The organism is Stenotrophomonas sp. STEN033, assembly GCF_056856655.1.
Genome location: NZ_JBXFWM010000007.1, coordinates 56,721 through 108,442 on the forward strand (window position 1 = coordinate 56,721; position 51,722 = coordinate 108,442).

A 51,722-nucleotide genomic window follows, 5' to 3' on the forward strand; every position below is an offset into this window, starting at 1 on the left:
ATCGGCAAACAAGGTGTTGACCTTCCAGTAGCCCTCGCGCTTGCGGCGGTCATAGTCGACCAGGTCCAGGCGGAAATGCAGCAGCGGCCACAGTGCTCGGTTGGCGAAGCCGTTGTAGTAGTTGTCCAGGTCGGATTTGGACAGGTCCATGGTGAGGTAGCGGATGGCACCATCCTGCGCTTCGTGCAGCGCGCCGCTGTCACCTGCGACGCTGCGGCCGCTCCAGCCAAACCACAGTCCACCGCGCTCGCGCAGCGCCGCCAGCAGGCCGGTTGCCAGCCCGCCGGCGCGGTTCTCGCCGGGCAACGCCACCCGGTTGGAGACGACAACCAAGCGGCTCACGAGGCCTCCTGCCAGCTGCGCGACAAACGCATGGCGGCGATCACCAGCCCCACATGCGAGTAGGTCTGCGGGAAATTGCCCCAGGCCTGGCCATCGAAGGACAGGTCCTCGGACAGCAGGCCCAGGTGATTGCGTTGCTGCAGCAGCACCTCGAACATGGCGCGCGCTTCGTCCATCCGCCCGATCGCCGCCAATGCATCGATGTACCAGAACGTACAGATGGTGAAGCTGGTTTCCGGTGCGCCAAAGTCATCCGGGGCGATGTAGCGGTACAGTGCATTGCCATGCTTCAGGTCACGGCCGATGGCCTCGACGGTGGCGATGAAGCGGGCGTCATGGGCGTCGATGAAGCCGATGTCGGCCAACAGCAACAAGGAGGCATCCAGCCGGTGACCGCCGAAGGTGTCGGTGAAGTGGCCAAGCTGCTCGCTCCAGCTCTCATGCATGATCCGCGCGTGAATCTGGTTGGCCCGTTCGCGCCAGTACACGGCGCGGCCTTCGAGTTTCAAGCGGGTTGCGATCTTCGAAAGCCTGTCACAGGCCGCCCAACACATCGCACTGGTGTAGGTATGCACTTCGGTACGGCCACGGAATTCCCACAGCCCGGCATCCGGGACGTCGTGCAAGGCGAAGGCCTGCTCGCCAAGAGGTTCCAGTCGCGCGAAGGTGTGCGTGTCGCCGGGGTCCTGCAGGCGCTGGTCGAAGAACAACTGGGTGGAAGCCAGCACCACGCTGCCGTAGACATCGTGCTGGCGCTGCACCCAGGCCAGGTTGCCGCGGCGCACCGGGCCCATGCCGCAATAGCCGGACAGCGTGGCGACTTCCTCCTCATCAAGCTTGGCCTCGAAGCCGATGCCATACAGCGGCTGCAAGCTGCCATCGGTGCTGGCCAGGTTGAAGATGTAGCCCAGGAACTGCTCCATGGTGCGGGTCGCACCGAGCCGGTTGAGTGCGCGCACCACGAAGGCGGCATCACGCAGCCAGCAGTAGCGGTAATCCCAGTTGCGGCTGCTGCCGGGGGCCTCCGGGATGGAGGTGGTCATCGCCGCGATGATGGCGCCGCTGTCCTCGTACTGGCACAGCTTCAGGGTGATGGCGCTGCGGATCACCGCGTCCTGCCATTCCAGCGGCACCGACAGGTAACGCACCCATTCGCGCCAGTAGTCGCGCGTGCGCTGCATGGCCTCCTGCACATAGCCGCTGAGCGAGCGGTTGAGCGATTCATCCACGCCCAGCACCAGGTGCACGCGGTGGTTGAGCACGAACGGCAGGCCATCGCGGACGAAGCGCACCGGCACATCGGTGGTGAGGCGCAGGACATGGTCCGGCAGCAGCCAGCGGATGTGGTTGCTGCCCCAGGTGGTTTCCGGTTGGCGCGCGCCCCAATCGGCCAACGGCCGCGCGCGCACGATGATGCGCGGGCTGCCGGACAGCGGCGTGACCTGGCGGATCAGGCTGACCGGACGGTAGAAGCGGTCGTTCTGGCGCCAGCGCGGGGCGAAATCGATGATCTCCACCGCGCCGCCATGCTGGTCGTACAGCACCGTGCGCAGGATGGCGGTATTGGTGAGATAGGACTGCTCGCTGTCGCGGAAGTCCTCCAGCTCGATGCCGAAGTCACCGCCGGGGTGCTGATTGGGGCCGAGCAGGGCGCAGAAGGCCGGGTCGCCATCGAAGCTGGGCAGGCAGCTCCATACCACGCGCGCCTGTTTGTCGATGAGCGCACCGAAACTGCCATTGCCAACTACGCCAAGGTCGAGGGTGGCGTCTTGCATTGCATACTCCTGGTTGCGCGAACGCCGCTGGCGCCGCTGTTTCCTCCGGGTGGGTCAGGTAGTGGCTGCGCGCAGCCAAGCGTGGACGGCATTGATATCAGGCAGGGCGGAGCGGGCGTGGCTGTCGCCACGCTGGCCGACCAGTACGCCGAGGCCGCCAGCGCGCTGCGCTGCCTGGAAGCCGTGTTCGTCGGTGAGGTCATCGCCGATGAAGATCGGGCGCCGGCCTTGGAAAGGCGGTTGTTGCATCAGTTGCTGCAGTGCGCGGCCCTTGTCGTGGCCACTGCCGACAAACTCGATCACATGATTGCCGGGTTGCAGGCGCACGCCGGGCAGCTGCGGCAGCGAGGCATTGGCAAAGGCGCTTACTGCCGCGCCCGCGTCGGGCGCGTTGCGCCAATGCAATGCCAAGGCCTGGCCTTTGTTCTCGATCAGTACGCCGGGATGGGCATGTGCCAGCTGCATCGCGCGCTGGTGCAGTGCATGCAGCCAGCTGGCGGTATCGCTTTCGGCAAGCGCAGCATCGGCGGCGGTGAGCAGTTGCGCGCCGTGCAGCCCGGCCATCGGCAGCTGCAGTGGCGCGAACATTGTCTGCAGCTGGCCGACCGGGCGCCCACTGAGCAGCGCCAGCGCACCGCCAAGACGCTGCTGCACGCTGGCCAGCAGCGTGAGCAGTGGGGGATCGGGCACTACCTTGTCCGGGTGGTCGGCAAAGGCGAGCAGGGTGCCATCCACGTCGAGAAACAGTGCGTCGTCGTCTGCCAGCGCCGGAGGTGGCGGTCGCTGTAGGTCATCAAGCATGCGGACACTATGCCGCAGCGGTTGTTACAGGAAGGTCATTTGGGGTGAACGGTTTGGCTTTACGTGTCTCAAGAGCGCCCTCACCCCAACCCCTCTCCCGCGTGCGGGAGAGGGGCTCACATTGCTTGCGCTCGTAGTGCACTAGCCCCTCTCCCGCCTGCGGGAGAGGGGTTGGGGTGAAGGCAAGCTTCTGCTTTTCACCCAATGCAAAGCATCACTTGGTAACCGCAAACTCGATCCGCCTGTTCTGCGCACGGCCTTCTTCACTGTCATTGCTGGCGCGCGGCTTTTCCTGGCCATAGCCCTTGGCAGTGAGCGTATCGGCGGCAACCCCCAGTTCGGCCAGCTTGGCCACCACCGCATCGGCGCGCTGCTGGCTCAAGGTCACGTTGGCAGCGGCATCACCGGTGTTGTCGGTATGCCCACCGACCTCGATCCTGGTACCAGCCGGTGCCTGCTTGATCGCGTTGGCGGCGCTGGTCAGCGTCTCCATGCTGTCGCGGGTGATGGTGGCCGAGCCGGTGTCGAAGTAGATGTTCATCAGGTTCAGCGCCTTGACCAGGTCAGCGCCGCTGAAACCGGCCTTGAGCCCTGCCAGTGCCGCCGCCGCGCGATCCCACAGGCCACTGATCTCGAAGCCGCCGAACAGGTGGCGCAGCTTGTCACTGACGGCGAAGCGGTCGGCTTCGGACATGCCGCTGGTGTCGATGTTGAGCTTGTCGCCATCGAAGCCGAACTTCAGGCCTTTGGCTTTCAGCTCAGGCAGCGCGGCGATCAGCTTGTCCAGCCAGTTGGCAGGCAGGGTAGCGGGATCGACAGTGATGTCACCGGACAGGTTGCTCTCGCCATAGGTGGCCTTGAGTGCGTCCCATAGCCGCGTCTTGTCGGCATCGGCGGCAACCCGGCCGTTGACCATGACCTTGCCGTCCACGTTCTCGAAGCCAAAGCGGGCATTGGCTTGGGCAGCGGGCTCTGATGCGGGAGCAGTTGGCGCGGTCGCCACCGGCTCTGCCGGCGGTGGTGCGGTGACATCCTCCTTTTTGCAGCTGCGGAACAACAGGAACGCTGCGATCAGGATGATCAGCGGAATCAGCCATTTCCAGAAGCTTCCGGATGCGGCTGGCGGGGGCACGGCGGCACCGCCGCTATAGCCTGCAGCAGGTGTTGTGGTGCCAAACCATCGGTCGTAGTCGGCCGGGCGCGCGCTGGGGATGCTGCCGCCCTGGGTCAATTGGCCGACGATTTTCGGCAGCAACCAGGCACCGGCCATATTCACCGCGGCAGGGGGAATGCCGAGTTTGCTGGCGATGCCGCTGGCCAGGTTCTGGCCGAAGCCGGCGCTGAACTGATCTGGTTGCAGGACGTTGTCGCCGGGCGTGGTGCCAATCCACGACGAGAACAGGCCGTCGAGGCCTGCGTCGGTAAATCGTTTCTGCAGTCCGGCGAAGCCGCCGTTGGCTGGATCGAAAATGGCATCGACAAGCTGGCGCACCAGGCGCCCTGCGTTGTCGCCAAGATGAAAGCGGTTGGCCGCTTCGCGAATCAACGACTCGAACATATACGCCTCCGCAATGGATGACCGGGCTGGAATGCGCCGGCAGGCGTAAGGAGCGCTCTGTGCTGTTAAAGCTGGATGAATTCGAGCGGCATTAGCTAGAAGCTTCCCCTCACCCCAACCCCTCTCCCGTGAACGGGAGAGGGGCTAGTGCACTACGAGCGCGAGCAATCCGAGCCCCTCTTCCCTTGCGGGAGAGGGGTTGGGGTGAGGGGAAGCTTTTAAAAAGCCATCCCCCCGAAAAATCAGAACGTAAAACGCACCCGCCCATACCAGTAGGCGCCATTGCTGCCGATTGGCGACAACACGTCATAGGGCAGGTTGCCGAAGTAGTAGATGTCTTCGTTCGACTTGTCCGGGTAGTTGTCGGTCAGGTTCTGCCCGCCGATCGCCACGCTCCACTGCGGCGTGATGCGGTACTCGACTTCCGCATCCAGCTGCCATTCGGCCTGGTAGGTCTGGGTCGGGACGTAGCCGCCACCAAAATCGAAGACGCGCTTGGCGCTGCCATGACGGCTGACGCGGCTGCTCAGTGACCAGCTGTCATTGGCCCAACTGGCGGCGAACTGTGCGCGGGTACGCGGTGCGGCATCGGTGAGCGTATTGCTCTCCTCCACGCCGAACAGCACGTAGTCCGGATTCAGTGCCAGCAACTGCGAGGGCGTGGCGACGACGTTCTTCAACTCGGTTTTGGCGTAACTCCAGGTGCCGGTCAGCAGCAGCTCACCGTCACCCAGCGACTGCCGCCAGTTGCCGACGAATTCGGCGCCACGGGTACGGGTATCGGCGGCGTTGACGAAGTAATGCGCGCTTTCCAGCCCGCCGATGCCGAACTGCTGCTGCACGAAATCGGTCAGCGCATCGCCGGTAATGCTTTCCGACAGAGCAATGCGGTCATCGATATCGATCTGGAACAGGTCCAGCGACAGGTCGAAGTGGCTGCCGATCTGGCTGGTGAAGCCGAGGCTGTAGTTGATCGACTTCTCCGGCTTCAGGTCGCTTGCGCCCAGCGCCCGCGCGATCGGATTGTTGACCGACAACAGGCGGCCCTGCACCAGCTGGCCACCGGCGGTATAGCCGGTTGAAGTGGATTCGTAGCCGATCTGGCTCAGCGACGGCGCGTGGAAGTTGTTGGAGACCGAACCACGCAGCGCGAACGCCGGCGCAAACGCGTAGCGCGCGCCGATCTTGCCGGTCAGCTCGCCGCCGAAGTCCTCGTAGTGCTCATAGCGTGCAGCGATATCGGTGGAGAACTTCTCGCCGAAGGTCGAGGACAGGCTGGTGTAGGCACTGAACACATCGCGCGACAGATGCGCTTCGTCCTGCGGGGTCAGGCCGCCGCCGGCCTGCGAGCCGGTCGGGCGGTCGGTGTAGGGGCCGGCGGCGTAGCTGGCCGGGTCACCGGCACCGGTTTCATAACGCTCGTGGCGGCCTTCGATGCCGAAGCCAAGGCTGTGGCTGTCGTTGGCACGCACGAAAATGCGTCCGAAATCGAGGTTGGCCACGGTCTGGGCGAAACTGAAATCGGCGGTCTTGAAGCGGGTCGGGCTGGTCGGGCCGAGCGAGGCGTTGAGCGAATTGCGCAGGCGATAGGTGAATTCGTTGCGGCCATGGTCGAGGCTGGCGTCGTAGTTCCAGTCGCCGAGTTCGCCGCGGGCACCGGCCACCAGCTGCACATCCAGGTTTTCGCCTTCGGAGATCGGGCGGTAGCCGTTCGGGTACAGCTCCTTCCAGTTGGCTTCGCCGTCCGGGTAACGGAAGTAATTGGCGCCTTCGGTATCGCGCTGGTTGTAGGTGCCGAAGGCATAGGCCTTGGAGGCGGCGCCGAACGGGATTTCGGCATTGAACCAGGCATTGAGGTCCTTGCTGGCGCCATCGCCCAGTGAGTAATTGCGCTTGCCGGCCAGGGCCAGATTGTCCGGGGTCTGTGCTTCCCACGGCGGGATTTGGTCGAAGCCGGCACGGTTGGTGGCTTCGCGGTTCTTCAGTTCAAGGCCGACGCGCAGGAAACCGCCGTCATCGGTCAGCGCGGTGCCGACCTTGGCGCTGAAGTAGCTGGTCTGGCCATCGGTCAGGGTGCGGTCGATCGGCTTGAGGTCGGTGTGGTGCGCGCCGAAGCTGGCTTCGATGGCGCCGCCTTCCGGCGCGTCGTCGAGGATCACGTTGATCACGCCGGCCACCGCATCGGAGCCGTACAGCGCGCCGGCGCCGTCACGCAGCACCTCGATGCGCTTGATTGCGCTGACCGGGATGGCATTGAAGTCGACCGGCGTGGTGCCCTTGCCGATCTTGCTGTCGGTGTTGACCAGGGCGCTGTTATGGCGACGCTTGCCGTTGATCAGCACCAGCACATGGTCGGGCGAGAGGCCGCGCAGCTGCGCGGCGCGGATGTGGTCGGCACCGCCGGAGTTGGACTGGCGCGGGAAGTTGAACGAGGGCAGCAGCGCCTGCAGCGCGCTGCCCAGCTCGCCGTTGACCACGCCGGCCTTGCGGATGTCCTCGGCACTGAGCACGTCCACCGGCGAGGTGGACTCCAGCACGGTTCGGTCGACGGCGCGGGTGCCGGTGACGATCACCGTGTCCAGGTTGGTGGCCTGCGGGGCGTCCTGGGCAAAAGCGGGGGAAGACAGCGCCAGCGCGATGGCCAGGCCGAGCGGGGCCGAGGTGGGGCGGGACATGGGAGCTCCAGAAACTGTGGGGAAAGCGGGACGTGGGGGAGGCGCGGATGGTGGAAAGGCTTCAGGAAGCACTTACATCCATCCGGATGAAGCGATATATTATCTTCGCGTTAACGGCGGCCGGGATGCAAGTCCTGCTGGCAATTGGTTGATAACCAAACGCGATATCCCCTGCGGTGCCTTGGATGCCACCGTGTCGTTCCTGTCCGGAGGTTTTCCATGAAGTTGCACGCTGTCCTGTTGCCCCTGTTGTTTGCCGTTGCCGGAGCTGCCCACGCCGCTCCACCTGCTGCCGAGCCTGCACCCAGTGCCCAATTGCACGGCGATGCAGCGCGACCGGCCGAAGCCGCTGGCTGGTCGCGCAGCGAGCTGTATTTCGGCGTCGGCGAGGAAACCGGGCCATCGGCACGTGAGCAGACCGACGTGATCAGCGAGGCGCAGTGGCGCGCCTTCCTGGACAAGGAAGTGACGCCGCGCTTTCCCGATGGCCTGACCGTGTTTGATGCTTACGGCCAGTGGCTGTTCCGTGGCGCGGCCGAGCCCAACCGGTTGCGCACCAAGGTGCTGGTGATCCTGCACGAGGACAGCCCGCAGCGGCGCAACGACATCGAAGCCATCCGTCTGGCATGGAAGCAGGCCACCAAGCACCAATCGGTGCTGTGGTCGCGGCAGCCGGTCGAGGTTTCGTTCTGATCCGCACTGGATCGGCTAGCCTGCGGGCAGCCTCCAACCGCAGATGAGCTTCTCGATGACGTCCCTGATATCCACGTCCCGCTGCCGTTCTGCCGCCCGCGGTTTGCTGATTGCAGCGGTTTCGCTGCTGGCAGCGCCGGCATTCGCGGCAGATGACGACGAGATCCGCTTCGAGGTCGCAACCGGTGTGAGCGCGCATGCGCGTTTGCTGGGCGACGGCAGCGTGGAGGTGGGCACCAGCCGCTCACCGGCCCGGCAGGTGTTGCCGGCGTCCACGGACGAGGAAGGTGGCGGCACGCGGCTGGGCCACGCCGACTACAACTTCGACGGTTACCAGGATCTGGACACCAGTGCGACGCTGGGTCAGGTCAACGAATCGGTCACGGTTTACCTGTACGAGCCGGCCAGTGGCCAGTTCCGCGCGTTGGCCGCACCCGAGGGCCCGGAAATCAGCTGCGAAGGCTTCTGGTCGCTGACCCCGGACCCGGCCACACGCACGTTGAGCAGCAGCTGTCGTAGCGGGCCGATGTGGTACAGCGATATCTACCGCTTTGCGGGCGAAAAGGTTTACCTGTACCGCTCAATGCGCAATGCCTTCCTCGACACCGAAGCGCTCGCGCGGGTGTTGGCGCTGGCTGAAGTGGACGATGCGGAGATCCTCACGGTGTGGAGCACCTGGGATGCCGCAGGCAAGCGGCTCGAAACCGCCATCTGGAATGCCTTCGATCCGCCGCTGAAGGACGCCCCGATGCCGGGCCGCAGCGCGTCGGTGGTGCCGGACAAGCTGCTGCTGTACAGCAAGGCTGGCGACACCTCGACCAAGCGCTACCTGCTCAAGGGCGACCGCGTCGAGTTGTTGGACGAAGCAGATGGCTGGTTGCAGTTGCGCTACCGAAATCCCAGCCGCGGCCCGGTGCTGGGCTGGGTGAAGCTGCCCACGAACGAATGACCTGTTCCATCCGCACGCATTTTCCCGGCGTTACCATCGCCTCGCTTTCCTGACGATATCCCCCATGAATTCTTCTGCATCTGCATCCCGCCCACGCTGGTTCGTCACCGGTGACCTCAACGGCTTCTTCGGCCTAGTGGTCGACAACCTGTCCATCCTCGGTTTCATCGCGATGGCGCTGGTCGGCATCTTCCAGTTCCCGGCCGATGTGGTGTTCGGCCGCATGTTCCCCGGCACGGCCTTTGGCGTGCTGATCGGCAACCTGATGTATACGCTGATGGCACGGCGCCTGGCTGCCCGCAGCGGCCGCGATGATGTCACCGCCATGCCGCTGGGGCTGGACGCGCCAACCAGCATCGGCATGGCCTTGTTGGTGCTGGGCCCGGCCTTTGCCGGCTTCAAGCAACTGGGCATGGACCCGCAGGCAGCGGCGATGCTGACCTGGAAGCTGGGCATGGCCTCGCTGGTGGTGATGGGCCTGCTCAAGCTGGTGCTGTCCTTTGTTGGCGATGCGGTCACCCGCCACGTGCCGCGTGCGGCGCTGCTCGGCTCCATCGGTGGTGCGGCGCTGACACTGCTGGGTTTCCTGCCGCTGATCGAAAGCCTGCGCCAGCCGCTGGTCGGTCTGGTCACACTGGGCGTGCTGCTGTACGTGCTGGTAGCGCGCGGCGTGGTGCCGTTGCGCCTGCCCGGCGTGTTGTTCGCACTGCTGGTGGGTGTGGTGCTGTATTACGGCCTGGGCGCGGTAGGTGCGCTGACCGGATTCCAGTGGCCGCCGGCTATCTCCTTTGCTGTGGGCCTGCCGCTGCCGACGTTGGGCTTTGTCGAAGGCCTGCCGCTGACCGTGCCGTACCTGTCGTTGCTGCTGCCATTCGGCTTGCTGATGGTAGTGGGCGGCATCAACGTGGCGGAGAGCGCGCGCGCTGCCGGTGACGATTACCGTACCCGTGACATCCTGCTGGTCGAAGCCATCGCCACGCTGATCGCCGGCGTCTGCGGCGGTGTCGCACAGACCACGCCGTACATCGGCCAGCCGGCGTACAAGCGCCTGGGTGCGCGTACCGGTTACACGCTGCTGACCGGCCTGTTCATCGGCATCGGCGGCATGCTCGGCGTGGTTGCCGGGTTGGTGCAGTGGCTGCCGGTGGCGGTGTTGGCACCAATCATCGTCTTCGTCGGCCTCGACATCACCGTGCAGGCCTTCCAGCAGACCAAGCGCGAGCACGCGATCGCGGTGGCGCTGGCCTTCCTGCCGGCCATCGCCTACCTGATCAACATCAAGTTCGGCACCTGGGTAGCACCCGATGCGGCGGCCGCCCTGTATGCAGTGGTCGATGGCCATGGCCTGTCGGACGTGGCCACCCTGCAGCTGCTTGGCAATGGTTTCATCATCAGCGCGATGATCTGGGCGGCAGCACTGGTGGCCTTGATCGAGCGCCGCGCTGGCGTGGCGGTAAGCCTGCTGTTCGTGGCTGCCGCGCTGAGTGCGTTCGGCGTGATCCATTCCACCGATCCGCGCGGTGGCATCTACCTGCCGTGGCAGCTGGAAGGCCTGCGCCAGGCCATCACCTTGCAGGTGAGCGCTGCCTACGCGGTGCTGGCGGTTGTGATCGGCCTGATGTCGCTGCAGAAACAGCGTTGATGCATGAGGCTTGAACCGCAGGGGAACCCTGCCAGATAAACAGGGTCACACCATCACGTGCAACGAAGGTGCAAGTGATGCAGAAGCGCAAAGCAGTGTGGCCCTGGGCAGTGGTTGGCGTCGTCGCGGTAGGCGGCGCTGCATGGTGGATGTTCCGTGATGATGTGGCGCAGTTGCGGCAGGCAACGCCAACCGCTGCTCCGCTGGTGGATAGCCCGGCTGCACCGGCCGTCCAACCGCCGGCTAGGCCCGAACCAGCGGCCGAGCCGAAATATCCGCTCGACGTGGCTGCTGACCCGGCCTTGCCGGCTCTGGCCGACAGCGATGCTTCCAGTTGGCAGGCGCTGAACGGGTTGTTTCCCGCAGATGCCTTGGCCGTGCTGCTGCGTGAGCAGCTGATCCAGCGCATGGTGGTTCATGTCGACAATCTCACCCAACCCAGCCTGCCAGCTGCGGCGATGGCGGTGCGGCCGTTGCCAGGCGCGCTGCAGGTGGAGCAGGGCGGTGCTGGCGGTGAGCAGTTGGCAGCCGCCAATGCCACCCGCTATGCGCCTTACGTGGATGCCTTTACCCGTGCCGATGCGGGGGCGGTAGCGGCTGCTTACAAGCGCTTCTATCCCCTGCTGCAACAGGCCTACAGCGATATCGGTCATCCCGACGGCCATTTCAACGACAGGCTGGTGGCGGTGATCGACCATCTGCTGCAGACCCCCGAGCCGGCCCGTCCGCTGGCGGTGGAGCCGGACGGCAAGGGCCGCTATCGCTTCGTCGACCCGGCCCTGCAATCGCTGTCGATCGGGCAGAAAGCCTTGCTGCGCATGGATGCCGGCCAGCAACAGGTGGTGAAGCAGCAACTGCGGGCGTTGCGCGCGGCGATCACGCGCGGCTGAGCCGCGCTGCCGCTTGCGTTGGATCAAGGTTGCGGCGACAGCAGCGGGTGATACTGGGACGGGATTGCGATTGCAGCTGAACAAGGGGGCTATTCACCCTTGAATCACGCCGTTGCAACCGCATCTGAACCAGTATCGCCGGCAGTGCTGGCAACCCAACATCGAGGAAGAAGACCCATGCGGATGGACAAACTCACCTCCAACTTCCAGAAAGCCCTGGCAGATGCCCAGTCGCTGGCAGTTGGCCGTGACAACAACATCATCGAGCCGGTGCACGTGCTCAGCGCGCTGCTCGATCAGCCCGGTGGCAGCAGCCGGCCCTTGCTGGCCCAGGCCGGTGTCAACGTGCCGGTGTTGCGCGAGCGGCTGACCGAAGCGCTGGATGCACTGCCCAAGGTATCCGGCCAGGCCGGCAGCCTGTCGATGGGCAATGATCTCAACCGCCTGCTCAACAGCACCGACAAGCTGGCCCAGCAGCACAACGACCAGTTCATCGCCAGCGAGTGGTTCCTGCTGGCGGCGGTGGACGACGGCGGCCCGGCCGGCATGGCCCTGCGCGCTGCCGGTGCCGACAAGAAAAAAGTGGAGGCCGCCATCGACAAGCTGCGCGGCGGGGAAACCGTGCAGAGCGAAAACGCAGAAGAGCAGCGCCAGGCGCTGGAGAAGTACACCATCGACCTGACCGCGCGTGCCGAGAGCGGCAAGCTCGACCCGGTGATTGGCCGCGACGAGGAAATCCGCCGCACCATCCAGGTGCTGCAGCGCCGTACCAAGAACAACCCGGTGCTGATCGGCGAGCCCGGCGTGGGCAAGACCGCCATTGTCGAAGGCCTGGCCCAGCGCATCATCAACGACGAAGTGCCCGAGGGCCTGCGCGGCAAGCGCGTGCTGTCGCTGGACATGGGCGCGCTGATTGCCGGTGCCAAGTTCCGCGGCGAGTTCGAGGAGCGGCTCAAGGCCGTGCTCAACGACCTGTCCAAGAACGAAGGCCAGATCATCCTGTTCATCGACGAGCTGCACACCATGGTCGGCGCCGGCAAGGGCGACGGCGCGATGGATGCGGGCAATATGCTCAAGCCGGCGCTTGCGCGTGGCGAGCTGCATTGCATCGGTGCAACCACCCTGGACGAGTACCGCCAGTACATCGAGAAGGATGCCGCGCTGGAGCGCCGCTTCCAGAAGGTGTTCGTGGGTGAGCCGACGGTCGAGGACACCATCGCCATCTTGCGTGGCCTGAAGGAGCGCTACGCGGTGCACCACGGCGTGGAGATCACCGACCCTGCGGTGGTTGCGGCGGCGACGCTGTCCAACCGCTACATCACGGACCGCCAACTGCCGGACAAGGCCATCGACCTGATGGACGAGGCGGCCTCGCGCATCCGCATGGAGATCGACTCCAAGCCGGAAGAGCTTGATCGGCTGGAGCGTCGCCTGATCCAGCTCAAGATCCAGCGCGAAATGCTGAAGAAGGAAAAGGACGACGCCTCGCGCAAGCGCCTGGCCGACCTGGATGCCGACATCGACACGCTGGAGCGCGAGTTCTCCGACCTCAACGAAATCTGGAAGTCGGAGAAGGCCGCGCTGCAGGGCGCAACCAAGATCAAGGAGCAGGTCGAGAAGGCCAAGCTCGATCTGGAAGCCGCCCAGCGACGCCAGGACTTCGCCAAGATGAGCGAGATCCAGTACGGCCTGCTGCCCAACCTGGAAAAGCAGCTGCAGGCCGCGCAGGAAATGGAGCGCAAGGACTTCAAGCTGGTGCAGGACAAGGTGACCGACGAGGAAATTGCCGAGGTCGTCTCGCGCTGGACCGGTATCCCGGTCAGCAAGATGCTGGAAGGCGAGCGCGACAAGCTGCTGCGCATGGAAGATATGCTGCACAACCGCGTGGTTGGCCAGGAAGAAGCGATCCGCGTGGTTTCCGACGCGGTGCGGCGTTCGCGCGCCGGCCTGTCGGACCCGAACCGTCCGAGTGGCTCGTTCCTGTTCCTGGGCCCGACCGGCGTGGGCAAGACCGAGCTGACCAAGGCGCTGGCCGACTTCCTGTTCGATTCGCCCGACGCGATGGTGCGCATCGACATGAGTGAGTTCATGGAGAAGCACAGCGTGTCGCGCCTGATCGGTGCGCCCCCGGGTTATGTGGGCTACGAGGAAGGTGGCTATTTGACCGAGGCGGTGCGTCGTCGCCCGTACAGCGTGATCCTGCTGGACGAGGTGGAGAAGGCGCATCCGGATGTGTTCAACATCCTGCTGCAGGTGCTGGACGACGGTCGTTTGACCGATGGCCAGGGCCGCACCGTGGACTTCCGCAATACCGTCATCGTGATGACCTCGAACCTGGGCTCGCACCAGATCCAGGACATGAGCGGCGACGACAGCCCGGAAGCCTATACGCAGATGAAGGCGGCGGTGATGGGCGTGGTGCAGGCGCACTTCCGTCCGGAGTTCATCAACCGCCTGGACGACATCGTCGTCTTCCATCCGCTGGACAAGGAGCAGATCAAGCAGATCGCACGCATCCAGATGCGTGGGCTGGAGAAGCGGCTGGGCGAGCGTGGTTTGCGCCTGGAGGTGTCGGATTCGGCCTTCGATGTGCTGGGCAATGTTGGCTTCGATCCGATCTATGGCGCGCGTCCGTTGAAGCGTGCCATCCAGGCCCAGTTGGAAAACCCGCTGGCGCAGAAGATCCTGGCCGGCGAGTTCGCCAGCGGCGACACCATCAAGGTGGAAGCTGGTGGCGGTGGCCAGTTGCAGTTTGGCAAGGGCTGAGAGCCGGAGCTTCAAGTGCTTTAAAAGCTGCCCTCACCCCAACCCCTCTCCCGTAAACGGGAGAGGGGCTTGGATCGTGTCGGCGGCTAGTGCGTTAGCCCCTCTCCCGCTTGCGGGAGAGGGGTTGGGGTGAGGGGAAGCTTCTAGCTAGAGATGCACGTTTCAAAAAGGCATCAGCAAATAACGCCCCCTCACAAGTAACCCCTGCAACCGTCCACCGGTTGCCATCCATCCTCGGCTATCGTCAGCGGTCACTCCTTGGCGAGCACCCCGATGACCGATCCGCAGTGGAAGCCTGAAACCATCGCCGTGCATGGCGGCTATTCCCCCGACCCGACCACCCGCGCGGTGGCGGTGCCGATCTACCAGACCGTTGCCTACGCCTTCGACGACACCCAGCACGGTGCCGACCTGTTCGATCTCAAGGTGCAGGGCAATATCTACACACGCATCATGAACCCGACCACCGATGTGCTGGAAAAGCGCATCGCTGCATTGGAAGGCGGCATCGGTGCATTGGCGCTGGCCTCGGGCCAAGCCGCGATCACCTACGCGATCCAGACCATTGCCGAGGCCGGCGACAACATCCTCGCCTCCAGCGCGCTGTATGGCGGCACCTACAACCTGTTCGCGCACACACTGCCGCAGTTCGGCATCCAGCCCCGTTTCGCCGACTACCGCGATCCGCAGGCATTTGCGGCGCTGATCGATGAGCGCACCAAGGCGGTGTTCGTCGAATCCATCGGCAACCCGCGCGGCAACATCACCGACATCGAGGCCATCGCCAGGATCGCCCATGCCCATGGCGTGCCGGTGATCGTCGACAACACCGTGGCCACGCCGTATCTGCAGCGCTCCTTCGATTTTGGTGCGGATATCGTGGTGCACTCCTTGACCAAGTATCTCGGCGGCCACGGCACCAGTCTGGGCGGCGCCATCGTCGATTCCGGCCGCTTCCCGTGGGCCGAGCACAAGGCGCGCTTCCCGCGCCTCAATACGCCGGACATCAGCTACCACGGCGTGGTCTATACCGAGGCATTGGGGCCGGCGGCCTTCATTGGTCGTGCCCGCGTGGTGCCGCTGCGCAACATGGGCCAGGCGATTTCGCCGTTCAACGCCTTCCAGATCCTGCAGGGGATCGAGACGCTGGCGCTGCGCATGGATCGCATCAACAGCAATACGCTGGCGGTGGCCAACTACCTGCAGAAGCATGCAAAGGTCGCCTGGGTGAACTACGCGGCGCTGCCGGACCATCCGGAACATGCGCTGGTGCAGAAGTACCTGCGTGGCCACGGCTCGGGCGTGCTGACCTTCGGTTTGCCGGGTGGGCGCGAAGCCGGCGCGCGCTTCCTGGATGCCTTGCAGCTGTTCACGCGACTGGTGAACCTGGGCGATGCCAAGTCACTGGCCACGCATCCGGCATCCACCACCCATCGGCAGTTGGATGAGGCCGAGCTGGAAAAGGCCGGGGTAACGCTGGACACCGTGCGCCTGTCGGTGGGCATCGAGCATATCGATGACCTGCTGGCGGATCTCGAGCAGGCGTTGGCTGGGGCTTGAGTCCCAGCTTGGACGCTGCAGAGGAGAATCAAGGGCGGGGTTCGCTTGTTAGAAGCTTCCCCTCACCCCAACCCCTCTCCCGCAAGCGGGAGAGGGGCTAACGCACTACGAGCCGCCGCAATCCTGGCCCCTCTCCCGCATGCGGGGTGAGAAGGGCTGTTTGCGAACCAAAGGTTCGCAGCCATTTGAACGCGCTTGCGTCAGCGCAAGGGCCGGGGCGCGGAGCAGGGGTTGGGGTGAGGGCAGCTCTCAGCTCCTAGCTTTTACCAGGCAACCGTAAACCGCTTGCCCACGTGCTTCGGCGTTTCCAGCTCATCCACCACTGCCACCGCCAGATCGGCCGCACTGATCGTACCCGGGCCATCGCCCGTGCTCAGCGGGGTGTCGCTGCCCACCCGGTACTTGCCGGTGCGCTCGGTTGCACTGCCCGGATGGAAGGCCACCGGCGGGCTCAACTGGGTCCAGGCCAGCGAGGTCTCATTACGCAACTCGTTCAGCGCATCACGCGCGGCGCTGGCGCCGGGATAGATAGCCGCCGGGAAGTCGGGGGAATCCACCAGTTGGGTGCCGTCCGCCGCATACAGGCTGCCGGCACCGCCAATCACGATGTAGCGCTTGACGCCTGCTGCCTTGGTGCCGGCCACAATCGCGCGGGTGCCACGCATGAACTCGTTGTATAGATCCGGATTCGCCCAGCCGGCGTTGTAGGCACTGATCACCGTGTCGGCACCGCTGACCCCGGCGCGTACCTCCTCGGCATTGAGCACATCGGCCTTGACCACATGCAAGCGCGCGCGGCTTGCCAGCTTGGCCGGGTCACGCACCAGGGCGGTGACGTCATGGCCGCGCGCCAGCAGTTCGTCCAGCAGAGCCTTGCCGACGAAGCCGGTGGCACCAATCAATGCGACTTTCATGGGAAATCCTTGCAAGTGGGAATGGCGCCAGTTTCCGCCTCTGCGTGCCGTCGCGGCAGTCGCAAAAAATCACAATCACCTTGAAGCTGTGCTTCACAATGGCCCGCAAGGAGGTGACCCATGGACAGCTTCAAGCGGATGGCCCTGTTTGCCCAGGTGGTGCAGCACGGCTCGATGAGTGCGGCGGCGCGGGCCCTGGGCATGAGCACCTCGGCGGTGAGCCAGCAGCTGCGTGCGTTGGAGCAGGAAGCCGGGGTGGCGCTGTTGCACCGCTCTACCCGACGGCTGGCCCTCACCGATGTGGGCAGCCGTTACTACGCGGCCTGCGCGCGTTTGCTGGATGCGGCCGGGGAGGCGGCGGCAGAACTGTCGGCTGCCCGCCAGGCCCCCAGCGGCGAACTGCGATTGTCGGCGCCGCTGGGCATGGCCGCGCATATCGGGCCGGCGCTGGGTGCGTGGTTGCAGGACAACCCGCAGCTGCGCCTGCACCTGTTCTTCGACGACGGCTGGACCGACCTGTTGCAGGCGCGCATCGACCTGGCCCTGCGCTTTGGCCAGCTGCCGGACAGTGATTGGATGGCGCAGCGTCTGGGCAGCCTGCAGCGTTGGCCCTGCGCGTCGCCGCAGTGGCTGCAGGCCCACGGCATGCCCACCGATCCGCTGCAGGTACCCGCCGCCGATTGGCTGGGTGTGCCGCAGGTGCCCGGCTTGGTCTGGCAACACCGTGACAGCGGCGAGGAACGGCTGGTGCCGGCGCATCCGCGCATCGCCAGCCAGAATCAGCCGGCGGTCCTGCAGCTATGCCAGGCCGGCTTGGGGGTGGCGGTGCTGACCAGCCTGGATGCGGCGCCGCTGTTGGCTGACGGCCACCTGCAGCGCCTGTTGCCGGATTGGGAAGTGCCAGCGTTGCCGGCCTGGGCGGTGACACCACATCGCCAGACCCAACCGGCCAAGGTGCGCCAGGCCATCGCCTTGCTGCAGGACTATCTGGCGGGGATGCCTGCTGCCGGGCCGGCGCCTGCGCAAGATCGGAAACGCCAGCGCTGAGCAGGCGCGCTGCAATAGCCGCCACTTCCACGGAGACGATGCAATGAAAGCCAATGCCGCACAGCTGCCACGCCTGGACCGGGTCATTGCCTGTCTGCAGCAGGCCGTCGATACCGGCGGCCCCTTGCCCGACCTGGAGGCGCTGGCGGCCATCGCCCATTACTCGCCGTTTCACTTCCATCGCGTCTACCGCGCGCTGACCGGTGAAACGGTAGGCCGCACGGTGCAGCGGCTGCGGCTGGTCAAGGCGCTGCAGCGTCTGGCGCATAGCGCGGCCAGTGTCACCGAGATCGCCTTGCTGGCCGGTTACGACACCCCGCAGGCCTTGGCCCGGGTGCTGCGCGAAAGCGTGGATGCCAGTGCCAGCGAACTGCGCGACGATCCGCAGCGACTGGTCGCCTGCATCGCCCAGCTGTCGCGGCCGCTGCCGGTGGCTGAAACTCCCGCGCCGCTGAGCGTGGAAGTGATCACCCTGGAGCCGTTCGAGGTGGTCGCGTTGCGTGCCCGGGGTGCCTTCGACGATCTGGATGGTGTGTTCGGCGAACTGTTCGGCTGGGCGGCCGAGCAGGGCCTGATCGAACAGCTGCAGCAGTTGATCGGCCTGCCGCTGGGCGACCACCGCGAGCTGCCTGCCGATGAGCTGCTGTTCGACTGCGCGCTGGCGCTGGATGCCGAGCTGCCGGCCTTGCCGGCATCACTGCAGCGCCTGCAGCTGGGGGGCGGGCGCATGGCGCGCCTGCATCATGTCGGCAGCTACTCCCTGCTTGAGGACGCTACCGACCGGTTGCTGCGTGACTGGTTGCCGGGCAGCGGCCATGCGCTGCGTGACGCGCCAATGCACTATCACTTCCTGGACGACCCCGAGGACGTTCCCGAGGCCATCCTGCGCGCCGACATCTACGTGCCGCTGGCCGCCGGCTGAGGCACGTTGCGGCGCAGGCTGCGGTAGGGCGGGGTGGACATGATCATTTCCGCCAGCGAGTAGGCCAGCTCGCGCTCGGCCATCACCGTGCCGTCGGCGCCATGCTCCAGCAGATGCTTGACCTCGGCATCGCTGTGGGCACGCGCCAACAGGGTCAGGTTGGGGTTGATGGCGCGCAGCTTGGCCAGCACCTCGCCGGATTCCAGCGGCTGCGGGATGGCCAGCACGGCGATGGTGGCGCGCTCGGGGTGTGCCTCGGCCAGTACCTTGTCCGAGGCGGCACTGCCGCGGATGCCGGGGATGCCGGCGGCGTGCGCGCGTTCCACATGCTCGCGGTTGTCGTCGATCACCAGCACCGGCACGCCGCGGTCACGCAGCACCTGCGCCAGCTCGCTGCCGACCCGGCCATAGCCGACCACGATGGCGTGGTCGTGCAGGTCCAGCGACGGACCGGGCGGGATGTCCGGCACTTCCGGCACCGGCGCGGTTTCCTTGTGGCGTGCCTGCCAGCGGTCGAGCAGGCCGAACACCACCGGGTTGAGCATGATCGACACCAGTGCACCGGCCAATACCAGCGATTGCCCGGTAGGCGGCAGGATCTTCAGCGCCACGCCCAGCCCGGCGATGATGAAGGCGAACTCGCCGATCTGCGCCAGCGAGGCGGAGATGGTCAGCGCGGTGCTCTTGGAGTGGCCGAAGGCGCGCACGATGAAGAAGGCGGCGGCCGACTTGCCGAACATGATGATCACCACCGTCGCCAGCACCTGCCAGGGGTGCTCGACGATGATCATCGGGTTGAACAACATGCCGACCGAAACGAAGAACAGCACCGCGAACGCATCGCGCAGCGGCAGCGGATCATGCGCAGCCTTGTGGCTGAGCTCGGACTCGTTGAGCATCATGCCGGCGAAGAACGCGCCCAGCGCGAACGAGACTCCGAACAGTGCCGCCGCACCAAACGCCACGCCCAGCGCGATGGCCAGCACGCACAGGGTGAACAGCTCGCGCGAACCGGTGCCGGCCACTTTCTCCAGCACCCACGGAATCACCCGCCGGCCAACCACCAGCATCACTGCCACGAACAGGCCCAACTGCACGAAGGTCCAGCCGATCGAGGCCAGCAGGCCGCCAATCGAAAGTGCCTTGCCACTGGCCTCGGGGCCGAACACCTCGGCAATCACCGGCATCATCACCAGCGCCAGCACACAGGCCAGGTCTTCGACGATCAGCCAGCCCACCGCGATCTTGCCGCGCGTGGTTTCCAGCAAGCGGCGTTCCTCCATGGCCCGCAACAACACCACGGTGGACGCGGTGGCCAGCGAGAAGCCGAAGATCACCCCGTGCAGCGCCGGCCAGCCCATCAGCGTGGCCACGCCCCAGCCCAGCAGGGTGGCGACCAGGATCTGGCCGATGGCACCGGGGATGGCGATGGCCTTGACCGCCATCAGGTCCTTCAAGGAGAAGTGCAGGCCGACGCCGAACATCAGCAGCATCACCCCGATCTCGGCCAACTGGTTGGCCAGCGCCTGGTCGGCGACAAAGCCCGGGGTGAACGGCCCCACGATGACACCGGCAATCAGATAGCCCACCAGCGGCGACAGCCGCAGTTTGTTGGCCAGGGCGCCAAGCACGAAGGCCAGGCCCAGACCGATGGCAATCATGTTGATCAGGGCGGTGTCATGGTGCATCAGGGCTCGCAGCAGGGGGTGGGGTGCTTCGATTCTAAAGGTGATGCGCGGTTTGGTGAGGGGAAATGCATGAAAAATCTGGGTTTTTTTTAAGGAGCGAGGTGGGGCTGTGGGTTTGTGGTGCTTGCTTGTGAGGGCAACAGCAAACGCCAGGGCACCCCTCCCCAACCCGCCCCTGCGCTGCGCGAAAGGGAGGGCGCCAAAGCAAAAGCTGGAAGAACCCTGCAGCCCGCATGAACTGCCCCCTCCCTTTCGCGCAGCGAAGGGGAGGGCTGGGGAGGGGTAAGCCTCTGCCGAGCCGGCAAAAGAAAATGCCCCGGGTCGCCCCGGGGCATCTTCCTTTCACGACGTCAAAACAGTCTTACCAGGTGTAGCTGATACGGCCGTATACGTAAGCGCCGTTGAAGCCGTACGGGGAGTAGTTGCTGTACGGCAGCATGCCCCAGGTCGAGTTCTGCAGGTCCGCGGTGCGATCCGGGTACTGGTCCAGCAGGTTGTCCGCACCCAGGGTCAGCTTCCAGTTCTCGCTGGGCTTGAAGCTGGCCGAGGCGTCCACTACCCAACTGGCGTCATAGGTCTGGTCGCGGGCAGCCGTGGCCGAGTTGCGCACGGTGAAGCTGCCATAGCGGGTCGCCGACAGACCCAGCTCCCAGCGGTCCGAGCGCCAGGTGCCGCTGACGATGGCCTTGTCACGCGGGAAGCTGTCCTCGATGCGGCCGATCTCGTCGCGACCGATCAGCGACTGGGTGATGCCCAGGCTGCCGAACACCGCCGGCGAGGCGATGAACTTCTTCACCTCGGTCTCGTTGTAGCTGTAGGCAGCGGTCAGCTCCAGGCTGCTGGCGCTGAACGGGAGGGTGTAGCTGGATACTGCATCGACACCGCGGGTGCGGGTGTCCACGCCATTGGTGAAGTAGGAGAACGCGGTGACCTGCGGCAGCCCCAGCCCGGCCAACAACGCATTGGCGGCGGCATTGGTGGTGATGTTGGTGGACAGCACGATGCGGTCATCGATGTCGATCTGGTAGGCATCGACGGTCAGGTACAGGCGATCAACCGGCTGCAGCACCAGACCAAGGCTGTAGGAGGTGGAGCTTTCGGCCTTGAGCGGGCTGGCACCCAGCGCCTGTGCGGCAGCGCTGGTGGTCGGGAAGGTGCCGCGGTCGACGAAGCTGCCGTTGATGATGGTGCTGGTGACCGCCTGGTAGCTCTGCTGGGCCAGCGACGGGGCGCGGAAGCCGCTGGATGCGGTAGCGCGCAGCGCGACCTTGTCGGTGAAGGCGTAGCGCGCCGACAACTTGCCCGAGAACTTGTCGCCGAAGTCCGAGTAGTCCTCGTAGCGACCGGTCAGGCCGGCGGAGAACTTCTCGGTCAGGTCGGCTTCCAGGCCGGCATAGACGGCGTAATTGTGGCGATCGTTGTGCACTTCGTTGGTCGGGGTGAAACCACCGAAGCCCTGCGCGCCGCTACCGGTATAGGAGTTCAGTTCGCCAGCGGTCTGCTCCCACTTCTCACGGCGGTACTCACCACCGAAGGACAGCGTGACCGGGTAGGCCAGGCCCCAGTCCAGCGACTTGGTGAGGTCGGCGTTGAAGATGTCCTGCTGGTACTTCAGCGTGCCGTCGTAGAACGAGGTCGGGCTGTTCACGCCCAGGCTGTAGTTGATGCTGTTGCGGGTGTGGAAATCCAGGGTGTTTTCACCGTGGTTGAGGCTGACGTCCCAGGTCCAGCCACTCTCGGTATTGCCCTTGACGCCGGCCACCAGCGAGCGGTCCTTGGAGTACTGGTTGATCTGCGGCACATAGCCGTCCGGGTAGGTCTGCGCCAACAGCGCGGTCTGGCCGCTGTGGTTGGGCGAGCGGTAGAACGCGAACGAGGTGATGTCGCGGTTGCTCAGCAGGGCGCTGGCGTAGGCACTGATGTTGTCGCTGAAGTTCAAGCTGGCGTTGGCCGAGGCGGCGGTGGCGTCCACGCGCGGGTCGCCGACCACGAAGGTCTTCTCACCGATGGACGGGAAGTTGCCGGTATTCGGGGTGGTGCCCTGATAAGGGCCTGCGCGGTTGCTTTCGTCCTGCTGGCTGACCTGGCCGGCGAAATGCACGCTGCCACGGCCATCGGCGAAGCTGACGCCGGTGTCGCCGGAGAGCTGGTACTTGTTGCCGTCACCGGCCGAGTACTGGCCGTAATCCACGGCCAGGCTGCCGCCCTTGCCGCTGCCCTTGAGCACGATGTTGACCACGCCAGCGATGGCATCGGAGCCGTATTGGGCCGAGGCGCCGTCGCGCAGTACTTCGACGCGTTCGATGGCGGCGATCGGAATCGCGTTGATGTCCACCGCGGAGGAGCCACGGCCGATGCTGCCGTTGACGTTGATCATCGCCGAGGTGTGGCGGCGCTTGCCGTTGACCAGCACCAGCACCTGGTCAGGCGAGAGCCCGCGCAGCTGCGCCGGGCGGATGCCGCTGGTGCCGTCGGTCAGGGCCGGGCGCGGGAAGTTCAGTGAGGGCAGGGCGCGCGACAGTGCGGTGGCCAACTCGCCGGTGCCGGTGGACTGTAGGGCTTCCGGGGTGATGATGTCGATCGGTGACTGCGACTCCGCCACGGTGCGGTCAGCCACGCGGGTACCGGTGACGATCACGGTATCCAGGGTGTTGGCAGCGGTCTGGGCGAAGGCGGGGAGGGCCGGGGCGCCAAGGGCGATGGCAATGGCGACGGCGAGGGTGCTGGACGTGCGATTCATCAGGTTGCAGCTCCGGTATTGAGTGGCGGCATCGGCGGCGCGTGGGGTTCGCGGCTGTTGCGGTGCGCCATCAACGAATTAATGGAATTTTTACCTCGTGTCAAACCGGATGACGCAGCTAAATTGTTGCTTTTGAAAGCTTTTTCAGTTCAGCAAAGGCGATTTGGCAATGCGAGTACTTGGCCCTTGTCAGGCAATGCCGTTCAGGCGCGTGCGATAACAGGACGTGAGTCAAGTATTGGTTAACGTTAGAATTACGTCGCAGGAATGCTGCTCACATGCACATTCCGTTTCGTTATAACGGACCCATTCATGATTTCCCTTCGTAATTTCGCCCTCCGCCGGGGCGAGCGCCTGCTGTTGTCCAACGTAGACCTCACCCTGCATGCCGGCTATCGCGTAGGCGTGGTGGGGCGTAATGGCGCAGGCAAATCCAGCCTGTTCGCCGCCGTGCGCGGTGAACTGGAAGCCGACAAGGGCGACGTGTCGCTGCCCGGCAAGATCCGCATCGCCGATGTGGCCCAGGAAACCCCGGCGCTGCCCGACCGCGCCATCGACTTCGTGCTCGGTGGTGACGACGTGGTCGCCGCCGTGCTGGCTGAAGAAGCCGCCGCCGCCGAGCGCGAGGATTGGGAAGCGGTCGCCAATGCGCACCAGAAGATGGCCGAGCTGGGTGCGTACGACGCCGAAGCCCGTGCCGGCAAGCTGCTGCACGGCCTGGGCTTCCCGGCCGAGACGCATGATCGCCCGGTGTCGGCGTTCTCCGGCGGCTGGCGCGCACGCTTGAACCTGGCGCGCGCGCTGATGATGCCCAGCGACCTGCTGCTGCTCGACGAACCGACCAACCACCTGGATCTGGACGCGGTCTACTGGCTGGAGCAATGGCTGCTGAAGTATCCGGGCACCTTGCTGCTGATCTCGCATGACCGCGAGTTCCTCGACAACGTCGCCACCCACACCCTGCACCTGCACGGTGGCGGTGCCAAGCTCTATCCGGGCGGCTATACCGATTTCGAGCGCCAGCGTGCCGAGCACCTGCGCCAGCAGCAGATCGCGCACGAGAAGGAACAGGCCGAGCGCGCCCACCTGCAGAGCTTCATCGACCGCTTCAAGGCGCAGGCCAGCAAGGCCACCCAGGCGCAGAGCCGGATGAAGCGCCTGGCCAAGATGGCCGGCACCGAAGCGGTGCGCGCCGAGCGCGAATTCCGCATCGAGTTCTCGCCGCCGGCCAAGCTGCCGTTCTCGCTGATCCGCCTCAACGACGTCACTGCCGGTTACGGCCCGGACGCGGTGATCCTGGACAATGTCGGCTTCGGCCTGGAGGCCGGCCAGCGCGTCGGCCTGCTCGGGCCGAACGGTGCGGGTAAAACCACGTTGGTGAAGTCACTGGTCGGTGACCTGCCGTTGCTCGGCGGTGACCGCATGGCCCATCCGGACCTGCAGATCGGTTACTTCGCCCAGCACACGGTGGAATCGCTGCACGCCGGCATGACGCCGATGGATCACTTCCGTGAGATCTCGCCGGACGGCGTCAACCAGTCGTTCCGCGACTTCCTCGGCAAGTGGAATTTCCCGGGCGACCGTGCGTTCGAGACCGTGGATGGTTTCTCCGGTGGCGAGCGTGCGCGTCTGGCGCTGGCGCTGATCGCCTGGCAGCAGCCCAATGTGTTGCTGCTCGACGAACCGACCAACCACCTTGACCTGGAAATGCGCGAAGCGCTGGCCGAAGCGCTGGCCTTGTTTGAAGGCGCCATCGTGATGGTGTCGCATGATCGCCACCTGATCGGCCTGGTCTGCGACACGTTCTGGCGCGTGGCCGATGGCGTGGTCGAGCCGTTTGCCGGTGACCTGGACGAATACGCGCAGTGGCTGCGTACGCGCGCCAGTGCGCAGGGTTCACGCAACAAGAGTGATCGCCAGGAAAAGCCAGCGGCCGCACCTGTTGCGCAGGTTGCCCCGGCCAAACCGGCTTCCAACAAGAAGCCGGTCAACCCGCACAAGCTGGAAGCGGCCGAGAACAAGGTCGAGCAGTTGGGTGCATCGCTGGCGGCGGTGGACGCGCAACTGGCGGATTCGGCCAACTACGCCGACGCGGCCAAAATGGCCAAGCTGGGCAGCGAACGTGAAGTGCTGGCGCAGCAGCTGGAGCAGGCCGAGGCAGCGTGGATGGAAATGCTGGAGGACTGAGCGTTGTGGGCGCGGCACAAGCCGTGCAGTGATGAGCGATGCCACTGTAGAGCCGAGCCATGCTCGGTTGGGGGTTTACCGGTGATGCCCCTTGCCGAGCATGGCTCGGCACTACAGGTGAGGCCTCTGCCGAGCGTGGCTCGGCACTACAGGTCCAATCCTTCCTGTGCCAGCAACCATAGGCGGAAGCGCCGTAGCGGTTCGCGCTCCTGCCGCGAGCGCAGCCGCGTCAGCCAATAACGTCCCAGTGACAAGGTCGGCGCGAACGGCTGCAACAGCCGCCCTTCGGCCAGATCCTGCTCGAACATGCGCAGCGGCAACAACGCGACCCCGGCGCCTGCGGCCGCCGCACTGGCCAGGGTCAGTGAGGAATCAAATACCGCCCCGCGCGCCTCCACGCCGTTGACCCCGGCCAGTTGCAGCCAGCGGGGCCACTCGTCATTGCGGTAGGAACGCAGCAACGGCACGTTGCCAAGATCACGCGGCTGCCGCAGCTTGCGCGCCACGGCCGGTGCGCACAACGGTGCGAACAAGGTATCGACAATGGCGGTGCAGTCCTGGCCCTGCCAGTCGCCATCACCGAAACGGATGGCCAGATCCAGGCCTTCGCCGGCCAGGTCGATGCGGTTGTTGTGGGTCTGCACGCGCAACTCGATATCCGGATGGGCGGCCTCGAAACCCGGCAGGCGCGGCAACAGCCAACCGGTGGCGAAGGTGCCGACCACGCCCACCGTCAGCACCTCGCGGAAGCGGCCGCCGGTGAAGCGGTCCAGCGCGATCGCCATGCGGTCGAAACTATCCGTCAGCACCGGATACAGCGCCGCGCCTTCATCGGTGAGGGCAACACCGCGCGGCAGCCGGTGGAACAGGCTGACCTGCAGGCGGTCCTCCAGGCCGCGGATCTGGTGGCTCAGCGCGGCCTGGCTGACACACAGTTCCAGCGCCGCGCGGGTGAAGTTCAGGTGCCGGGCTGCGGCCTCGAAGGCACGCAGGGCATTGAGCGGCAGTTGCGGGCGGATCATACGCAGTCATGATGAAAGTTGATGGTCGCCGGCATTATTTCCCCTATCGGGCGGAAAATGCGGCCTAAGGCGCAAGAAAAACTAATGGCTCCCGCTGATTCTTTGCGTTGGTCCGGGCCCTTCGTGGTCGGCAAGATCGGCGGAACCACTTTTCTGGAGAGTCGCCATGCTTGCCCGCCGCCAGTTTCTCGCCCTCGGTTCCGCTGCCCTGGCCACGGCCTTGTTGCCGAAGGCGCTGGCCCGCAACGCCACGCCGCCAGCGCCCGGCGGCGTGGTCGGCAATGCCGACTTTGCCGCGCTGGAGCAGCGCAGCGGTGGCCGTCTGGGTGTCTGCCTGTGGAACCCGGCGACCGGCGAGCGCCATGGCCACCGCATGGATGAGCGCTTCCCGATGTGCAGCACCGTCAAGTTCCCGCTGGCAGCGGCCATCCTGCAGCGCGCCGAGACCGGCCAGTTGTCGCTGGACCAGCGGGTGCCGGTGCGGGCGAGCGACATCCTTGACCATTCGCCGTTCACTGAGCGCCACGTGGGCAAGGACATGACGGTGCGCGACCTGTGCCGGGCCACGATGATCGTCAGCGACAATGCCGCAGCCAACCTGCTGCTGCCGCTGCTCGGCGGGCCGGCCGGGCTCACTGCCTTCCTGCGTGCACACGGCGACCACATCACCGTGAGCGCGCGCAACGAGCCCGAACTCAACCGCTATGCCGAGGGCGATCCGCGCGACACCACCAGCCCGGCGGCGATGGCCGGCAATCTGCAGCGTTTCGTGCTCGGCGATGTGCTGGGCGCGGCCGCGCGCCAGCAGCTGGCCGATTGGCTGATCGACAACCAGACCGGCGATGCGCGCCTGCGCGCCGGCCTGCCACAGGGCTGGCGGGTGGGCGACAAGACCGGCAGCAATGGCAGCGATACCACCAATGACATCGCGGTGTTGTGGCCCCTGCAAGGCGGGACGCCGTGGCTGCTGGTGAGCTACCTGCAGGGTTCTGCACTGGATGATGACGGCCGCAATGGCATCCTTCGCGGCGTGGGGGAGCTTGCCAGTGCCCGGCTGCGCTGACCGATAGCCGTCGGCGCAGGCTGGCCGGTGTCGCCTTTGCACAACCGGTCCAGAGGAAACAGGTGTCATGAGCAAGGAACTGATCTATCTGCTGCTGATCTTCGCGTTGCTGGTCATCCCGCGCGCGTTGCAGCGCTTCAACCTGCCGGCGCCGCTGACCTGCCTGGTGTTCGGCATCGGCGCGATGCTATGGCTGGGCGACGGCTCGCATGATCCGGTCGTCAGCCTGCTGGCCACGCTGGGCATCTCTTCCTTGTTCCTGTTCGCCGGTCTGGAAGTGGATGTGGCCGACCTGCGCAAGGGGATGTGGCCGCTGCTGGCGCATCTGCTGATCCGCAGTGGTACCTTGGCCGGGGTGGCGTGGCTGGCCTGGCATTACGCTGGCCTGTCATGGCAGGCGGCTGCGCTGCTGGCGCTGGCCCTGCTGACGCCGTCGACCGGCTTCATCATGGATTCGCTGTCGCAGCTGGGGCTGGATGATGCCGAGCGCTTCTGGGTCAGCAGCAAGGCCATTGCCGGTGAACTGCTGGCGCTGGCGGCCTTGTTCGTGGTGCTGCAGGCGGGCGATCCGGTGCATATGGCGCTGTCGAGCATGGCCTTGCTGGCGATGATGGTGGGGCTGCCGCTGTTGTTCGTGGCGCTTGGTCGTTGGGTGGCACCGCATGCGCCGGGTTCGGAGTTCTCCTTGTTGGTGATGGTTGGCATGCTGGCGGCGTACATCACCTATGGCCTGGGTGTGTATTACCTGGTGGGTGCGTTCATCGCCGGCCTGGTGGCGCGGTTGCTGCAGCAGCGCATGCCAACCTTGGCCTCGCACGAAAACCTGCATGCGCTGCGTCTGTTTGCTTCGTTCTTCGTGCCGTTCTATTTCTTCAACGCCGGTACCAAGGTGCCGGCCGAGGCCTTGAGTTTCGAGGCCTTGGGCCTGGGCCTGGTGATCACCCTGGTGGTGCTGCCGTTGCGCATCGCGGTGATCTGGCTGCAGCGACGGGTGTTGTTCGGGGAAAGTTTCCGCACCAGCCTGCGGGTTGCGCTGGCGCTGTCACCTACACTGATCTTCACCCTGGTGCTGGCGGCGATCATGCGCGAACGGTTTGCGATCTCGCCGGTGCTGTTTGGTGCCTTGCTGTTGTATGCGGCGCTGACCACGCTGCTGCCATCGTTGGTATTCCGCCGGCCGATGGACGTGGACCCGCTGAGCAAGGAAGACGCCCAGCCCATCGACGAGCAGGTCGTAAGAGAAGGTGGAGATGCTGCTGCACCGGCAACGGATGCGAGCTCCGGCTCTGATTCTTACGAACCACAGCGCTGAGCGCCGCTTATGATCCTCACAACCGGCACGACCTCGCAGCGAGGCGGGCGTGTGGCAAAGGGGATGTGCGTGGATCGGGAAAGCTGGCAGCAGGTGCGCGAGTTGTTTGATGCGGTGTGTGAGCTGGAGCCGTCGCGATGGCGGACCGAGCTTGCGCGATTGAGTGCCGATCCCCAGGTCATCGCCGAAACCCTGGAACTTCTGCAGGCGCAGACCTGCGATCTGGGGCGTGCGCGTGACCCGATCGAAAAAATGTTTGCCGCCGCCGTTCCTTCGGAGTTGAGTGAAGGCGATGTCATCGGCCCGTGGCGGCTATGCCTACGACTGGCCAGTGGCGGCATGGGTATCGTGTTCCGCGCCGAACGTGCGGACGGACTGTACGCACAGGACGTGGCGATCAAGGTCCTGCAGGGCCAGCCAGGCGCACGGGTGGCCGAACGCCTGGCCGCCGAGCGGCGCATTCTTGCCAGCCTGCAGCATCCGAACATCGCGCGCCTGTACGACGGTGGCACGACCCCGGGCGGGCAACCGTATCTGGTAATGGAGTACGTGCCTGGCGAACCGCTGGATGTGTACTGCACACGGCGGCAGCTGGATCTTCGCCAGCGTTTGCAGCTGTTCCTGCAGGTATGCAACGCCGTGCAGGCCGCGCATGCGCGACTGGTACTGCATTGCGACCTGAAGCCTTCCAATATCCTGGTGCGCGAGGATGGTGAGCCGGTATTGCTGGACTTCGGCGTGTCGCGGCTGCTGGGCGATGAAGGCGGCGACGCGGGTGCGCAGTTCTTCACTGCGGCGTATGCCGCTCCTGAGCTGCAGTCGGGGCGTGAGGTGGGGGTGAGCAGCGATGTCTTCAGCCTGGCTGCGGTGTTGAGCGAACTGCTGGCAGGCAAGGGCGGCAGGCGCGGCGCAAGCGACCACCAGGCTGCGGTGGCTGCGCCCAGTGGGCTGGCCAAGGCCGATTGTCGCTGGGCGCGCGCCCTGCGCGGCGACCTGGATGCGATCGTGGTGCGTGCTGGTGCCTTGTCGCCTGGGCAGCGCTATCCATCGGTGGAAGCCCTGGCCGCCGACGTGCGCAATTACCTGCGGCATCGGCCGGTGCAGGCACGTAATGGCAGCCGGTTCTATCGCGGTGGACGTTGGCTGCGCCGCAATTGGAAAGGGGCAGGGCTGTTGCTGCTGGCACTGTTGTTTGCCGCCTGGTTCGTGTGGCGGCTGGCAGCCGAACGCGCCGCCGCCGAGCGTGAAGCCAAGGTCGCCGAGCAGGTCAGCGGCTTCCTGGTGGAAATGTTCCAGGCGGCTGATCCGCGCGAGAAAGGCGTACGCGGCGGCGAGGACATCAGCGCCCGCGAGGTGCTGGATCGGGCTGCCTCGCGCATCGACAAGGAGCTGGATGCATCGGCCGAAGTGCAGGCACGCCTGAAGGGTGTAATTGGCTTGGCATATCGCAATGCCGGTGATCTGCGCCGTGCCGATCCGATGATGCTGCAGGCGGCTGAAGCGCTGGCGGTGGCAGGCGGTGAAAGGAACCTGGACGAAGCTGCGCGTCTGTTCAACCTGTTGGCGGGAACGTATGCCAACAATCGCAACGGCACGGAGGGCGCGGCGATGGCGCGGCGCGCGCTGGCGCTGCTGGGCAAGCAGCCTGCGGACAGTTTCCGCGTTGCCCAGTCCTACAATTCACTGGGCCTGTCGCTGTTGTCGGAGCAGCGCTATGACGATGCCGAACACGCGTTCAAACAGGCGCTGCTGCGGCATCAGGCCGGCAAACGCGAGCAGTACATCGGCGTGACCCTGGACAACCTCGGCATGACGTATCGGCGCAAGGGTGACCTGGTTGCATCGGCGGCGGCATTCGAGCAGTCCACGCCCTTGTTCCTGCGCATTCTCGGCGAATCGTCCTACGACTATTGGGCCAGCAATACCGAACGTGCGTTGATGGTGATGGATCGGGGTGACCTGGATGAGGCCATCGCTACCTTCGAAGCCAACCTGGCACGCGCACCCGCCATCTTCGGGGAGCGCAGTGTCTATGTGGTCAGCGAGAACAACCGGCTGGCGCAGGCGCTGATACGCAAAGGCGAACCGGAACGCGCGCGGCCGCATGTTGAAACCGCACTGCGGTTGTCGGCGCAGGTGCTGGGCAAGGACAGCTACAACTATTCGGTGGTCACCGAAACTGCCGCACTGCTTGCGCAGGCGCAGGGCGACATGCCCGCCGCTGAGTCCGCCTATCGGCAGGCGCTGGCAATACGTGCCGCGGCGATCGGCAGGGATCACCCGGATAGCCTGGACCTGGAGTTCCAGCTCGGTCTGCTGTTGGCCCGCCAGGGTGACGATGCGGGCGATGCCATGCTGCAGCGGGCGCGTGACCTGTGGCTGCCGCGTATTCCCGCCGGCAGCGCCAACGCCATTCGCCTGCAGCAGGGCTGGGCCGAATGGCTGATCAGCAAACAGCGGCTGGATGCGGCGGCACAGGTGCTGGATGGCGTGCAGTCCCTGCTGTCGGGCAGTCCCTATGCAGCGGTGCACCAACAGGTATTGCGCGCGCGTTTGGCCGAACGACGTGGCAAGGGCGAGGAGGCTGTGCGCTACTGGCAGGCCGCCGTAGCGGCCGCCGAGCCTTTGTATGGCAGGCAATCGGCGGTAACCACGCAATGGCGAAATGCATTGCAGGCAGCCCAACACGCAACCCACGGCGGTGCCGCGTTGCCTTGAGCTGGCAGCTGGGCGAGGATCGGGGCATGAAAACCTCATCGTTCCCGAATCTGATTCGCGCGCTGGCCATGGCCGGCATGGTCGTCCTTCCCGCTTCGGTGCTTGCTGCCAGCAACGCCCCGTCAGCAACGGCGGCAGCCACCCCAGCCGACCAGTTCCTTGCCGAGCTGGCGCAGTACTGCGGGCAGGCTTTTGCCGGGCGCATCATCGCCAATCACCCGCAATCCGCTACGCCGGATCCGTTCGATGGCAAAACCCTGGTGATGCATGTACGTGGCTGCGACAGTCCGCAACAGGAGCTGCGGGTGCCGTTCCATGTGGGGACGGACCATTCGCGGACCTGGGTGATCACCCGGACCGATCGCGGCCTGCGCCTGAAGCACGATCACCGCCACGCCGACGGCAGCCCGGACGCAGTGACGATGTACGGCGGCGACACTGCGCAGGCCGGTAGTGCCGAGCGGCAGGAGTTTCCGGTGGATGCGGCATCGGTGGCGATGTTCACCGCACATGGCATGACCGCCTCCCTGCGCAATACCTGGGCGATGGAGCTGGTGCCGGGCAAGCGCTTTGTCTACGAACTTGCGCGCCCGGATGGACGTCTGTTCCAGGTCGAGTTCGACCTGGGCACGCCGGTGCAATTGCCGCCCGCGCCATGGGGCAGCGAAGCCTGAAATGCGGAGGGCGCCGTTGCCGGCGCCCTCCAAACCGCTTGCGTTGAGGTTCAGCGCCCGCCGAAACGGGCGCGGCAACCACCGTTCACCCAGATGCTGTTGCCGTTGTAGCCCCAGTTGCGGCCTTCGACGCAGCGGGTATCGGAGACCTGCTGGATGATCACCGGACGTCCCTGGCGGCGGTCCCAGGCACAGGTGTTCAGGCGGTTGCTGTTGCTATGGCAATCGACGAAGTAATCGTTGCCGCCCCAGCCGCCACCATTGCCCCAGCCGCCACCGCGACCTTCGGCGAACTCGGCGCGGCAGCCGCCATTGACCCAGACAGTGCCATTGTTGCTGCCCCAGTTGCGGCCTTCCACGCAGCGCGTGTCGGAGATCTGCCGCACGAGTACCGCGCTGCGCCAGCCGGTGTTGCAGACCACATGGCGGTTGCTGTTGCTGTCGCAGCGGATGGTGCGGTTGCCGTTCCAGCCGCCCTGGCCATTGCCGTTGCCGGGACCGCCGCCCCAGCCGCCGCGGCCTTCGGCGAATTCGGCACGGCAGCCGCCATTGACCCAGACACTACCGTTGTTGCTGCCCCAGTTGCGGCCTTCCACGCAGCGGGTATCGGAGATCTGGCGGACCAGCACCGCGCTGCGCCAACCGGTATTGCAGACCTGTTGGCGGTTGCTGTTGCTGTCGCAGCGGATGGTTCGGTTGCCATTCCAGCCGCCCTGGCCATTGCCGTTGCCGGGGCCGCCGCCCCAGCCGCCACGGCCTTCGGCGAATTCGGCGCGGCAGCCGCCATTGACCCAGACGCTGCCGTTGTTGCTGCCCCAGTTGCGGCCTTCCACGCAGCGTGTATCGGAAACCTGGCGGACCAGCACCGCGCTGCGCCAACCGGTATTGCAGACCTGTTGGCGGTTGCTGTTGCTGTCGCAGCGAATGGTGCCGTTGTGCGCACCGGGGAAGGCCGTTTGGGCCGGGGCCGGGGAGGGGCTCAACGCCAGTGCCAGCAGGGTCGCCAGGCCGGCGAGCAGGAGGGGTCGGTTCATGGCGGCTTCCCTGTTCAGGTTGGGTGGCCGAACTATAGGCGCAGCCCCACTTAAGGCCGCGTGACTGATGGGCGGATTTGCTCCAGCCCGCGCTCAGCGCCAAAATACGGGGCTACCCGGCACCGTTTCGTACCGGGCCCCCTGCGGAGCTTTCCATGCGTACCCATTTCTGCGGCCTGGTCGATGAGACCCTGATCGGCCAAACCGTGACCCTCGCCGGCTGGACCGACGTTGCCCGTAACCTCGGCGGCGTCTGCTTCATCGATCTGCGCGACCACGAAGGCATCGTCCAGGTCACCGTCGAGCCCGACAACGCCGAGGTCTTTGCCGTTGCCGCCAGCCTGGGTTACGAGGACGTGCTGCAGGTGGAAGGCGTGGTGCGTGCCCGCCATGCGGTCAATGACAAGATCCGCAGCGGCAAGGTGGAAGTGATCGCCACCCGCATCACCATCCTCAACAAGGCTGCGCCGCTGCCGTTCCACGCGCACGAGAACCCGGGCGAAGACACCCGCCTGAAGTACCGTTACCTGGATCTGCGCCGCCCGGAGATGCAGCGCATGCAGCGCACCCGCATCAAGCTGGTGCAGGCCCTGCGCCGTCACCTGGACGAGCGCGGCTTCCAGGACATCGAAACCCCGATCCTGACCAAGGCCACCCCGGAAGGCGCCCGCGACTTCCTGGTGCCGGCGCGCATGCACCCGGGTGAGTTCTACGCGCTGCCGCAGAGCCCGCAGCTGTTCAAGCAGATCCTGATGGTGGCCGGCTTTGACCGCTACTACCAGGTCGCACGTTGCTTCCGCGACGAGGCCCTGCGTGCCGACCGCCAGCTGGAGTTCACCCAGCTGGACATGGAGTTCGCCTTCGTCCGCGAGCGCGACATCCAGGATTTCGTCGAGAACATGATCCGCGCCATCTTCAAGGAAGTGGTGGACGTTGACCTGGCCGCACAGTTCCCGCGCATGACCTGGGCCGAGGCGATGCGTCGCTACGGCTCGGACAAGCCGGACCTGCGCATCGCGCTGGAACTGGTGGACGTGGCCGAGCTGGTCAAGACCAGCGAGTTCCCGGTGTTCACTGCCGCGGCCAATGACGCCGACGGCCGCGTGGCCGCGCTGCGCATCCCGGGCGGCGCCAGCCTCAGCCGCAAGCAGATCGACGAATACGCCGCCCACGCCGCCAAGTACGGCGCCAAGGGCCTGGCCTACATCAAGATCGCCGACCACGGCGAGGTCAGCTCGCCGATCCAGAAGTTCTTCGGCGAAGACGCCTTTGCCGCGCTGCTCAAGCACATTGGTGCCGGCAATGGCGACATCGTGTTCTTCGGCGCCGGTGGCTACAACAAGGTCTCCGACTTCATGGGCGCGCTGCGCCTGAAGGCCGGCAAGGACTTCGGCCTGGTCGCCAACACCTGGGCACCGCTGTGGGTCACCGACTTCCCGATGTTCGAATGGGACGAGGAAGAGCAGCGCTACGTGGCCCTGCACCATCCCTTCACCGCACCGGCGGTGGACGACGTCGCCGAGCTGCGCGCGCATGCCAAGACCGCGGTTTCGCGCGGTTATGACATGGTGCTCAACGGCAATGAAATCGGTGGCGGCTCCATCCGTATCCACCGCCCGGAAATGCAGAGCGCGGTGTTCGAACTGCTCGGCATCGGTGCCGAAGAGGCACGCGCCAAGTTCGGCTTCCTGCTGGATGCACTGAACTACGGCGCACCGCCGCACGGTGGCATCGCCTTCGGTATTGATCGTATTGCCGCGCTGATGGCCGGCACCGAGTCGATCCGCGACGTCATTCCGTTCCCGAAGACCACTGGCGCGCAGTGCCTGATGACCGATGCGCCGTCGCCGATCGCCGATGCGCAGCTGGCTGAAGTGCACGTGCAGGTGCGTCCGCGCGCCGACAAGGCCTGAGCCTTGGTTGCAGCCGCCAGCATCCGCCGTGCCACGCCCGAGGATGCCGGCGTGCTGTGCGCACTGGCCGAACGTACTTTTGTCGAGACGTTCGGTCATCTGTACCCGCCGCAGGACCTGGCCGATTACCTGGCCACGGCCTATCCGGTCGAACTGCAGCGGCAACAGCTGCAGTCCGGCGATTACGCGGCGTGGTTGCTGGAAGCGGACGGCGAGGCCATCGGCTTCGCCTTTGCCGGCCCCTGTGGCTTGCCGCATGCGGATGCAGCGGCTGGCGACGGTGAATTGAAACGTCTGTACGTGCTGCGCCAGCATCAAGGTGGCGGTCAGGGGGGGCAGCTGTTCGCGGCGGCCCTGCAGTGGCTGCAGACCCCGGGGCGTACATTGTGGATTGGCGTGTGGTCGGAGAACTTCGGCGCGCAGCGTTTCTATGCACGGCATGGCTTCCAGCACGTAGGGGCCTATGAATTCCCGGTCGGCAGCGTGCGCGACAATGAGTTCATCCTGCGGCGGCTTGCTGGCTGATTGACGCTCGGCAACGCCGATTCCAGGCATTGCCGGGAGGGCGCTTTGCCGAGCATGGCTCGGCACTACAGTTGTGTGCGTGCATTTGCGGGAGCGGCGTGAGCCGCGAAGCTGGTAATCCAGCAACGTGCCGATAACCTCCCTGCATGCATCAAAGTGTGCGCTGCATCGCTGTGGGTATGTTTGGCTGCTGCGTCTAGACAGGAAAGGGAGTGGTTTGCGTGCTCATACGTGCGCAGTCCTCTGAGTATCGGACCTGGTAGCTGAGCCTTGTTGCTGCGGCCACGGTGCGGATTGTCTGGGCGTTGGCATGGACGGCAAGACTGGCGTTGATGCAGTTGCCGGCAAGGCGAAGCAAGCATGAGAAAGCATTTTGACGAGGCGCAGGTGATCGGCTTCCTGCGCGAGCTTGATGCCGGTCAGACCCTGCAGGAGCTCTGCAGGAAGCATGGCTTCAGTGATGCGTCGCGTGTGCAGTTGCAGCGCATCTGCGCTGGTCGGCGCGCGCCTTCCTCAAGCCACCTGCGGCGGCTGCAGGCGGAGAACCAACGGCTCAAGGATTTGTTGCATATGCAGGTGCTGGAGCGCGAGCGGATCAGGCAGGCATTGCTGCAGCCACTATGAGGTGTCACTGCGCGCCGCAGGCTTCCTGCGGGCGCACGGTGATCAGCGGCTGAGCTCGGTCTCGCCTGCGGCGTTGGTATGTGCCGAAACCTTGTGCAGGGCGTTCAAGGCTTCAACGAAGCCAGTGCTGTCATTGCTGCGGAACACCCCGGATACACGCAGTTCGCCCAGCGCCGCATCCTTGACCCGCAACGGGCTGCCACCATAGCGATTGAACTCGTCCACCGCCGCCCGCAATGGCAGGTCTTCAAACACCAGTTGGCCGTTGATCCATGCCGGTGCGCTGCCGCCTTGGAAGTTCTGTACTTGTGGCGTCTTGCCGGTGGTCATGTGCGCGCGCTGCCCGGGAGTGAGCGTGGCCACGGCTGCGGCGCTGCCGTCGGCAGCGCGTAGCTGTACCTTGCCTTCGAACAGAGTTACATCGAGGCCATTGTCCAGACGATAGACCTCGAACTGGGTGCCGACGGCGCGTACGCTGCCCTGCGCGGTATCCACGGTCAGCGGACGCGCGCGGTCCGCCGCCACCTTGAAGAACGCGCGGCCCTGGTCCAGCACGATGCGACGTTGTTGTGCGCTGTAGCGCACACGCAGCGTGGTGCCGGTGTCGAGCGCCACTTCGGTGCCATCCTCAAGGGTGATGTTGCGCTGCTCGCCGACTGCGCTGGCAACGCGCAGCTCGCTGGTCGGCGCGGGGGCGAACAGCCGCCAGCCGACGACAACGGCAGTCAATGCTGCCGCGCAGGCCGCCAGCCAGCGCATGCGCCGCGGTCGGCGTTGCGGCGGCTGGCGGGCGGGTTGCGTCGCTGGTGCCGGAATCGCCGCCAGGCGCTGCTCCACTTCGGGCGTGGCGGCGAAGCCGCCCAGCATCGTCCACATGCGCTCAAGCCGGTCGTAGGCAAGCCGGTGGGCGGGGGCGGCATCCAGCCAGGCCTGATGCCGGGCCTGTTCTTCCTCGCTCACCTCATCGGCATGCAGGCGTGCGAACCAGCTCGCAGCCTGGGTGCCGATCGGGTCCGCATCTTCAACGACGTCCAGCCTGGTTTCTTTCATGGTTGCTCCAGCCGCGTGCCGAAGTGGAGCAGGGCACGCATCATTTGTTTTTCGACGGCACTGACGCTGATTCCCAACTGGCTGGCAATCGCGCCATAGGTCAGGCCCTCGTAACGGTGCAACAGGAAAACCTGCTGGCAACGCGGGGGCAGGTCATCCAGTACCTTGAGGAAGGCCTGCAGGCGTTCGCGGTCCTGGTAGACGCGTTCGCCACATACCGATTCGGTCGGCCAGCCCTCGGTGTTCTCGTCGATGGGTACATGTTGGCCCACATGGCGGGTACGGTCGCGACGATAACGATCGCGCAGCAGATTGCCGGCAATTGTCATCAGATAGGCTTCGACGTTGTTGACCTTGTCCGCCTGTGGATCGCGCATCATCCGCACCAGGGTCTCCTGGGTGAGATCTTCGGCGTCTTCAACCGAACCCAGATGATTCCTGAAGTAACGCATCAGGCGGGGGCGGTACTGTTGCGCCATGACACCTGCGTCCCGGACGGTGTCGGGTGGTTGGACAGGCGGAAGGGCGGCGGTCATTGGCTGGCGTTGACAGTCTGGAGCGACACGCGCAGCTTGAGCCAGTGCCAGTAATTCTGCCAGATGAGGGATTCGGTCGATGCTGCGTCTGTACACGGGTGCCAGCTGGACGGCGGCACGCTTGTCACTGGAGGGCGGATGATTGCCAGCGCGGACAGCGGACAACGGCAGGTACGGCGAGGTCGGCCCGATATGCTGCGCCGCTGGTTGCTGTGCCTGATTCTGCTGGCTGCCCCCGCCTGGGCACGTGACGATGTTGGCGCGCGTTATTACAGCCTGCCTACGCAACCCATGCAGCGGGCGCTGGCGCAGTTGGCGTCCAGCTCCGGGCTGCAGATACTGATGGCCCCGCAGATGTTGACCGGCAAGGCGGCGCCGGCTTTGAGCGGGCGCTATCGCCCGCTACAGGCCCTGCAGCAACTGCTTGCCGGCAGCGGTCTGAGCTATCGGCTGACCGGCAGCGGGGTGGTGACCATTGTCCCGGCAGTGGCAGCGGATCCCGCCAGACCGATTGCCGCGACCCCGCCGCTGACAATGCCGGCCGTGGCCAGTTCGCTTGCCACGCTGCAGGTTACCGGTTCGCGGATCGCACGCAGCAGCGTTGAAGGCCCCGCGCCGGTAACTGTCATCACCGCCGAACAGATGCGGCGTGAGGGCCATTTCAGCTTGAGCGAGGCGCTGGCAATGAACGGCACGAGCACCTACGGTGCCGAATCACAGGGCGCAGGTGGGCGCTTTTCGGCCAACGCACAGCCCTTGAACCTGCGTGGGCTGGGGCCGGGACGGTCACTGATCCTGGTGGACGGCCGACGGGTGCCGGATTACCCGTTTCCTTCGAATGGCCGTAGCAATTTCCAGAGTCTTGGCAGCATTCCCCTGGCCAGCGTGGAGCGGGTGGAGCTGATGACGGGCGGCGCCTCGGCCATCTATGGCGCAGATGCGATTGCCGGGGTGGTCAACATCGTGCTCAAGCAGGCGCATGTTGGTTCGCAGGCCACGCTGCGTACCGGCACCAGCAGCCTGGGAGGCGGTGACCATGTTGACCTGCAATGGTTCAGCGGCCACGGTGGCGATGATTGGGGGCTGAGCTACGCCCTGCAGTTTTCCAGTGCCGAGTTGCTGCGGGGTTCACAGCGGAACCTGCAACCTCCGCGCAACGGTGATGCTGCCAACCCGTTCCAGCCCGCTCTCGGACTGGGCTTCGTTCAGGCAGCCGGGGCTGCCAAGGGCACGCTGGTGGCGGTGCCGGATACTGTCTGCGAACGCTGGAAGGGTGAGTTCGTGGACTGGGACTTTGCCGCAGCGTCCAGTCCCGGACCGGCCCTGCGGGGATATGGCTGTGGTAGCTGGCGCAATGCCGGCTACGCGTCGCTGCGGGATGGCGTGCAGGCGCTGTCGGGACAGGTGCGTGCGCAGTGGAGGGTGTCGACACGCACGCAGGCGTGGGCGGCGTTGCAGGTATGGGATGCGCGTAGCGAACTGGCCAGCGGCCTGGAGCTGATCAGCGGGCCATTTTCCGCCAGTACCGGCAGCGTCGGCGAGGTTTACGATCCGCGGTTTGGATACGTCGCCCCGCAGCGACTGCTGACCCCACAGGAAACCGGTGGTCTGGACGCGATGAACGATCGCTATGGCGAGCGGATGTGGGACCTGGCCCTGGGGCTGCAAGGGCAGTACGGCCAGCGGGTGGATTGGAGCCTGGTGGGTGGGCGTTCGGACTATCGCGTACAGCGCGACCGGCGTCGCCTGCTGGGTGAGGCCGTCAATGCCTTCTTCTTTGGCGAGCCGATGGGCATGACCGATGATGGCGTCATCATCCAGCCGCTGGACCTGCAGCATTGGTACCGCCCGATCACGCCCGCTGAATATTCAGCGATGTCCGGCAAGGTGCATTACGACGCGCTGACCCGGGTGGAGGGAGTGTCCTATGTCGTGTCCGGTGGCGTCGCTGACGTTCCCGCTGGCGTGCTGGACATGGCAGTGGTGCTGGAAGCCAGCCGCCAGCGCTATCGGCTGCGGAACACGCCCTCGCTGCTGCCGTTGCAGATGGAAACCTACAACCTTACCGGTAGCGTGGGTGAGGGCGTGCGTGATCGTTACGCGGTTGGGGCCGAGCTGGGGATGCCGCTGACCGCGACCATCAGGGCCAGCGCAGCGGGTCGCATGGATCGCTATGACGATGCCACCGCTGCCGCCACCGCCCGCACCTGGAGCGCGGGGCTGGAGTGGCGGCCGCTGCGCCGCGTGTTGCTGCGGGCCAGCCATGCCACCAGTTTCAAGATGCCGGACATGCACTGGGTCTTCACCGATGGTGGCGGCAGCTATGGGGCGGCGATCGATGCACGGCGTTGCATCGTGGCGGGGGCTGCTCCCGATTGCAGCGGCTATGAGTCGGCGTTCCTGACGCGGACCTATCGGAATCCGGAACTGGACGCGGAGACCGGCACATCAACAACCGCAGGCCTGGTCTGGGATGCCAGTGATGCGCTGTCGATCAGCGTGGACTACTGGGATGTCAGCAACCAGGGCGGCATCGGCCGGATCTCACCGGCGTTGTTGCTGCGAGACGAAGCCGAATGCGCCACCGGCCTGCGCCTGGACGGGAGCCCGAGTCCGCTGGATCTGCGCTCCTGGGAGTGCCGCAGGGCACGCCAGCGGGTCGTGCGTAGCGGTGCCCAGGGAGAGGGGCGCGTTGTCATGGTCGAATCGACCGCCGCCAACCAGTCCGAGCAACGTGTCCGCGGCATCGACACGGTGTTGGACTGGCGATTCGGCAGCAGCATCGGCGACTTCAACCTGCATGCCGCGTGGTCGCGCACCTTGCGCGGCGAACGTCGTGTGCGTGCACCGGGCACCTTGCATGAACAATGGCGTGAGGCGCAGTGGACGTCGGCGGAAAACCCGGCTTTCCGCAGCTACCTGCGCAGTACGCTGGGTTGGCAGGGGCAGGGGGGGTGGTCGGTCAATGTGTCCGGCACCCGCCAGGGTCGCTTGCCGCGCGTTGATGGACAGGGAAGCATAAAGCCGCTGCTGTTGTGGAACGCGAATGTTGCAAGACAGATCAGCCCGCGCACGGCCGTGACCTTGTTCATCAACAATCTCTTCGACACGGCACCGCCGCGGGACAGCAGCAACGATGCGTTTCCCTACTACTACGACGCGGTCTACAGCGCGGTGGGGCGGCAACTGGCGGTACAGCTGGATTACAACTTCGACTAAAGACCGTGTCGTTGCCCGTTGTGGTGGACAAGGGCGATGACGGACACTGCGCGCATGTCATGGCAGAACTCCCCGCGTCCCCGTGTGCTGATCCTGCACGGCATCTGGAACACCCGCTCCTGGCTGTTGCCGCTGGCCTGGCGGTTGCGCACACACGGTTTCGCGGTGGATACGTTTGGTTATGCCAGCGTGTTTGGGGGCCCCGAACGGGCGGTGCCGCAGTTGGTGCAGCGCCTGCGCGCGCGCGGACCGGTGTCGGTGGTCGGGCACAGCCTTGGAGGCCTGGTTGCATTGGAGGCATTGCGGCAGGCACCGGGCCTGGACGTGCCACGGGTGGTCTGCCTGGGCTCGCCGCTATGCGGCAGTGGCACGGCCCGTTCCATGGCCGAGCACGGCTGGCTGGCGGCGTTGGGGCGCAGTGGCGACCTGCTGTTGCACGGGCTGCCGGATTGGCAGGGGCAGGCCGAGGTCGGCCTGATCGCCGGCTCGGTGGCGCACGGCCTGGGCGCAATGATGGGTGCGCTGGAAGGCGAATCCGATGGCACCGTGGGCCTGGCCGAGACCCGTCTGCCAGGGCTGGCCGACCACTGCGTGGTGCCGGTCAGCCATAGCGGGCTGGTGCTGTCGCCGGAGGTGGCCACGCTGACCGCCGGTTTCCTGCGCCAGGGGCGTTTCCCCGCAGTTGCCGCCGCAACCGGCGGATGACGGGGCTGGGGCAGGGGATCAGGTAGAATTACCGTCCTGTTCCTGACAGATGTACGGTATTCCCATGGGTCGAGGTCCTTCCATCGAAGGCCGCAAAAACGCGAATGACGCGAAGCGCGGCAAGATTTTCACCAAAATCATCCGGGAGATCAGCGTTGCTGCCCGCGGTGGCGGAGGCGACCCAAACAACAACCCGCGCCTGCGCGTGGCGATGGACAAGGGCCTGGCCGCGAACATGACCAAGGACGTCATCGAGCGCGCGATCAAGAAGGCCACCGGTGAGCTGGAAGGCGTCGAGTACGAAGAGGTGCGCTACGAGGGCTATGCCCCGGGCGGCATCGCCGTGATAGTCGACTGCCTGACCGACAACCGCGTGCGCACCGTGGCCGACGTCCGCCATGCCTTCAGCAAGTGCGGCGGCAACATGGGCACCGAAGGCTCGGTGTCGTTCATGTTCAAGCGGCTGGGCGTGCTGAGCTTCGCGCCGGGCGCGGACGAGGAGGCCATCACCGAGGCGGCGATCGAGGCTGGTGCCGACGATATCGCGGTCTATCCGGACGATGGTTCGATCGATGTGATCACCGCGCCGGAGGCGTTCCAGTCGGTCAAGGATGCGATGATCGCCGCCAAGCTGGTGCCGGATCACAGTGAGATCACCTTCCGTGCCGACAACGACGTTGCCGTCGATGCCGATACCGCCGTGCAGGTGAAGAAGCTGCTGGACATGCTCGAAGACCTGGACGATGTGCAGGACGTGTATTCCAACGTCGACCAGGCAGGCCTGGAGCGGGTCTGACGACCCGCCCGGTCCCACCGGGTGAGACGGCGTCCGGCCATGCTGGGCGCCGTTTTTTACTGATAGAGGCAGCATGACCCGCATCCTTGGCATTGACCCGGGTTCGCAACGCACCGGTGTCGGCATCATCGACATCGACGCCAGCGGCCGCGCCCGCCATGTCCATCACGCACCGCTGGTGCTGCTGGGTGCGGCGGATTTCCCGCAGCGCTTGCGCTTGCTGGCGCATGGGCTGCATGCCTTGATCGAGGAGTTCCAGCCGCAGGAAGTGGCGATCGAGAAGGTGTTCATGGCCAAGAACGCCGACTCGGCATTGAAGCTGGGCCAGGCGCGCGGCGCCGCGGTGTGTGCGGTGGTGATGCGCGACCTGCCGGTCAGCGAATACGCCGCCACCGAGATCAAGCTGGCCGTGGTTGGCCGCGGCGGCGCGGAAAAGCAGCAGGTGCAGCATATGGTGGGTTTGATGCTGAACCTGCAGGGCAAATTACAGGCAGACGCCGCCGATGCACTGGCGGTGGCCATCACCCATGCGCATGTCCGCGCCACGGCCAACCGGCTGGGAGTGGATGTGCGCCAGGCTTGGAGTCGTAAATGAGGTATTTCGCATGATCGGTCGCCTGCGCGGCATCCTCGCCTACAAGGCCCCGCCGTGGCTGGTGATTGACGTCAATGGCGTCGGTTATGAGCTGGAGGCGCCTATGAGCACCTTCTATGACCTGCCCGATGTCGGTCGCGAGGTGATCCTGTTCACCCATTACGCACAGAAGGAAGACAGCGTCTCGCTGTACGGCTTCCTGCGCGAGGGCGAGCGCCGGCTGTTCCGCGACGTGCAGAAGGTGTCGGGTATCGGTGCCAAGATCGCGCTGGCGGTGCTGTCCGGGGCCAGCGTCGACGAGTTCGCGCGGCTGATCCAGACCGGCGATGTCACCGCGCTGACCCGCATTCCGGGTATAGGCAAGAAGACCGCCGAGCGTATGGTGGTCGAACTGCGTGACCGCGCAGCCAACTTTACCGGCGGCGGCGCCCCCATTGCCGGCCAGCTGGGCGCCGATGCGGTGTCCGAGGCGACGGTGGCATTGCAGCAACTGGGCTATAAACCGGCAGAGGCCGCCAAGATGGCGCGCGATGCCGGTGCCGAGGGCGATGATGTCGCCACGGTCATCCGCAAGGCGCTGCAGGCAGCGCTGCGTTAACTTCCTCGGCAACATGACGCCAACCTGAGATCGCCATGTCCCACGCTTCTTCCACGTCTGAATCTTCTACTCAAGGCCATGGCCACGGCGGTGCTGCCGGTGGCCTGGCGCTGGTCGTCGGCGCCATCGGCGTGGTGTTCGGCGATATCGGCACCAGCCCGCTGTACACCCTGAAGGAAGCGTTCTCGCCGCATTACGGGCTCAACAGTGACCACGACACCGTGCTGGGCGTGCTGTCGCTGGCGTTCTGGGCCTTGAACATGGTGGTCACGCTCAAGTACGTGACCATCATCATGCGCGCCGACAACGATGGCGAAGGCGGCATCATGGCCTTGATGGCGCTGGCCCAGCGCACCCTGCGGAACGGGTCGCGCTCGGCGTATGTGGTGGGCATCCTCGGTATTTTCGGTGCCTCGCTGTTCTTCGGCGATGGCGTGATTACCCCGGCTATTTCCGTGCTCGGTGCCGTAGAGGGCCTGGAGGTCGCCGCGCCGGGCCTCAGTCATTTCGTGGTGCCTATCACCCTGGTGGTGCTGGCGGCGGTGTTCGCCGCGCAGCGCTTTGGTACCGAGAAAGTGGGCAAGGTGTTCGGGCCGGTGATGACCATCTGGTTCCTGTCGCTGGCCGCCATCGGCATCTGGAACGTGATCGCCGCGCCGGAAGTGCTGAAGGCCTTCAACCCGCTGTGGGCGGCACGCTTCTTTATGGAACATGGCTGGCACGGCGTCTTCATCCTCGGTGCGGTGGTGCTGGCGGTGACCGGCGGCGAGGCGCTTTACGCGGACATGGGCCACTTCGGTGCGCCGCCGATCCGTCATGCCTGGTATTTCTTCGTGCTGCCGTGCCTGGTGCTCAACTACCTCGGGCAGGGGGCGCTGGTGCTGCAGCGGCCCGACGCGGTGGCCAATCCGTTCTTCGAGGCGGTGCCACAGTGGGCGTTGATCCCGATGATCCTGCTGGCGACGGCGGCAGCGGTGATCGCCAGCCAGTCGGTGATCACCGGTGCGTTCTCGGTCTCGCGCCAGGCCATGCAGCTGGGTTACATCCCGCGCATGCGCATCCTGCATACCTCGCACGACACCATCGGCCAGATCTATATCCCCGGCATCAACTGGGGCCTGGCGGTGATGGTGTTCGGGCTGGTGCTGGCCTTCCGCAGCTCGAGCAACCTGGCCGTGGCCTACGGCATCTCGGTGTCGGGCACGATGCTGATCGACACCTTGCTGTTGGCGCTGGTGGCGCGTGTGCTGTGGCCGCGTGCGCGCCACGCCATCATTGCCCTGTGCGTGGTGTTCCTGGTGATCGACCTGGGCTTCGTGATCGCCAACGGTGCCAAGCTGCTGCAGGGCGCCTGGTTCCCGCTGGTGCTTGGCCTGGTGCTGTTCACGATGATGCGCACCTGGCGCCGTGGTCGCGAGCTGCTGCGTGACGAGATCCGCAAGGACGGTATCCGTCTGGACACGTTCCTGCCGGGCCTGATGCTGGCGCCGCCAGTGCGGGTGCCGGGTACGGCGGTGTTCCTGACCGCCGACCCAAGCGTGGTGCCACATGCGTTGATGCACAACCTCAAGCACAACAAGGTGCTGCACGAGCGCAATGTGTTCCTGCACGTGGAAACGCTGCCCATGCCATACGCGGCCGAAGGCCAGCGCCTGCGCATCGATTCGGTCGGCGATGAGTTCTACCGCGTCCATGTGCGCTATGGCTTCATGGAAACCCCGGATATCCCGCTGGCGCTGATGCGCTCCTGCGACCATGGCGGCATCTATTTCGACCCGATGGATACCACCTTCTTCGCCAGCCGCGAGACCATCGTGGCCAGCGCCAACCGTGGCATGCCGATCTGGCGCGACAAGCTGTTCGCCTTCATGCATCGCAACGCGGCGCCTGCCACCGGCTTCTTCCGGATCCCCGGTAACCGCCTTGTCGAGCTGGGGGCGCAGGTGGAAATCTGAAGGGCAGTAGTGAGTGAAGAGGAGTGAGCAGCGAGAAAGGGCTGAAGCACGCCCTTTCTGTTGCCGCTGGGTTGTCGCGCAGGTTGGCGACAACGCCTTGGAAAGCATGGGCAGACCATTGCAGCCCGCTTTCTCTTGCTTCTCACTCCTCTTCACTCACTTCTCGTCCCTCCTCCTCCCAAACAAACTCCTATTTCCGTATGGCTGGACGTAACATAGTCGGATGACTGACGACCGCATCATCGGCGCCGGCGCCACCCGTGAGGATGACGCCGCCGACGCCAGCATCCGCCCGCGCAGCCTGACCGACTACCTCGGCCAGGCCCCGGTGCGCGAGCAGATGGATATCTACATCCAGGCCGCCAAGGCCCGTCGCGAGGCGTTGGACCATGTGCTGATCTTCGGCCCGCCCGGGCTGGGCAAGACCACGCTGAGCCACGTGATCGCCAACGAGCTGGGCGTGGCGCTGCGCGTCACCTCGGGCCCGGTGATCGAAAAAGCCGGCGATCTGGCCGCGCTGCTGACCAACCTGCAGCCGCATGACGTGTTGTTCATCGATGAAATCCACCGTCTTTCGCCGGTGGTCGAGGAAGTGCTGTACCCGGCGATGGAAGATTTCCAGATCGACATCATGATCGGCGACGGCCCGGCCGCGCGCTCGATCAAGCTCGATCTGCCACCGTTCACCCTGATTGGCGCCACCACCCGTGCCGGCCTGCTGACCGCGCCGCTGCGCGACCGCTTCGGCATCGTGCAGCGGCTCGAGTTCTATTCGGCCGAGGAGCTGACCCGCATCGTGCGGCGTTCGGCAGGCATCCTCGGCATTGATTGCAGCGCCGAAGGTGCCGGCGAGATCGCCCGCCGTTCCCGTGGCACCCCGCGTATCGCCAACCGCCTGCTGCGGCGCGTGCGTGACTATGCCCAGGTCAAGGCCGGCGGGCATATCGACCAGACGGTGGCGCAGGCGGCGATGCAGATGCTCAAGGTCGATCCGGAAGGCTTCGACGAGCTGGACCGGCGCATGCTGCGGACCCTGGTGGAGTACTTCGATGGCGGCCCGGTCGGGGTCGAATCGATGGCCGCGGCGCTTTCCGAGGAGCGCGGCACCCTGGAAGACGTGGTCGAGCCGTTCCTGATCCAGCAGGGCTTCCTGGTGCGTACCGCCCGCGGGCGCATGGCCACCAGCAAGGCCTACCGCCATCTGGGCCTCAAACCCAAGGCGGCACCGGCGCCTGTGGACCTGTTCGCGGAGCAACGCGATGACGAATGAGTCTCGGTTCAGTTGGCCGACACGCATTTACTGGGAAGATACCGACGCTGGCGGCGTGGTGTACCACGCCCGCTACGTGGCCTTCATGGAGAGGGCAAGGACCGAATGGATGCGCGCCCTCGGCTATGGTCAGGAAGCCATGCGTTGCGGTGACGGCCAGGTATTCGTGGTCCGTGCCATGAGCCTGGATTTCCTGAAGCCGGCCAAGCTGGACGATGCGCTGACCACCACGGTGGAACTGCTGCAATGCCGGCGGGCCAGCCTGCTGATGGCGCAGGCGGTGATGCGCGATGACCAGGTGCTGGCAACGGCGCAGGTCCGCCTCGCCGCCGTCGGTGCCCGCGACTTCCGTCCGCAGGCGCTCGATGACACGCTTTACGCAGTACTGAAACCCCTTCAAACACAACCCGCTTAAGCAACACTGAGGAAGATCGGATGATCGCTTTGCTTCTGGCCCTGCAGGCCACCGTGACCGAGGTCCTGCCGGCCGACGTCAGCGCCGCTGCCGCGCAGACCGTGGCGCAGGCCAGCCATGGCGGCGGCATCAATTACCTGGACCTGATGCTCAAGGCCAGTATCCCGGTCAAGCTGATCGTGCTGCTGCTGCTGGCCGGCTCGTTCATCAGCTGGGTGATCATTTTCCGCAAGGCACGCGTGTTCAAGGCCGCCGACAACGAGGCCAGCGAGTTCGAGAACCGCTTCTGGTCCGGCGCCGACCTGGGCAAGCTGTACGCCTCGGCGACCGATCGCAACCGCCAGGTGGATGGCCTGGAAGCCATCTTCGAGTCCGGATTCCGCGAATACACCCGCCTGCAGGGTCGCCGCGCCTTCGACGGCCGCACCCAGCTGGAAGGCGCGCAGCGCGCCATGCGCACCACCTACGCCCGCGAAGTGGACGGGTTGGAGCGCAACCTGGAATTGCTGGCCAATATCGGTTCCACCGCCCCGTACGTGGGTCTGGTCGGCACCGTGTTCGGCATCATGGTGACGATGCACGACATGATCAGCAGCGGTGAGCAGGCCGGTATCGCCTCGGTTGCGCCGGGTATTTCCGAAGCCCTGTTCGCCACCGCGATCGGCCTGTTCGTGGCGATCCCGGCGGTGTGGGCCTACAACCGCTTCACCACCCGCGTCGAGCGGTTGTCGGTGCGCTATGAAACCTTCGCCGAGGAGTTCAGCTCCATCCTGCAGCGCCAGCAGAGCGGCAGCGACGAGTAAGTGCGCCAGCGCCTTCCTCTGACCGCAGGAGCCCAACCATGACCGCCGCCATTCCCCGCCGCAAGCGCCGCAAGCTCAAGTCCGAGATAAACGTCGTGCCGTATATCGACGTGATGCTCGTGCTGCTGATCATCTTCATGGTGACCGCGCCGCTGCTGACCCTCAGTTTCGAGGTCGACCTGCCCAGTTCCACCGCCAAGGCGCTGGAAAGCAAGCAGGACCCGATCGTGGTCTCGGTGCGCGCCGATGGCCAGATGAGCCTGAAGCTGCCCGAAGCCAAGGATCCGCAGGCGATGGACGCCGCTGCGCTGCAGGCGCAATTGGGCGCCTTGGCCTCGCAGGACAAGGAACTTCGCGTGATCGTGGCCGCCGACAAGAGCGTGGCCTATGAAAAGGTCATGGATGCCATGGACGTGATCAAGGCTGCGAAGATTGAAAAGGTGGGTCTGGCGACCGATGCACGCTGACGTACTGCCACCGCCGCACGACAACCGCAACGAGTGGGGCCTGCCAGTCGTATTGGCCCTGCTGGTGCACCTGTTGGTGGCGGCGATCTTCATCTTTGCCTGGCTGTGGTCGCCTTCGCGCAACACCGAGGCGGCCGCTGGCGACCCTGCGCTGGAAGCCAACATGCAGCTGTCCGCCGCCGAAGCTTCGGCGGCGCGGCAGGCCCTGCAGGCCTCGGAGAAGCTGCCGGACCTGCCTGAGCCGGTGGAAGAAGCCCAGCCCGAGCCGGTGCCGGAAGACACCGTGCCGCCGCCGCAGCCCATCCCCGAGCCCAAGCCGCAGGACGCGCCGACCCCGCAACAGCACAACGCCCAGGAGCGCATCGCCCAGCCCGATACGGTGGACCAGGAGCGCGTCAGTGCCTTGGCCATTTCCCAGGAAAAGGCCAGGCAGGAGCAGGAAGCCAAGCGCCGCCAGGAGCAGATCGACCTGACCGAGCGCAAGCGCGTGGAAGAGGCTGAGCAGAAGCTGCGCTTGGCCAAGCAGCAGGAAGAGGCCGACCGCAAGAAGATAGCCGACCAGCAACGCCAGGCCAGTGAGGCCCAGGCCGAGCAGGAGCGCCAGCAGAAGATCGCCGAGATCCGCCGCAAGCGCGAGCAGGCCGAGCGCGAGGCCAAGCTGGCCGAGCAGCGCCTGCGTCAGGTGGCCGATGCCCGCGCCCGCGCGCAGGCTACCTCCACCAGCAGTGGCAACAGCGGGCCGAGCACGCCGTCGCCGGGGCAGGGCGGCACCAGCAATGACCTGACCGCCAAGTATGCTGCTGCCATCCAGCAGGCCGTGGTTGCGCAGTGGAACCGGCCGGACAATGTCGCCAATGGCACGCGCTGCCGGATCCTGATCAAGCAGCTGCCGGGCGGCGAGGTGATGAGTGCCGAGGTGCAATCGGGTTGCGCCATGGACGCGGCCGCACGGGATTCGATCGAGCGGGCCGTGCTAAGGGCGCAGCCGCTGCCTTTCCGTGGCTACGAAACGGTATTCCGGCGCGAGCTGATGTTTACGTTCACCGCCCAGAATTGAGCGGTAGCTCCGCCGGGCATGCTGTTGGTTTCACTGGAAATTTATTATTTGGGGAAAACGCAGGCAGATTTCACATGACTTTCGTTCACGATTGCGAAAATGTTCATCTGCCTGCTGCTATCCCTCTTTCATATTCACTCGTACTGCTGAGCGCCTCATGAAGAATCTGTCACGCTGGCTGGTCGCCCTCACCGTTCTGCTGTTGCCTTTCATGGCTGCGGCACAGCAGGGGGCATTGGAAATCGAAATCACCGGTGGCAACGCCTCGGCCACGCCGATCGCGGTTGTACCGATGGCCTACCAGGGCTCGGCCGGTGCGCCGCAGACCGATGTGGCCGCCGTGGTGCGCGCCGACCTGGACCGCTCCGGCCAGTTCCGCAACCTGCCCGAAGCGCAGATCGTCGAACGTCCCAGCCGCGGCAGCGAGGTCCAGTACCCGACCTGGCGCGCGCTGAAGCAGGATTTCCTGGTCGTTGGCCGGGTGCAGGACGCCGGTGCCGGCGCCTATCGCGTGGAATACGAATTGTTCGACGTGGCCAAGGGCGAGCGCCTGCTCGGCCTGGCGATGACTGCACGTTCCAGCGCCATGCGTGATGTCGCCCACCAGATGGCCGATGCGATCTACGAGAAGATCACTGGTGTGCGTGGTGCGTTCTGGACCCGCATCGCCTACATCACCGCCAGCGGCAGCGGCGCCAACATGCGCTACGCGTTGATGGTGGCCGATTCCGACGGTTACAGCCCGCAGACCATCGTGCGCTCGGCCGAGCCGCTGCTGTCGCCGAGCTGGAGCCCGGACGGCCGCAAGCTGGCCTATGTCAGCTTCGAGCGCGGCAATTCCTCGATCTATGTGCAGGACATCGCTACCGGTGGCCGTGAGCTGCTGACCAGCTTCCGTGGCATCAACAGCGCGCCGTCGTTCTCTCCGGACGGCCGTCGCCTGGCGCTGGCCCTGTCGCGCAGCGGCAACCCGGAAATCTACGTGATGGACCTGGGCAGCAAGCAGCTGACCCAACTCACCAACCATTTCGGCATCGATACCGAGCCGACCTGGGCCGCCGATGGCAGCTCGGTCTACTTCACCTCCGATCGCGGCGGTCGCCCGCAGATCTACCAGGTGCCGGCCTCGGGTGGTAGCGCCAGCCGCGTGACCTTCCAGGGCAACTACAATGCCAAGGCCAGCGTCTCCTTCGATGGCAAGAAGATTGCCGTCGCCCAGGGCGCGGGCAGCAGCTACAAGATCGCGGTGATGGACAGCAGCCTGGGGGCGGCGCGCTGGAGCACGCTGTCGCCGGGTTCGCTGGACGAATCGCCGAGTTTTGCGCCCAATGCGAGCATGGTGCTGTACGCCGCTCGTGAAGGTGGGCGTGGTGTGCTGTATGAAGTATCCGCCGACGGCCGGGTGCGTCAGCGCTTGGTATTGGCCGATGGCGATGTACGCGAACCAGCATGGGGTCCGTACCGCACTGCGCGTTGATAAAATGTTAATCTCTCCACGCATTAATCCCCAACATTGGCCAGGAGCCACTAGGTATAGCCATGAACAAGTCAACTCGTGTTTTGCTCGTTTCGCTGCTGTCGGTAGCCGCGCTCGCTGGTTGCTCGAAGAAGGTCAAGGAACAGCCGGCACAGCCGCCGGTTGATACCGGTTCGACCACCCAGCCGACCGCTCCGTCGACCTCCGGCCTGTACGGCCCGGGCGACCTGGATACCGACGCGTGCCTGCGTCAGCGCGTTGTCTACTTCGACCTGGACCAGGATTCGGTCAAGCCGGAATTCCAGGCCATCATGGCTTGCCACGCCAAGTACCTGCGTGACCGTCCGTCCTCGCGCATCACCCTGCAGGGCAACACCGACGAACGCGGCAGCCGCGCTTACAACCAGGCCCTGGGCGAGCGTCGTGGCAACGGCGTGAACTCGGCTCTGCAGGCCAACGGTGGCTCGGCTTCGCAGCTGACCGTCGTGTCCTACGGCGAAGAGCGTCCGGTCTGCACCGATTCGAACGAGTCCTGCTGGTCGCAGAACCGTCGCGTCGAAATCGTCTACACCGCGCAGTAATCGATGCGCATCAGCCTCAAACTGATGCTCGTGGCCGCGGGGGCCCGGGGGGGGGGGGCCCCCCCCGCAAGAAACACGGCCCAGAAGGGGGGGCCGGGGTGGGGGTGTGGGAAGCCAGGAGAACAAAAAACAACCCCAAAACAACACGACACACACCAACACAC

At 65.4% G+C, this 51,722-nt stretch carries 41 protein-coding genes (1 of these 41 only partly in view); 29 read left to right on the top strand and 12 right to left on the bottom strand.

What is annotated here, in order from left to right; genetic code table 11:
• From otsA to AC1VXC_RS04385, 5 genes are all read right to left on the bottom strand, one after another.
• On the bottom strand, positions 1-342 hold the beginning of the coding sequence (otsA, locus tag AC1VXC_RS04365) for an alpha,alpha-trehalose-phosphate synthase (UDP-forming) (protein WP_313174571.1). Its footprint begins 1,026 nt before the window's first position; 342 of the gene's 1,368 nt are visible here — the first part of the coding sequence; its start codon is at positions 340-342; the stop codon falls past the left edge of the window.
• Positions 339-2,117, bottom strand: coding sequence for a glycoside hydrolase family 15 protein (locus tag AC1VXC_RS04370; protein WP_481538026.1), 1,779 nt, complete (start codon positions 2,115-2,117; stop codon positions 339-341). The genes otsA and AC1VXC_RS04370 overlap by 4 nt, the downstream gene beginning before the upstream one ends.
• 54 nt (positions 2,118-2,171) lie before the next feature.
• On the bottom strand, positions 2,172-2,918 hold the full coding sequence (otsB, locus tag AC1VXC_RS04375; protein ID WP_481538027.1) for a trehalose-phosphatase: 747 nt from the start codon (positions 2,916-2,918) through the stop codon (positions 2,172-2,174).
• A gap of 214 nt (positions 2,919-3,132) precedes the next feature.
• Positions 3,133-4,476 carry an OmpA family protein gene (locus tag AC1VXC_RS04380; protein ID WP_481538028.1) on the bottom strand — a complete coding sequence of 448 codons (1,344 nt, stop codon included), beginning with the start codon at positions 4,474-4,476 and terminating at the stop codon, positions 3,133-3,135.
• A gap of 242 nt (positions 4,477-4,718) precedes the next feature.
• Positions 4,719-7,151: a TonB-dependent receptor plug domain-containing protein gene (locus AC1VXC_RS04385; RefSeq protein WP_482995007.1), complete on the bottom strand. Its 2,433-nt coding sequence runs from the start codon at positions 7,149-7,151 to the stop codon at positions 4,719-4,721.
• A gap of 219 nt (positions 7,152-7,370) precedes the next feature.
• Between AC1VXC_RS04385 and AC1VXC_RS04390 the strand changes: the two genes are divergently transcribed.
• The 6 genes from AC1VXC_RS04390 to AC1VXC_RS04415 all read left to right on the top strand — a co-directional run bounded on the left by AC1VXC_RS04390 (position 7,371) and on the right by AC1VXC_RS04415 (position 15,651).
• Positions 7,371-7,844 (top strand): DUF3574 domain-containing protein, encoded by a 474-nt coding sequence (locus AC1VXC_RS04390; protein WP_481538030.1) that lies wholly within the window; start codon positions 7,371-7,373, stop codon positions 7,842-7,844.
• A 55-nt stretch (positions 7,845-7,899) separates the two neighbouring features.
• Positions 7,900-8,793 carry an XAC2610-related protein gene (locus AC1VXC_RS04395; protein ID WP_481538031.1) on the top strand — a complete coding sequence of 298 codons (894 nt, stop codon included), beginning with the start codon at positions 7,900-7,902 and terminating at the stop codon, positions 8,791-8,793.
• Between the two features lie 64 nt (positions 8,794-8,857).
• Positions 8,858-10,435 carry a hypothetical protein gene (locus tag AC1VXC_RS04400; RefSeq protein WP_481538032.1) on the top strand — a complete coding sequence of 526 codons (1,578 nt, stop codon included), beginning with the start codon at positions 8,858-8,860 and terminating at the stop codon, positions 10,433-10,435.
• 77 nt (positions 10,436-10,512) lie between these two features.
• Entirely contained in the window at positions 10,513-11,325 is an 813-nt protein-coding gene (locus AC1VXC_RS04405; RefSeq protein WP_481538033.1) for a DUF3014 domain-containing protein, read from the top strand.
• A gap of 177 nt (positions 11,326-11,502) precedes the next feature.
• Entirely contained in the window at positions 11,503-14,091 is a 2,589-nt protein-coding gene (gene clpB / locus AC1VXC_RS04410; protein WP_481538034.1) for an ATP-dependent chaperone ClpB, read from the top strand.
• A 273-nt stretch (positions 14,092-14,364) separates the two neighbouring features.
• Positions 14,365-15,651, top strand: coding sequence for an O-acetylhomoserine aminocarboxypropyltransferase/cysteine synthase family protein (locus tag AC1VXC_RS04415; protein WP_481538035.1), 1,287 nt, complete (start codon positions 14,365-14,367; stop codon positions 15,649-15,651).
• A 263-nt stretch (positions 15,652-15,914) separates the two neighbouring features.
• On the opposite strand, the gene AC1VXC_RS04420 is transcribed toward AC1VXC_RS04415, so the two are convergent.
• Complete coding sequence (locus AC1VXC_RS04420) at positions 15,915-16,565, bottom strand: NAD(P)-dependent oxidoreductase (RefSeq protein WP_313174396.1); 651 nt, start codon at positions 16,563-16,565, stop codon at positions 15,915-15,917.
• 120 nt (positions 16,566-16,685) lie between these two features.
• Between AC1VXC_RS04420 and AC1VXC_RS04425 the strand changes: the two genes are divergently transcribed.
• Positions 16,686-17,612 carry a LysR family transcriptional regulator gene (locus tag AC1VXC_RS04425; protein ID WP_313399532.1) on the top strand — a complete coding sequence of 309 codons (927 nt, stop codon included), beginning with the start codon at positions 16,686-16,688 and terminating at the stop codon, positions 17,610-17,612.
• A gap of 43 nt (positions 17,613-17,655) precedes the next feature.
• A complete protein-coding gene (locus AC1VXC_RS04430) occupies positions 17,656-18,534 on the top strand; it encodes an AraC family transcriptional regulator (RefSeq protein ID WP_481538036.1) in 879 nt (292 codons plus the stop codon).
• Here AC1VXC_RS04430 and ybaL read toward each other — a convergent pair.
• Together ybaL and AC1VXC_RS04440 are read right to left on the bottom strand one after the other, a co-directional pair.
• Positions 18,510-20,222, bottom strand: a complete 1,713-nt coding sequence (ybaL, locus tag AC1VXC_RS04435; RefSeq protein WP_481538037.1) for a YbaL family putative K(+) efflux transporter — start codon at positions 20,220-20,222, stop codon at positions 18,510-18,512. The two genes, AC1VXC_RS04430 and ybaL, sit on opposite strands and share 25 nt — an antisense overlap.
• A 361-nt stretch (positions 20,223-20,583) precedes the next feature.
• Positions 20,584-22,962, bottom strand: coding sequence for a TonB-dependent receptor plug domain-containing protein (locus AC1VXC_RS04440; protein WP_481538038.1), 2,379 nt, complete (start codon positions 22,960-22,962; stop codon positions 20,584-20,586).
• A 312-nt stretch (positions 22,963-23,274) separates the two neighbouring features.
• Here AC1VXC_RS04440 and AC1VXC_RS04445 point away from each other — a divergent pair, with 312 nt between their 5' ends.
• Positions 23,275-25,149: an ABC-F family ATP-binding cassette domain-containing protein gene (locus AC1VXC_RS04445; protein ID WP_313174387.1), complete on the top strand. Its 1,875-nt coding sequence runs from the start codon at positions 23,275-23,277 to the stop codon at positions 25,147-25,149.
• Between the two features lie 146 nt (positions 25,150-25,295).
• Here AC1VXC_RS04445 and AC1VXC_RS04450 read toward each other — a convergent pair whose 3' ends face one another.
• Positions 25,296-26,171 (bottom strand): LysR family transcriptional regulator, encoded by an 876-nt coding sequence (locus AC1VXC_RS04450; RefSeq protein ID WP_481538039.1) that lies wholly within the window; start codon positions 26,169-26,171, stop codon positions 25,296-25,298.
• Between the two features lie 166 nt (positions 26,172-26,337).
• Between AC1VXC_RS04450 and blaCESS the strand changes: the two genes are divergently transcribed.
• The 4 genes from blaCESS (at position 26,338) to AC1VXC_RS04470 (ending at position 31,938) form a co-directional block, all read left to right on the top strand.
• Positions 26,338-27,234 (top strand): CESS family extended-spectrum class A beta-lactamase, encoded by an 897-nt coding sequence (blaCESS, locus tag AC1VXC_RS04455; RefSeq protein ID WP_313493997.1) that lies wholly within the window; start codon positions 26,338-26,340, stop codon positions 27,232-27,234.
• 67 nt (positions 27,235-27,301) lie between these two features.
• On the top strand, positions 27,302-28,546 hold the full coding sequence (locus tag AC1VXC_RS04460; protein ID WP_481538040.1) for a cation:proton antiporter: 1,245 nt from the start codon (positions 27,302-27,304) through the stop codon (positions 28,544-28,546).
• Positions 28,547-28,615: 69 nt separating this feature from the next.
• Positions 28,616-31,264, top strand: a complete 2,649-nt coding sequence (locus AC1VXC_RS04465; RefSeq protein WP_481538041.1) for a serine/threonine-protein kinase — start codon at positions 28,616-28,618, stop codon at positions 31,262-31,264.
• A gap of 77 nt (positions 31,265-31,341) precedes the next feature.
• Positions 31,342-31,938, top strand: coding sequence for a hypothetical protein (locus tag AC1VXC_RS04470; protein ID WP_313174400.1), 597 nt, complete (start codon positions 31,342-31,344; stop codon positions 31,936-31,938).
• 50 nt (positions 31,939-31,988) lie between these two features.
• On the opposite strand, the gene AC1VXC_RS04475 is transcribed toward AC1VXC_RS04470, so the two are convergent.
• A complete protein-coding gene (locus AC1VXC_RS04475) occupies positions 31,989-32,972 on the bottom strand; it encodes a DUF3011 domain-containing protein (RefSeq protein ID WP_313174378.1) in 984 nt (327 codons plus the stop codon).
• A gap of 155 nt (positions 32,973-33,127) precedes the next feature.
• On the opposite strand from AC1VXC_RS04475, the gene aspS reads away from it, so the two are divergent.
• From aspS to AC1VXC_RS04490, 3 genes are all read left to right on the top strand, one after another.
• Complete coding sequence (gene aspS, locus AC1VXC_RS04480) at positions 33,128-34,885, top strand: aspartate--tRNA ligase (protein WP_481538042.1); 1,758 nt, start codon at positions 33,128-33,130, stop codon at positions 34,883-34,885.
• 3 nt (positions 34,886-34,888) lie between these two features.
• Positions 34,889-35,410, top strand: coding sequence for a GNAT family N-acetyltransferase (locus AC1VXC_RS04485; protein ID WP_481538043.1), 522 nt, complete (start codon positions 34,889-34,891; stop codon positions 35,408-35,410).
• A gap of 360 nt (positions 35,411-35,770) precedes the next feature.
• Positions 35,771-36,034 (top strand): transposase, encoded by a 264-nt coding sequence (locus AC1VXC_RS04490; protein WP_313493986.1) that lies wholly within the window; start codon positions 35,771-35,773, stop codon positions 36,032-36,034.
• Between the two features lie 42 nt (positions 36,035-36,076).
• Here AC1VXC_RS04490 and AC1VXC_RS04495 read toward each other — a convergent pair whose 3' ends face one another.
• Entirely contained in the window at positions 36,077-37,084 is a 1,008-nt protein-coding gene (locus AC1VXC_RS04495) for a FecR family protein (protein WP_481538044.1), read from the bottom strand.
• Entirely contained in the window at positions 37,081-37,563 is a 483-nt protein-coding gene (locus AC1VXC_RS04500) for an RNA polymerase sigma factor (protein ID WP_313174370.1), read from the bottom strand. Before AC1VXC_RS04500 ends, AC1VXC_RS04495 begins: the two co-directional genes overlap by 4 nt.
• A 195-nt stretch (positions 37,564-37,758) precedes the next feature.
• Here AC1VXC_RS04500 and AC1VXC_RS04505 point away from each other — a divergent pair, with 195 nt between their 5' ends.
• From AC1VXC_RS04505 to pal, 13 genes are all read left to right on the top strand, one after another.
• Positions 37,759-40,839, top strand: coding sequence for a TonB-dependent receptor domain-containing protein (locus AC1VXC_RS04505; protein WP_481538045.1), 3,081 nt, complete (start codon positions 37,759-37,761; stop codon positions 40,837-40,839).
• A gap of 36 nt (positions 40,840-40,875) precedes the next feature.
• Positions 40,876-41,544 carry an esterase/lipase family protein gene (locus AC1VXC_RS04510; protein WP_313174367.1) on the top strand — a complete coding sequence of 223 codons (669 nt, stop codon included), beginning with the start codon at positions 40,876-40,878 and terminating at the stop codon, positions 41,542-41,544.
• 64 nt (positions 41,545-41,608) lie between these two features.
• A complete protein-coding gene (locus AC1VXC_RS04515) occupies positions 41,609-42,340 on the top strand; it encodes a YebC/PmpR family DNA-binding transcriptional regulator (protein WP_313174366.1) in 732 nt (243 codons plus the stop codon).
• 73 nt (positions 42,341-42,413) lie between these two features.
• Positions 42,414-42,935, top strand: a complete 522-nt coding sequence (gene ruvC, locus AC1VXC_RS04520; RefSeq protein ID WP_481527713.1) for a crossover junction endodeoxyribonuclease RuvC — start codon at positions 42,414-42,416, stop codon at positions 42,933-42,935.
• 10 nt (positions 42,936-42,945) lie between these two features.
• Complete coding sequence (ruvA, locus tag AC1VXC_RS04525) at positions 42,946-43,533, top strand: Holliday junction branch migration protein RuvA (RefSeq protein WP_303747170.1); 588 nt, start codon at positions 42,946-42,948, stop codon at positions 43,531-43,533.
• A 35-nt stretch (positions 43,534-43,568) separates the two neighbouring features.
• Positions 43,569-45,488 carry a potassium transporter Kup gene (locus AC1VXC_RS04530; protein ID WP_313174362.1) on the top strand — a complete coding sequence of 640 codons (1,920 nt, stop codon included), beginning with the start codon at positions 43,569-43,571 and terminating at the stop codon, positions 45,486-45,488.
• Between the two features lie 223 nt (positions 45,489-45,711).
• A complete protein-coding gene (ruvB, locus tag AC1VXC_RS04535) occupies positions 45,712-46,758 on the top strand; it encodes a Holliday junction branch migration DNA helicase RuvB (RefSeq protein ID WP_313174360.1) in 1,047 nt (348 codons plus the stop codon).
• Entirely contained in the window at positions 46,748-47,173 is a 426-nt protein-coding gene (gene ybgC / locus AC1VXC_RS04540) for a tol-pal system-associated acyl-CoA thioesterase (protein WP_481538046.1), read from the top strand. The genes ruvB and ybgC overlap by 11 nt, the downstream gene beginning before the upstream one ends.
• Before the next feature lie 20 nt (positions 47,174-47,193).
• Complete coding sequence (gene tolQ, locus AC1VXC_RS04545; protein ID WP_481527716.1) at positions 47,194-47,976, top strand: protein TolQ; 783 nt, start codon at positions 47,194-47,196, stop codon at positions 47,974-47,976.
• A gap of 38 nt (positions 47,977-48,014) precedes the next feature.
• Positions 48,015-48,443 carry a protein TolR gene (gene tolR / locus AC1VXC_RS04550; RefSeq protein ID WP_057628798.1) on the top strand — a complete coding sequence of 143 codons (429 nt, stop codon included), beginning with the start codon at positions 48,015-48,017 and terminating at the stop codon, positions 48,441-48,443.
• Entirely contained in the window at positions 48,433-49,500 is a 1,068-nt protein-coding gene (tolA, locus tag AC1VXC_RS04555; RefSeq protein ID WP_313174354.1) for a cell envelope integrity protein TolA, read from the top strand. The genes tolR and tolA overlap by 11 nt, the downstream gene beginning before the upstream one ends.
• 157 nt (positions 49,501-49,657) lie before the next feature.
• Entirely contained in the window at positions 49,658-50,977 is a 1,320-nt protein-coding gene (gene tolB / locus AC1VXC_RS04560; protein WP_313174353.1) for a Tol-Pal system beta propeller repeat protein TolB, read from the top strand.
• 62 nt (positions 50,978-51,039) lie between these two features.
• Entirely contained in the window at positions 51,040-51,558 is a 519-nt protein-coding gene (pal, locus tag AC1VXC_RS04565) for a peptidoglycan-associated lipoprotein Pal (RefSeq protein ID WP_057628800.1), read from the top strand.
• Positions 51,559-51,722: the final 164 nt, after the last annotated feature.

Coding starts and splice junctions, on each gene's coding strand:
- AC1VXC_RS04475 (WP_313174378.1), bottom strand. CDS start 32,972: ATGAACCGACCCCTCCTGCTCGCCGGCCTGGCGACCCTGCTGGCACTG.
- tolA (WP_313174354.1), top strand. CDS start 48,433: ATGCACGCTGACGTACTGCCACCGCCGCACGACAACCGCAACGAGTGG.
- AC1VXC_RS04530 (WP_313174362.1), top strand. CDS start 43,569: ATGTCCCACGCTTCTTCCACGTCTGAATCTTCTACTCAAGGCCATGGC.
- AC1VXC_RS04385 (WP_482995007.1), bottom strand. CDS start 7,151: ATGTCCCGCCCCACCTCGGCCCCGCTCGGCCTGGCCATCGCGCTGGCG.
- AC1VXC_RS04515 (WP_313174366.1), top strand. CDS start 41,609: ATGGGTCGAGGTCCTTCCATCGAAGGCCGCAAAAACGCGAATGACGCG.
- tolR (WP_057628798.1), top strand. CDS start 48,015: ATGACCGCCGCCATTCCCCGCCGCAAGCGCCGCAAGCTCAAGTCCGAG.
- AC1VXC_RS04445 (WP_313174387.1), top strand. CDS start 23,275: ATGATTTCCCTTCGTAATTTCGCCCTCCGCCGGGGCGAGCGCCTGCTG.
- AC1VXC_RS04500 (WP_313174370.1), bottom strand. CDS start 37,563: ATGGCGCAACAGTACCGCCCCCGCCTGATGCGTTACTTCAGGAATCAT.
- ruvA (WP_303747170.1), top strand. CDS start 42,946: ATGATCGGTCGCCTGCGCGGCATCCTCGCCTACAAGGCCCCGCCGTGG.
- aspS (WP_481538042.1), top strand. CDS start 33,128: ATGCGTACCCATTTCTGCGGCCTGGTCGATGAGACCCTGATCGGCCAA.
- AC1VXC_RS04400 (WP_481538032.1), top strand. CDS start 8,858: ATGAATTCTTCTGCATCTGCATCCCGCCCACGCTGGTTCGTCACCGGT.
- AC1VXC_RS04380 (WP_481538028.1), bottom strand. CDS start 4,476: ATGTTCGAGTCGTTGATTCGCGAAGCGGCCAACCGCTTTCATCTTGGC.
- AC1VXC_RS04450 (WP_481538039.1), bottom strand. CDS start 26,171: ATGATCCGCCCGCAACTGCCGCTCAATGCCCTGCGTGCCTTCGAGGCC.
- ruvC (WP_481527713.1), top strand. CDS start 42,414: ATGACCCGCATCCTTGGCATTGACCCGGGTTCGCAACGCACCGGTGTC.
- AC1VXC_RS04390 (WP_481538030.1), top strand. CDS start 7,371: ATGAAGTTGCACGCTGTCCTGTTGCCCCTGTTGTTTGCCGTTGCCGGA.
- AC1VXC_RS04420 (WP_313174396.1), bottom strand. CDS start 16,565: ATGAAAGTCGCATTGATTGGTGCCACCGGCTTCGTCGGCAAGGCTCTG.
- AC1VXC_RS04510 (WP_313174367.1), top strand. CDS start 40,876: ATGACGGACACTGCGCGCATGTCATGGCAGAACTCCCCGCGTCCCCGT.
- otsB (WP_481538027.1), bottom strand. CDS start 2,918: ATGCTTGATGACCTACAGCGACCGCCACCTCCGGCGCTGGCAGACGAC.
- clpB (WP_481538034.1), top strand. CDS start 11,503: ATGCGGATGGACAAACTCACCTCCAACTTCCAGAAAGCCCTGGCAGAT.
- blaCESS (WP_313493997.1), top strand. CDS start 26,338: ATGCTTGCCCGCCGCCAGTTTCTCGCCCTCGGTTCCGCTGCCCTGGCC.
- AC1VXC_RS04495 (WP_481538044.1), bottom strand. CDS start 37,084: ATGAAAGAAACCAGGCTGGACGTCGTTGAAGATGCGGACCCGATCGGC.
- AC1VXC_RS04415 (WP_481538035.1), top strand. CDS start 14,365: ATGACCGATCCGCAGTGGAAGCCTGAAACCATCGCCGTGCATGGCGGC.
- AC1VXC_RS04490 (WP_313493986.1), top strand. CDS start 35,771: ATGAGAAAGCATTTTGACGAGGCGCAGGTGATCGGCTTCCTGCGCGAG.
- AC1VXC_RS04425 (WP_313399532.1), top strand. CDS start 16,686: ATGGACAGCTTCAAGCGGATGGCCCTGTTTGCCCAGGTGGTGCAGCAC.
- ruvB (WP_313174360.1), top strand. CDS start 45,712: ATGACTGACGACCGCATCATCGGCGCCGGCGCCACCCGTGAGGATGAC.
- tolB (WP_313174353.1), top strand. CDS start 49,658: ATGAAGAATCTGTCACGCTGGCTGGTCGCCCTCACCGTTCTGCTGTTG.
- ybaL (WP_481538037.1), bottom strand. CDS start 20,222: ATGCACCATGACACCGCCCTGATCAACATGATTGCCATCGGTCTGGGC.
- AC1VXC_RS04470 (WP_313174400.1), top strand. CDS start 31,342: ATGGTCGTCCTTCCCGCTTCGGTGCTTGCTGCCAGCAACGCCCCGTCA.
- AC1VXC_RS04505 (WP_481538045.1), top strand. CDS start 37,759: ATGATTGCCAGCGCGGACAGCGGACAACGGCAGGTACGGCGAGGTCGG.
- AC1VXC_RS04395 (WP_481538031.1), top strand. CDS start 7,900: ATGACGTCCCTGATATCCACGTCCCGCTGCCGTTCTGCCGCCCGCGGT.
- ybgC (WP_481538046.1), top strand. CDS start 46,748: ATGACGAATGAGTCTCGGTTCAGTTGGCCGACACGCATTTACTGGGAA.
- AC1VXC_RS04430 (WP_481538036.1), top strand. CDS start 17,656: ATGAAAGCCAATGCCGCACAGCTGCCACGCCTGGACCGGGTCATTGCC.
- AC1VXC_RS04440 (WP_481538038.1), bottom strand. CDS start 22,962: ATGAATCGCACGTCCAGCACCCTCGCCGTCGCCATTGCCATCGCCCTT.
- pal (WP_057628800.1), top strand. CDS start 51,040: ATGAACAAGTCAACTCGTGTTTTGCTCGTTTCGCTGCTGTCGGTAGCC.
- AC1VXC_RS04405 (WP_481538033.1), top strand. CDS start 10,513: ATGCAGAAGCGCAAAGCAGTGTGGCCCTGGGCAGTGGTTGGCGTCGTC.
- AC1VXC_RS04370 (WP_481538026.1), bottom strand. CDS start 2,117: ATGCAAGACGCCACCCTCGACCTTGGCGTAGTTGGCAATGGCAGTTTC.
- AC1VXC_RS04460 (WP_481538040.1), top strand. CDS start 27,302: ATGAGCAAGGAACTGATCTATCTGCTGCTGATCTTCGCGTTGCTGGTC.
- tolQ (WP_481527716.1), top strand. CDS start 47,194: ATGATCGCTTTGCTTCTGGCCCTGCAGGCCACCGTGACCGAGGTCCTG.